Annotated in this window: 60 protein-coding genes (1 of these 60 running past the window's edge); 42 read left to right on the top strand and 18 right to left on the bottom strand. The window is 69.1% G+C overall.

Going from position 1 to position 54,925, the window contains the following annotated elements:
• The 10 genes from ACZ5IK_RS34230 to ACZ5IK_RS34185 all read left to right on the top strand — a co-directional run.
• Positions 1–250: the 3' end of a hypothetical protein gene (locus tag ACZ5IK_RS34230; RefSeq protein ID WP_465491496.1), read on the top strand. Its footprint begins 1,580 nt before the window's first position; only the last 250 of its 1,830 coding nucleotides appear in the window; the start codon falls outside the window, past its left edge; it ends in the stop codon at positions 248–250.
• A complete protein-coding gene (locus tag ACZ5IK_RS34225) occupies positions 247–606 on the top strand; it encodes a hypothetical protein (RefSeq protein ID WP_465491495.1) in 360 nt (119 codons plus the stop codon). The genes ACZ5IK_RS34230 and ACZ5IK_RS34225 overlap by 4 nt, the downstream gene beginning before the upstream one ends.
• A 117-nt stretch (positions 607–723) precedes the next feature.
• Positions 724–1,893, top strand: coding sequence for an ADP-forming succinate--CoA ligase subunit beta (gene sucC / locus ACZ5IK_RS34220; protein WP_101612251.1), 1,170 nt, complete (start codon positions 724–726; stop codon positions 1,891–1,893).
• A gap of 1 nt (position 1,894) precedes the next feature.
• The gene (gene sucD / locus ACZ5IK_RS34215; protein ID WP_076163092.1) at positions 1,895–2,782 is read left to right on the top strand and encodes a succinate--CoA ligase subunit alpha; all 888 of its coding nucleotides are present in this window, start codon (positions 1,895–1,897) and stop codon (positions 2,780–2,782) included.
• A gap of 262 nt (positions 2,783–3,044) precedes the next feature.
• On the top strand, positions 3,045–3,875 hold the full coding sequence (locus ACZ5IK_RS34210) for a DUF5336 domain-containing protein (RefSeq protein ID WP_465491494.1): 831 nt from the start codon (positions 3,045–3,047) through the stop codon (positions 3,873–3,875).
• Positions 3,876–4,019: 144 nt separating this feature from the next.
• Positions 4,020–5,492: a cell division protein PerM gene (locus ACZ5IK_RS34205; protein WP_465491493.1), complete on the top strand. Its 1,473-nt coding sequence runs from the start codon at positions 4,020–4,022 to the stop codon at positions 5,490–5,492.
• Positions 5,493–5,568: 76 nt separating this feature from the next.
• On the top strand, positions 5,569–6,186 hold the full coding sequence (gene purN / locus ACZ5IK_RS34200; protein ID WP_101612254.1) for a phosphoribosylglycinamide formyltransferase: 618 nt from the start codon (positions 5,569–5,571) through the stop codon (positions 6,184–6,186).
• Positions 6,183–7,745 (top strand): bifunctional phosphoribosylaminoimidazolecarboxamide formyltransferase/IMP cyclohydrolase, encoded by a 1,563-nt coding sequence (gene purH, locus ACZ5IK_RS34195; protein WP_465491492.1) that lies wholly within the window; start codon positions 6,183–6,185, stop codon positions 7,743–7,745. Before purN ends, purH begins: the two co-directional genes overlap by 4 nt.
• 79 nt (positions 7,746–7,824) lie before the next feature.
• A complete protein-coding gene (locus tag ACZ5IK_RS34190) occupies positions 7,825–8,490 on the top strand; it encodes a hypothetical protein (protein WP_465491491.1) in 666 nt (221 codons plus the stop codon).
• A gap of 253 nt (positions 8,491–8,743) precedes the next feature.
• Positions 8,744–9,379 (top strand): hypothetical protein, encoded by a 636-nt coding sequence (locus ACZ5IK_RS34185; RefSeq protein ID WP_465491490.1) that lies wholly within the window; start codon positions 8,744–8,746, stop codon positions 9,377–9,379.
• Here the strand turns inward: ACZ5IK_RS34185 and ACZ5IK_RS34180 are convergent.
• On the bottom strand, positions 9,376–10,089 hold the full coding sequence (locus tag ACZ5IK_RS34180) for an SRPBCC family protein (RefSeq protein WP_465491489.1): 714 nt from the start codon (positions 10,087–10,089) through the stop codon (positions 9,376–9,378). The two genes, ACZ5IK_RS34185 and ACZ5IK_RS34180, sit on opposite strands and share 4 nt — an antisense overlap.
• Positions 10,090–10,268: 179 nt before the next feature.
• Between ACZ5IK_RS34180 and ACZ5IK_RS34175 the strand changes: the two genes are divergently transcribed.
• From ACZ5IK_RS34175 to ACZ5IK_RS34130, 10 genes are all read left to right on the top strand, one after another.
• Positions 10,269–10,754, top strand: coding sequence for a pyridoxamine 5'-phosphate oxidase family protein (locus ACZ5IK_RS34175; RefSeq protein WP_465491488.1), 486 nt, complete (start codon positions 10,269–10,271; stop codon positions 10,752–10,754).
• Positions 10,755–10,765: 11 nt separating this feature from the next.
• A complete protein-coding gene (locus ACZ5IK_RS34170; protein ID WP_465491487.1) occupies positions 10,766–11,215 on the top strand; it encodes a VOC family protein in 450 nt (149 codons plus the stop codon).
• A gap of 58 nt (positions 11,216–11,273) precedes the next feature.
• Positions 11,274–12,620 carry a hypothetical protein gene (locus tag ACZ5IK_RS34165; RefSeq protein WP_465491486.1) on the top strand — a complete coding sequence of 449 codons (1,347 nt, stop codon included), beginning with the start codon at positions 11,274–11,276 and terminating at the stop codon, positions 12,618–12,620.
• A gap of 319 nt (positions 12,621–12,939) precedes the next feature.
• Entirely contained in the window at positions 12,940–13,653 is a 714-nt protein-coding gene (locus ACZ5IK_RS34160) for a hypothetical protein (RefSeq protein ID WP_465491485.1), read from the top strand.
• A 14-nt stretch (positions 13,654–13,667) separates the two neighbouring features.
• Positions 13,668–15,269 (top strand): DNA polymerase Y family protein, encoded by a 1,602-nt coding sequence (locus tag ACZ5IK_RS34155; protein ID WP_465491549.1) that lies wholly within the window; start codon positions 13,668–13,670, stop codon positions 15,267–15,269.
• A 158-nt stretch (positions 15,270–15,427) separates the two neighbouring features.
• Positions 15,428–18,781 (top strand): error-prone DNA polymerase, encoded by a 3,354-nt coding sequence (locus ACZ5IK_RS34150; protein ID WP_465491484.1) that lies wholly within the window; start codon positions 15,428–15,430, stop codon positions 18,779–18,781.
• A gap of 106 nt (positions 18,782–18,887) precedes the next feature.
• Entirely contained in the window at positions 18,888–19,397 is a 510-nt protein-coding gene (locus ACZ5IK_RS34145; protein ID WP_465491483.1) for a hemerythrin domain-containing protein, read from the top strand.
• 68 nt (positions 19,398–19,465) lie between these two features.
• Positions 19,466–19,948, top strand: a complete 483-nt coding sequence (locus ACZ5IK_RS34140) for a VOC family protein (RefSeq protein WP_465491482.1) — start codon at positions 19,466–19,468, stop codon at positions 19,946–19,948.
• A gap of 139 nt (positions 19,949–20,087) precedes the next feature.
• Positions 20,088–21,155 (top strand): reverse transcriptase family protein, encoded by a 1,068-nt coding sequence (locus ACZ5IK_RS34135; RefSeq protein ID WP_465491481.1) that lies wholly within the window; start codon positions 20,088–20,090, stop codon positions 21,153–21,155.
• A gap of 22 nt (positions 21,156–21,177) precedes the next feature.
• The gene (locus ACZ5IK_RS34130) at positions 21,178–21,765 is read left to right on the top strand and encodes a pentapeptide repeat-containing protein (protein ID WP_101612269.1); all 588 of its coding nucleotides are present in this window, start codon (positions 21,178–21,180) and stop codon (positions 21,763–21,765) included.
• Positions 21,766–21,835: 70 nt separating this feature from the next.
• On the opposite strand, the gene ACZ5IK_RS34125 is transcribed toward ACZ5IK_RS34130, so the two are convergent.
• The gene (locus tag ACZ5IK_RS34125) at positions 21,836–24,586 is read right to left on the bottom strand and encodes a TNT domain-containing protein (RefSeq protein ID WP_465491480.1); all 2,751 of its coding nucleotides are present in this window, start codon (positions 24,584–24,586) and stop codon (positions 21,836–21,838) included.
• A 153-nt stretch (positions 24,587–24,739) separates the two neighbouring features.
• Here ACZ5IK_RS34125 and ACZ5IK_RS34120 point away from each other — a divergent pair, with 153 nt between their 5' ends.
• Positions 24,740–25,039, top strand: coding sequence for a DUF3017 domain-containing protein (locus ACZ5IK_RS34120; protein ID WP_465491479.1), 300 nt, complete (start codon positions 24,740–24,742; stop codon positions 25,037–25,039).
• A gap of 19 nt (positions 25,040–25,058) precedes the next feature.
• On the opposite strand, the gene ACZ5IK_RS34115 is transcribed toward ACZ5IK_RS34120, so the two are convergent.
• Both ACZ5IK_RS34115 and ACZ5IK_RS34110 read right to left on the bottom strand, forming a co-directional pair.
• Positions 25,059–26,231, bottom strand: a complete 1,173-nt coding sequence (locus ACZ5IK_RS34115; protein ID WP_465491478.1) for an MFS transporter — start codon at positions 26,229–26,231, stop codon at positions 25,059–25,061.
• A gap of 195 nt (positions 26,232–26,426) precedes the next feature.
• The gene (locus ACZ5IK_RS34110; RefSeq protein WP_465491477.1) at positions 26,427–26,747 is read right to left on the bottom strand and encodes an ArsR/SmtB family transcription factor; all 321 of its coding nucleotides are present in this window, start codon (positions 26,745–26,747) and stop codon (positions 26,427–26,429) included.
• Between the two features lie 278 nt (positions 26,748–27,025).
• On the opposite strand from ACZ5IK_RS34110, the gene ACZ5IK_RS34105 reads away from it, so the two are divergent.
• Positions 27,026–28,195 (top strand): MFS transporter, encoded by a 1,170-nt coding sequence (locus tag ACZ5IK_RS34105; protein WP_465491476.1) that lies wholly within the window; start codon positions 27,026–27,028, stop codon positions 28,193–28,195.
• 3 nt (positions 28,196–28,198) lie between these two features.
• Here ACZ5IK_RS34105 and ACZ5IK_RS34100 read toward each other — a convergent pair whose 3' ends face one another.
• Entirely contained in the window at positions 28,199–28,387 is a 189-nt protein-coding gene (locus tag ACZ5IK_RS34100) for a DUF1918 domain-containing protein (RefSeq protein WP_101612274.1), read from the bottom strand.
• Positions 28,388–28,571: 184 nt separating this feature from the next.
• Between ACZ5IK_RS34100 and ACZ5IK_RS34095 the strand changes: the two genes are divergently transcribed.
• Genes ACZ5IK_RS34095 through ACZ5IK_RS34080 form a run of 4 tightly spaced genes read left to right on the top strand, consistent with a single transcriptional unit; the run spans position 28,572 to position 30,651 of the window.
• Positions 28,572–28,835: a TrmH family RNA methyltransferase gene (locus ACZ5IK_RS34095; RefSeq protein ID WP_465491475.1), complete on the top strand. Its 264-nt coding sequence runs from the start codon at positions 28,572–28,574 to the stop codon at positions 28,833–28,835.
• Positions 28,836–28,857: 22 nt separating this feature from the next.
• Positions 28,858–29,502: a spermine/spermidine synthase domain-containing protein gene (locus ACZ5IK_RS34090; RefSeq protein WP_465491474.1), complete on the top strand. Its 645-nt coding sequence runs from the start codon at positions 28,858–28,860 to the stop codon at positions 29,500–29,502.
• The gene (locus ACZ5IK_RS34085) at positions 29,484–30,077 is read left to right on the top strand and encodes a hypothetical protein (RefSeq protein WP_465491473.1); all 594 of its coding nucleotides are present in this window, start codon (positions 29,484–29,486) and stop codon (positions 30,075–30,077) included. Before ACZ5IK_RS34090 ends, ACZ5IK_RS34085 begins: the two co-directional genes overlap by 19 nt.
• A 7-nt stretch (positions 30,078–30,084) precedes the next feature.
• Positions 30,085–30,651, top strand: a complete 567-nt coding sequence (locus ACZ5IK_RS34080) for a GNAT family N-acetyltransferase (RefSeq protein ID WP_465491472.1) — start codon at positions 30,085–30,087, stop codon at positions 30,649–30,651.
• Here ACZ5IK_RS34080 and ACZ5IK_RS34075 read toward each other — a convergent pair whose 3' ends face one another.
• On the bottom strand, positions 30,652–31,239 hold the full coding sequence (locus tag ACZ5IK_RS34075; RefSeq protein ID WP_465491471.1) for an HhH-GPD-type base excision DNA repair protein: 588 nt from the start codon (positions 31,237–31,239) through the stop codon (positions 30,652–30,654).
• A gap of 38 nt (positions 31,240–31,277) precedes the next feature.
• Positions 31,278–32,156: a LysR family transcriptional regulator ArgP gene (locus ACZ5IK_RS34070; protein WP_465491470.1), complete on the bottom strand. Its 879-nt coding sequence runs from the start codon at positions 32,154–32,156 to the stop codon at positions 31,278–31,280.
• 66 nt (positions 32,157–32,222) lie between these two features.
• On the opposite strand from ACZ5IK_RS34070, the gene ACZ5IK_RS34065 reads away from it, so the two are divergent.
• Positions 32,223–32,837, top strand: a complete 615-nt coding sequence (locus ACZ5IK_RS34065; protein WP_465491469.1) for a LysE/ArgO family amino acid transporter — start codon at positions 32,223–32,225, stop codon at positions 32,835–32,837.
• On the opposite strand, the gene ACZ5IK_RS34060 is transcribed toward ACZ5IK_RS34065, so the two are convergent.
• Positions 32,838–33,665: an aldo/keto reductase gene (locus ACZ5IK_RS34060; RefSeq protein ID WP_465491468.1), complete on the bottom strand. Its 828-nt coding sequence runs from the start codon at positions 33,663–33,665 to the stop codon at positions 32,838–32,840.
• 4 nt (positions 33,666–33,669) lie between these two features.
• On the bottom strand, positions 33,670–34,530 hold the full coding sequence (locus ACZ5IK_RS34055; protein WP_465491467.1) for an NAD-dependent epimerase/dehydratase family protein: 861 nt from the start codon (positions 34,528–34,530) through the stop codon (positions 33,670–33,672).
• Positions 34,531–34,645: 115 nt separating this feature from the next.
• On the opposite strand from ACZ5IK_RS34055, the gene ACZ5IK_RS34050 reads away from it, so the two are divergent.
• Both ACZ5IK_RS34050 and ACZ5IK_RS34045 read left to right on the top strand, forming a co-directional pair.
• A complete protein-coding gene (locus ACZ5IK_RS34050) occupies positions 34,646–35,080 on the top strand; it encodes an Lrp/AsnC family transcriptional regulator (RefSeq protein ID WP_465491466.1) in 435 nt (144 codons plus the stop codon).
• A 108-nt stretch (positions 35,081–35,188) separates the two neighbouring features.
• Positions 35,189–36,076: an esterase/lipase family protein gene (locus tag ACZ5IK_RS34045; protein ID WP_465491465.1), complete on the top strand. Its 888-nt coding sequence runs from the start codon at positions 35,189–35,191 to the stop codon at positions 36,074–36,076.
• A gap of 5 nt (positions 36,077–36,081) precedes the next feature.
• On the opposite strand, the gene ACZ5IK_RS34040 is transcribed toward ACZ5IK_RS34045, so the two are convergent.
• The 3 genes from ACZ5IK_RS34040 to ACZ5IK_RS34030 form a co-directional block, all read right to left on the bottom strand.
• Positions 36,082–37,077 carry a DUF2203 family protein gene (locus ACZ5IK_RS34040; RefSeq protein ID WP_465491464.1) on the bottom strand — a complete coding sequence of 332 codons (996 nt, stop codon included), beginning with the start codon at positions 37,075–37,077 and terminating at the stop codon, positions 36,082–36,084.
• 21 nt (positions 37,078–37,098) lie between these two features.
• The gene (locus ACZ5IK_RS34035; RefSeq protein ID WP_465491463.1) at positions 37,099–37,689 is read right to left on the bottom strand and encodes a hypothetical protein; all 591 of its coding nucleotides are present in this window, start codon (positions 37,687–37,689) and stop codon (positions 37,099–37,101) included.
• 82 nt (positions 37,690–37,771) lie between these two features.
• Entirely contained in the window at positions 37,772–38,281 is a 510-nt protein-coding gene (locus ACZ5IK_RS34030; RefSeq protein ID WP_465491462.1) for a hypothetical protein, read from the bottom strand.
• Between the two features lie 249 nt (positions 38,282–38,530).
• Here ACZ5IK_RS34030 and ACZ5IK_RS34025 point away from each other — a divergent pair, with 249 nt between their 5' ends.
• Together ACZ5IK_RS34025 and ACZ5IK_RS34020 are read left to right on the top strand one after the other, a co-directional pair.
• Complete coding sequence (locus tag ACZ5IK_RS34025) at positions 38,531–39,754, top strand: NADP-dependent isocitrate dehydrogenase (RefSeq protein WP_465491461.1); 1,224 nt, start codon at positions 38,531–38,533, stop codon at positions 39,752–39,754.
• Between the two features lie 204 nt (positions 39,755–39,958).
• Positions 39,959–40,264, top strand: coding sequence for a hypothetical protein (locus ACZ5IK_RS34020; RefSeq protein WP_101613722.1), 306 nt, complete (start codon positions 39,959–39,961; stop codon positions 40,262–40,264).
• 60 nt (positions 40,265–40,324) lie between these two features.
• Here ACZ5IK_RS34020 and ACZ5IK_RS34015 read toward each other — a convergent pair whose 3' ends face one another.
• Complete coding sequence (locus tag ACZ5IK_RS34015) at positions 40,325–41,068, bottom strand: MBL fold metallo-hydrolase (RefSeq protein WP_465491460.1); 744 nt, start codon at positions 41,066–41,068, stop codon at positions 40,325–40,327.
• A 71-nt stretch (positions 41,069–41,139) separates the two neighbouring features.
• On the opposite strand from ACZ5IK_RS34015, the gene ACZ5IK_RS34010 reads away from it, so the two are divergent.
• The 4 genes from ACZ5IK_RS34010 to ACZ5IK_RS33995 all read left to right on the top strand — a co-directional run bounded on the left by ACZ5IK_RS34010 (position 41,140) and on the right by ACZ5IK_RS33995 (position 43,884).
• Positions 41,140–41,574, top strand: a complete 435-nt coding sequence (locus ACZ5IK_RS34010) for an SRPBCC family protein (RefSeq protein WP_465491459.1) — start codon at positions 41,140–41,142, stop codon at positions 41,572–41,574.
• Positions 41,575–41,600: 26 nt separating this feature from the next.
• On the top strand, positions 41,601–42,407 hold the full coding sequence (locus tag ACZ5IK_RS34005) for an exodeoxyribonuclease III (protein WP_465491458.1): 807 nt from the start codon (positions 41,601–41,603) through the stop codon (positions 42,405–42,407).
• 59 nt (positions 42,408–42,466) lie between these two features.
• On the top strand, positions 42,467–42,775 hold the full coding sequence (locus ACZ5IK_RS34000; RefSeq protein ID WP_465491457.1) for a nucleotidyltransferase family protein: 309 nt from the start codon (positions 42,467–42,469) through the stop codon (positions 42,773–42,775).
• A 176-nt stretch (positions 42,776–42,951) separates the two neighbouring features.
• A complete protein-coding gene (locus tag ACZ5IK_RS33995; RefSeq protein ID WP_465491456.1) occupies positions 42,952–43,884 on the top strand; it encodes a hypothetical protein in 933 nt (310 codons plus the stop codon).
• On the opposite strand, the gene ACZ5IK_RS33990 is transcribed toward ACZ5IK_RS33995, so the two are convergent.
• Positions 43,878–44,378: a cupin domain-containing protein gene (locus ACZ5IK_RS33990; RefSeq protein ID WP_465491455.1), complete on the bottom strand. Its 501-nt coding sequence runs from the start codon at positions 44,376–44,378 to the stop codon at positions 43,878–43,880. The genes ACZ5IK_RS33995 and ACZ5IK_RS33990 overlap by 7 nt on opposite strands.
• A gap of 64 nt (positions 44,379–44,442) precedes the next feature.
• Between ACZ5IK_RS33990 and ACZ5IK_RS33985 the strand changes: the two genes are divergently transcribed.
• Positions 44,443–44,940 (top strand): MarR family winged helix-turn-helix transcriptional regulator, encoded by a 498-nt coding sequence (locus tag ACZ5IK_RS33985; protein WP_465491454.1) that lies wholly within the window; start codon positions 44,443–44,445, stop codon positions 44,938–44,940.
• A gap of 59 nt (positions 44,941–44,999) precedes the next feature.
• Here the strand turns inward: ACZ5IK_RS33985 and ACZ5IK_RS33980 are convergent, their stop codons facing one another.
• Positions 45,000–45,878 carry a glycoside hydrolase family 19 protein gene (locus tag ACZ5IK_RS33980; RefSeq protein ID WP_465491453.1) on the bottom strand — a complete coding sequence of 293 codons (879 nt, stop codon included), beginning with the start codon at positions 45,876–45,878 and terminating at the stop codon, positions 45,000–45,002.
• 398 nt (positions 45,879–46,276) lie between these two features.
• Between ACZ5IK_RS33980 and ACZ5IK_RS33975 the strand changes: the two genes are divergently transcribed.
• Positions 46,277–46,603 carry a hypothetical protein gene (locus ACZ5IK_RS33975; RefSeq protein WP_465491548.1) on the top strand — a complete coding sequence of 109 codons (327 nt, stop codon included), beginning with the start codon at positions 46,277–46,279 and terminating at the stop codon, positions 46,601–46,603.
• Positions 46,604–47,108: 505 nt separating this feature from the next.
• Here ACZ5IK_RS33975 and ACZ5IK_RS33970 read toward each other — a convergent pair.
• Entirely contained in the window at positions 47,109–47,855 is a 747-nt protein-coding gene (locus ACZ5IK_RS33970; RefSeq protein WP_465491452.1) for a S1 family peptidase, read from the bottom strand.
• 163 nt (positions 47,856–48,018) lie between these two features.
• Between ACZ5IK_RS33970 and trpS the strand changes: the two genes are divergently transcribed.
• A complete protein-coding gene (gene trpS, locus ACZ5IK_RS33965) occupies positions 48,019–49,038 on the top strand; it encodes a tryptophan--tRNA ligase (protein WP_465491451.1) in 1,020 nt (339 codons plus the stop codon).
• A gap of 41 nt (positions 49,039–49,079) precedes the next feature.
• Positions 49,080–50,102, top strand: coding sequence for a YhjD/YihY/BrkB family envelope integrity protein (locus ACZ5IK_RS33960; RefSeq protein WP_101612298.1), 1,023 nt, complete (start codon positions 49,080–49,082; stop codon positions 50,100–50,102).
• Between the two features lie 4 nt (positions 50,103–50,106).
• On the opposite strand, the gene ACZ5IK_RS33955 is transcribed toward ACZ5IK_RS33960, so the two are convergent.
• The gene (locus ACZ5IK_RS33955) at positions 50,107–50,343 is read right to left on the bottom strand and encodes a hypothetical protein (protein WP_465491450.1); all 237 of its coding nucleotides are present in this window, start codon (positions 50,341–50,343) and stop codon (positions 50,107–50,109) included.
• A gap of 133 nt (positions 50,344–50,476) precedes the next feature.
• Positions 50,477–51,715, bottom strand: coding sequence for a D-alanyl-D-alanine carboxypeptidase family protein (locus ACZ5IK_RS33950; protein ID WP_465491449.1), 1,239 nt, complete (start codon positions 51,713–51,715; stop codon positions 50,477–50,479).
• A gap of 43 nt (positions 51,716–51,758) precedes the next feature.
• On the opposite strand from ACZ5IK_RS33950, the gene ACZ5IK_RS33945 reads away from it, so the two are divergent.
• The 3 genes from ACZ5IK_RS33945 to ACZ5IK_RS33935 all read left to right on the top strand — a co-directional run bounded on the left by ACZ5IK_RS33945 (position 51,759) and on the right by ACZ5IK_RS33935 (position 54,836).
• Positions 51,759–52,013, top strand: a complete 255-nt coding sequence (locus tag ACZ5IK_RS33945; protein WP_026467335.1) for an SCO4848 family membrane protein — start codon at positions 51,759–51,761, stop codon at positions 52,011–52,013.
• Between the two features lie 79 nt (positions 52,014–52,092).
• Entirely contained in the window at positions 52,093–53,505 is a 1,413-nt protein-coding gene (locus ACZ5IK_RS33940) for a S8 family peptidase (protein ID WP_465491448.1), read from the top strand.
• A 113-nt stretch (positions 53,506–53,618) separates the two neighbouring features.
• Entirely contained in the window at positions 53,619–54,836 is a 1,218-nt protein-coding gene (locus ACZ5IK_RS33935) for a M14 family zinc carboxypeptidase (protein ID WP_465491447.1), read from the top strand.
• The last annotated feature ends 89 nt before the right edge of the window (positions 54,837–54,925 follow it).

The following is a 54,925-nucleotide window of genomic DNA, read 5'->3' as shown; positions in this document are numbered from 1 at the left end:
ACTGCTCGGCGCGCTCGCGGTCGTGCTCGGGCTGTACGCGCTCGTCGTGAGTTCGAGGCCGATCGCGGCCGCGGCCGCCTTGGCCGGTGCCGCGCTGGTGCTCGGCCTGCGCGCGGCGGAACTGCCGCTCGTCGGCTCGGCGTACGAAGGCTCTTCGGCGGGTATCGGGTTCTGGCTCGCGCTGGGCGCCGCCGTCGTCTCCCTCGTCGCGGCCGGGATGGCCGTCGTGGGATCGCGGCGGTCCGAGTGACGCGTCGTCTCCTTCGCGTGGTGCTGGCCGAGTTCGGCGTCGAGGAAGGTGCGGCGGCCGTGCTCGGGCGACTGCTGCGCGACGCCGGGGTCGAGGTCGTCTACGCCGGACGTCTCGACACCGCCGATCACCTGATCCGGACGGCCGAACAGGAGGATCCGGACATCCTCGGCGTCGTGCGAGGCGCGAGTGAGCCGGAAGGGCTCGCCGAAGCGCTCCCGGACGTCCTCCTCTTCGCAGTCGGTAACGGCCCGAGCAAGTTCGAGAACGCCTTCGAAAGCCTGGAAGAGGCGGCGAACTGGGTCTCCGGTGTGCGGTCTCACACCGTGGAAACACCGTCTGACCGCGTACGGTGACCGACTTCACCAGGTGCGGAGTCCCCTGCTTCTGCGCAGGTCGCTAACCTCGACTGGTCCGACAGCGCGGTCCGGCAACGGACCACCACAGTGGCGTGTCGTCAGGAGACTGGAGTAGTGGACCTCTACGAATACCAGGCGAGGGATCTCTTCGCCGCCCACGGAGTACCGGTTCTGCCGGGTGCCGTGGCAAACACCCCCGAAGAAGCCAAGGCCACCGCCGAGAAGATCGGCAACCAGGTCGTCATCAAGGCGCAGGTCAAGACCGGCGGCCGCGGCAAGGCCGGCGGCGTCAAGCTGGCCCAGACGCCGGACGAGGCCGCGGAAAAGGCCGAGGCGATCCTCGGTCTCGACATCAAGGGTCACATCACGCGTCGCGTGCTCGTGGCCGAAGCCTCGGACATCGCCGAGGAGTACTACTTCTCCTTCCTGCTGGACCGTGCGAACCGCACCTTCCTCGCGATGGCTTCGGCCGAAGGTGGCGTGGAGATCGAGCAGCTGGCCGTCGAGCGTCCCGAAGCGCTCGCGAAGATCCCGGTCGACGCGATCATCGGTGTCGACAAGGCGAAGGCCGTCGAGATCCTGACCGCGGGCAAGTTCCCGGAGAACGTGGTCGACGAGGCCGCCGACGTCGTCGTGAAGCTCTGGGAGACCTTCGTCTCCGAGGACGCGACGCTGGTCGAGGTCAACCCGCTGGTCCGTGACCCGCAGGACAAGATCATCGCCCTCGACGGCAAGGTCACCCTCGACGAGAACGCCTCGTTCCGTCAGCCGGGCCACGAGGCCCTGGTCGACAAGGACGCGGAGAACCCGCTCGAGGCGAAGGCCAAGGCCAAGGACCTCAACTACGTCAAGCTCGACGGCGAGGTCGGCATCATCGGCAACGGCGCGGGCCTCGTGATGTCCACTTTGGACGTCGTGGCCTACGCGGGCGAGAAGCACGGCGGCGTCAAGCCCGCCAACTTCCTCGACATCGGCGGCGGCGCTTCGGCCGAGGTCATGGCGGCCGGTCTGGACGTCATCCTCAACGACACCGACGTGAAGAGCGTGTTCGTCAACGTCTTCGGTGGCATCACCGCTTGCGACGCGGTCGCGAACGGCATCGTCGAGGCGCTGAAGATCCTGGGCGACGAGGCCACCAAGCCGCTCGTCGTGCGGCTGGACGGCAACAACGTCATCGAGGGTCGTCAGATCCTGGCCGACGCGAACCACCCGCTGGTCACCGTGGTGGACACAATGGACAACGCGGCCGACAAGGCCGCCGAGCTCGCCGCGGCAGGTGCGTGAGATGTCGATCTTCATCAACGAGAACAGCAAGGTCATCGTCCAGGGGCTCACCGGCTCCGAGGGCATGAAGCACGCGACGAAGATGCTGAAGTCCGGCACGAACATCGTGGGTGGCGTCAACGCCCGCAAGGCCGGCCAGACCGTCTCCGTCGAGGGCAAGGACCTCACCGTGTTCGGCACGGTCGAGGAGGCCATCAAGGAGACCGGCGCCGACGTTTCGGTCATCTTCGTGCCGCCGAAGTTCGCCAAGGACGCGGTCATCGAGGCGATCGACGCCGAGATCCCGCTCGCCGTGGTGATCACCGAGGGCATCCCGGTGCACGACTCGGCCTACTTCTGGGCGCACGCGGTCGCGACGGGCAACAAGACCCGCATCATCGGGCCGAACTGCCCCGGTGTGATCAGCCCCGGCAAGTCGAACGCGGGCATCATCCCGGCCGACATCACCGGTGCCGGCCCGATCGGTCTCGTGTCGAAGTCGGGCACGCTGACCTACCAGATGATGTACGAGCTGCGTGACATCGGTTTCTCGACCGGTGTCGGCATCGGCGGCGACCCGATCATCGGTACCACGCACATCGACGCCCTCGAGGCGTTCGAGGCGGACCCCGAGACCAAGGTCATCGTGATGATCGGCGAGATCGGCGGCGACGCCGAAGAGCGCGCCGCGGCCTACATCAAGGACAACGTGACGAAGCCGGTCGTCGGCTACGTCGCGGGCTTCACCGCGCCCGAGGGCAAGACGATGGGCCACGCCGGCGCCATCGTCTCCGGCTCCTCCGGCACGGCCGCCGCCAAGAAGGAGGCCCTCGAGGCCGCCGGTGTCAAGGTCGGGAAGACCCCGAGCGAGACCGCCGTCCTGGCGCGCGAGCTGTACAACAGCCTCTGATCCTTCGGAGACTGACGCATTCCCCGGCGGGCCGGGCGCCTCACCAGGTGCCCGGCCCGCCGTTCGCGTTTAGCGGGCTAAACGCGAAATGGGCGTCGCCGAGGGGGTTCCGCGTGGAACCCGATCGGGTGTACAGACGTCTCAGAGCCCGAGGCGTGGGGTGACCGTGCGTGCGCTAGCGTTCGAGCATCACAGCCGCCTCGTTTGTCCCGGGAGTTCCGCGCGCCCCGGGGTGCCGGTCCAACGACAGGAGAGCATTCGGATGTCCTATCCCAGCGGTGGGCCCGGCTACCCCCAGCAGGGTGGCGGCCAGCAACCCCCTCAGCCCCACCCAGGCTCGGGAGCCTTCCCGCAGCAGCAGGCGCCGTCGTCACCGGCGAGCCCGCTGAACCTGGCGCTGCTGCTCGCGCTCGCCGTCACCGTCCTCGGCCTGGTGCAGTTCTTCATCGGCTTCTCCGACGAGGCCGACGCGGCCAAGGAGGTGTCGGTCTTCCTCCTGGTCTCCGGTCTGCTCGCGGCGCTGCACGCGTTGCCGCGCGGTCCGAAGACGCTGCCGTTCGCCGCGTTGTTCAGCGTTCTCGGCGCGTTCGGCGCGCTGGACCTGGTCATCGGCTACCCGACCGTCGACGGCGGGGAGGGCCGCCCGGAGGTCTCGCTTCCCGGCATCCTCACCGTGGTCCTGATCCTCGGCATCCTGCAGATGCTGGTCGCGGTCGCGGCGCTGCTGTTCGAGCACGACGTCCTCAAGCTGCCGGCCGCGAAGCCGCAGCAGCAGGCGCCGCAGGCCCCTTACAGCCAGCAGTTCCCGCAGCAGGGCCCGCAGGGTCCGTTCGGCCAGCAGGGCCAGCAGGGCCCGGCCGCCACCCAGGTCCAGCCGTTCCCCGGGTCGGGGCAGCAGCAGGGCCAGCAGCAGGGTGAGCCGTCCGCCCCGTTCGCGCAGCCGGGCGGGTTCCAGCCGCCGGTCACGCAGCCGCCGGGCCAGCAGGCCACGACGTACGCGCCGCAGCAGGGCCAGTTCTTCCAGCAGCCGCCGTCCTCGGAGCAGGGCCAGAACCCGGGCACGCCGCCGGGTGGGTTCGACCGGCAGAGCTGACCTCTCGCACGTAAAAGCACCCGCTGTGACTCTCCGTGTCACAGCGGGTGCTTTCGTTTTCCGGGGTTACCCGACCGGGTGGGTTGGGCCACGCGCGCCATCCGATGGCGGCGTGCCTCACCCGGACGGCTCAGTCCGGATGTCATGGTGCGGATCATGAAGCTGCTCACCCGCGACGAACGCCCGCCGGGCGAAGAGCCGGTGAGCGACCTCGTCCCCGAGCCGGAGGTGTCCAGGGCCAAGCGGGTTCGGGTGTTGCTCGCCGCGGCCTGCGCGCCTTTGCTCTTCTCCTACACCGCCGTCGCGGCCGTGCTCGCGGTGGTCGTGTTCATGGCCGACCGGTCCCGGTTCTCCGCCACCGGCGCGCTGCTCGCCGCCGGGCCGGGCTGGCTCGCCTCCTGGCAGGTGGAACTCGAACTCGCCGGTCATCCGCTCGGCGTGCTGCCGCTGCTGCCGACGCTCGTCGTCGGGTGGCTCGCGGCGAGGGCGGCCGCGCGGGCCACGCGCCGGATCGGCGGCCGGACCCCGGCGGACGCGGTCCCGGTGGTGACGGTGATAGCCGGGGCGCACGCGCTGTTCGGCGTGGTCATCGCCCTGCTGGCCGGCGGATCGCCGATCGGGGTCAACCCGCTGACCGCCTTCTGCGTGCCGGGACTCATCGCCGGGCTGGCCGCCGTCGCGGGAGTCGCCAAACGCTGTGGGCTTCCGGCCGCGGTGCGGGACCGGTTCGACCCGGTCGCCGTCCGGGGCCTGCGCGCGGGCGCGCTCGGTCTCGCCGCGATGATCGCCGGTGGCGCCGTGGTGTTCACCGCGGCCACCGCGCTCTCGTGGTCCACTGTGGACAGTCTGTTCGAGCCCGGTTTCGGTGCGAGCTTCGGCCTGTTCGCGCTTTCCGTGGCGTACCTGCCGAACGCGGTCGTCGCCGCGCTGTCCTTCACCACCGGGCCGGGGTTCTCGGTCGGTTCGCTGACCGTCGGCATGTTCGGCTACCGGGAAGGACAGCTGCCGGGGGTGCCGGTGCTGGCGGGGATCCCGTCGCACCACGCTGTCTGGTGGCCCGCGTTGCTGCTCCTGCCCGCGCTGGCCGGCGCGCTGGTCGGCTGGAAGATCCGCACGATCGACGAAGATCCGATGCTGCGGATGCGGGCGGTCGCCGTCGCGGGCGCGCTCGTCGCGTTCGGCTGCGTCGTCCTCGGGACCGTCGCCGGCGGCAGGCTCGGCGACGGGCCGTTCGACCCGGTCAGCGTGCCGGTCGGGGTCGCGTCGGTGATCGCCTTCTGCTGGATCGTCGTCCCCGGCGGGTTCGTCGCGTTCTTCGCCGGAGCGCACGAGGCTCCCGAGCCGCCAGGAGAACCCGGCGCCGAAGACCTCACCGAAGTCGAGGAGGAAGCCGTCGAGTCCGAAGAGGACGAAGCGGCTGACGAAACCGAAACCGAAACCGACGTCGACGACGAATTCGACGACGAGGCCGAAGCGGAACTCGCCCGCGAGCTGGGTGAGGACGACGACGAGACCCCTGCGGAACGAGAGCCCGAAACCGAGCCCGAGCAGGACATCGTTGTGACCGAGTCCACCGAGGGGTCCGGCGACGAAAGCGCGCCCGGCGGCGACCGTTAGGGTTGTCGCGACCAGGTGAAGCGCCGTACGCCCGAGTGCGTACCGCCGTGGCAAGGAGCCCGTTCTGGCTAGTCGGTTGGACCTGCCCACTCCGGTGAAGCTCGTCGTCCTCGCGTCCGGTTCCGGCACGCTGTTGCAAGCCGTGCTCGACGCCGTCGAAAAGCCGAACTTCCCGGCGAAGGTGGTCGCCGTCGGAGCCGACCGCACCGGGATCGAGGCGCTCACGCGGGCCGAACGCGCCGACGTGCCGTCGTTCACCGTGCGGATGGCCGACCATCCGGACCGCGAGGCCTGGGACAAGGCGATCACCGAAGCCGTCGCCGCCTACCAGCCCGACCTGGTCGTCTCGGCGGGATTCATGAAGATCCTCGGCGCCGAATTCCTCGCGCGGTTCCCCGGCCGCGTGATCAACACGCATCCGGCGTTGCTGCCGTCGTTCCCCGGCGCGCACGCCGTGGCCGACGCGCTGGCGATGGCCGTCAAGATCACCGGGTCGACGGTCCATTTCGTCGACGCCGGAGTCGACACCGGGCCGATCATCGCGCAGGAGCCGGTGATCGTGGAATCCGATGACGACGAACACGTCCTGCACGAGCGGATCAAGGCCGTGGAACGCAGGCTCCTGGTGGAAACGATCGAAAAGCTCGGCCGGAGCGGGTGCGCGGTCGAGGGACGAAAGGTGAGGTTTTCGTGAGTACCGCACAGGGACAGCGTCCCGTCCGGCGCGCGCTGATCGGCGTCTCGGACAAGGCCGGCCTGCTCGAACTCGCCACCGGGCTGCACGCGGCGGGTGTCGAGATCGTGTCGACCGGCGGCACGGCGAAGGTCATCGCGAACGCCGGGGTGCCGGTGACGCCGGTCGAAGAGGTCACCGGGTTCCCCGAGTCCCTCGACGGCCGGGTCAAGACGCTGCACCCGCGCGTGCACGCGGGCCTGCTCGCCGACCGTGACCGCCCGGAGCACGTCGAGCAGCTCAAGCAGCTGGACATCGCGCCGTTCGACCTGCTCGTGGTCAACCTGTACCCGTTCACGCAGACTGTCGCCTCGGGCGCGAGCCCGGAAGACTGCGTCGAGAACATCGACATCGGCGGCCCGGCGATGGTGCGCGCGGCGGCGAAGAACCACAGCAGCGTCGCCGTCGTCGTCGACCCGTCCCGCTACGGCTGGGTGCTGGAGCGCGTCGCCGCCGGTGGTTTCGAGCTGGCCGACCGCAAGCGGCTCGCAGCCCAGGCCTACGCGCACACGGCGGCGTACGACACCGCTGTCGCCGCGTGGTTCGCCAACGTCTACGCGCCCGCGGACGACTCCGGTTTCCCGGACTTCACCGGCGCGACCTGGGAACGCGGCGACGTGCTGCGCTACGGCGAGAACCCGCACCAGAAGGCCGCGCTGTACAAGCACTGGCGCCCTGGCCTCGCGCACGCGGAACAGCTGCACGGCAAGGCCATGTCGTACAACAACTACGTCGACACCGACGCCGCGCGCCGCGCCGCCTACGACTTCGAGGCCCCGGCCGTCGCGATCATCAAGCACGCCAACCCGTGCGGGATCGCGGTCGGCGAGGACGTCGCCGAGGCACACCGGAAGGCGCACGCCTGCGACCCGGTTTCGGCCTACGGCGGGGTGATCGCGACCAACCGGCCGGTGAGCCGCGAGGCCGCCGAGCAGATCTCCGAGGTGTTCACCGAGGTCGTCCTGGCCCCGGACTTCGACGCCGAGGCGCTGGAGATCCTGCAGCGCAAGAAGAACGTGCGGCTGCTGAAGCTGCCCGCGATCACTTCGCCGGATCCGATCGAGTTCCGGCCGATCTCCGGCGGCGTGCTGGTGCAGACCGTCGACACGATCGCCGCCGAGGGCGACGACCCGGCGAACTGGACGCTGGCCACCGGCGCGGCCGCCGACGAGCGGACGCTGGCCGACCTCGAGTTCGCGTGGCGTTCGCTGCGCGCGGTGAAGTCGAACGCGATCCTGCTGGCGAACGACGGCGCGACCGTCGGCGTCGGCATGGGTCAGGTCAACCGGGTCGACTCTTCGCGGCTCGCGGTCTCGCGGGCGGGAGACCGGGCGAAGGGCGCCGTCGCCGCTTCGGACGCCTTCTTCCCGTTCCCGGACGGCCTCGAAGTCCTGCTGGAGGCCGGTGTCCGCGCCGTCGTCCAGCCGGGCGGCTCGATCCGCGACGCCGAGGTCATCGCCGCCGCCGAGGCCGCCGGGGTCACCCTGTACCTCACCGGCACGCGCCACTTCGCTCACTGACGTCAAAACGCCTTTAGCGGGCTAATCGCGATCCGATCGCGTTTAGCCCGCTAAAGGCGTTCCCGAGGGGGGAACTCGGATGTATCAGCCTCAAGGACCGGGCGGGCCGCCGCCTCCGCCGCCCTGGGTGGTGGCGAAGGCGAAGAAGAAACGCCGGATCGTCTTGATCCTGGTGATCGTCGCGCTGACGGCGCTGCTCGTCGGCGGCGGGGTCACCGGCGGCATCTTCGCGTCGAAGTACTACGAGTCGACGGGGGCGGTCCCGACGTCGACCCCGGCCCCGCCGGAGTGCGAGGCCTTGCGGCCGACGATGGAGCGCCTCGGCGTCCCGAACCTCACCGAGGTCAAGGTCAACCCGCCGTCCGCGGCCGCCACGTCGTCGAAGCTCACCTCGTGCACTTGGCGGCCCACGCCCGACGAGCACGTGCGCTATCGGTCCCTGTACGTCTCGATCACCGCCTTCACCGGGCCGGACGCCGAACGGCAGGCGAGCGACTTTCACCCGCCGACGAAGGGCGAGATCGTCCCGCAGCCGGAGATCCCGGACCGGGCGTGGTCCCGGCTCGAGCGGTACGGCAGCGCGCACGGCACGGCGGAGCTGTGGGCACAGCGCGGCAAGGTCCAGGTCTGGGTCATGTACTCCGGCAAGGACAAGGGCTTCTTCGCGGACGAGCGCATACCGGCCGACGTGCTCTCCGGCGCGGCCAAGTCGGTCGCCATGGCCGCCTTCGATTCGGTGGGCTGACCCCATCGGCCACCCGCGCCCCGGGCCGCCGTGCCATGCTGGCCGCGTGTCGCCTTTAGCGGGCTAATCGCGACGCGCGCGTACGCAAGGATCGCTAGGAGGATCGGTGCACCAGCCGCCGCAGGGGTACGGCCAGGGACCGGGTCATGGCCCGCCACCTGGGCAAGGAGGCCGGCCGGGTTACGGCCCGCCCCCGGGGTACGGCGCACCCGGTGGCCCGGGATACGGTCCGCCGCCCGGGTACGGCCCGCCGATGCCGGGTTACGGGCAGCCGCCCAAGAAGAAAAAGACCGGGCTGATCGTCGGCCTGATCGTGGGCGGCGTGGTGCTGCTCGGACTGGGCATCCCCGGCGGCATCTTCGCGTCGGAGTACTACTCGTCGGTCGGCAAGGCGCCGGTTTCCGAGCCGCCGCCCACCGAGTGCAAGGTCTCCCCGGAGGCCCTGAACAAGACGGTCACCAACAGCTTCCAGGGCACCCGCGAGAACGAGATCAAGGCCGGTGACATCGTCACCAATCAGGTCGGCTGCTCCTGGTCGGCGCCGGACGGCGACAACGTCCACGACCGCACCCTCCAGGTCATGGTCTATCGCCACGAAGGACCGGACGCCGAAGAGCGGGCGGCGAAGTCCTCCGTCGGGTCGGCCGCGCCGTCCGAGCGTCAGCAGCAGGTGCAGGGGATCGGGACGAAGGCGGTTCTCGTCTCCCTGGACACCGACAGTGCCTTCAGCGGCGCAGAGCTGCGGTTCACTCAGGGCGTGTACGTCGTCATCGTCACCTACAAGGGCTGGGACAAGGGGTTCTTCACGAACTCGCCGATTCCGCCCGGGGAGTCCGCCGAAGCGGCGAAGTCCGTCGGCGCCGAGCTCGCGAAGAACCTGCCCCGCTAGGCGTACAGGCCGTTCAGCCAGGCCGTCCACGCCTTCTCGGCCTTGTCCGCGTCGGCGTCTTCGGCGAACAGGTGATGGCCGATGCCGACAGGCCGGCCCCAGGCGTTCCGGCCGTAGAAGCGGTACAGCGCGTCCTCGGTCCGGACGCCGATGAACGCCGGCGTCAGGTAGTCGACGACGCCTTCGACGGTGCCGGCACCCGGCACTTCGAAGCGCACCTGATCGCCCGCGACCGTCGCGCCGATCGCCACCCGCACGGCCTCGAACGCCTCCGGGGCCGTCGACGCTTCGGGCGCGTCGGCCTTGAAGTACTTCGCCTGACGCAGGTTGAAGTGCGTCAGATATTCGCTCAGCGAGTGGTAGTAGAACGCCGTGTGCCGCTTGCACGCGTCGTAGTCGACGTCCCAGTCGTCGAAGACGGTGATGTGCTCGTAGCGCAGGTAGGTGCCGCCGTCCTTCGGCTCGAGGACGTACTCGAGGGTGTTGAACCAGCCCTTCTCGTCCTCGGCATAGGTGACGAAGCGTTTCGACGGTTTCCAGACGGTCACCATGCCACCGTTCGGGGTGAGGCCGGATTCGGCGCCGCCGTCGCGCGGCTCGTACCGGATCGGCCAGAGCCATCCGCCGCTGCCCGTGGTGATCGCGGCCCAGGTGTCGGCGGGCGTGGTGGGCATCAAGCCCTCGAAGCGGACCTCGGATTCCTTCGCCATGACTGTCCTCTCTCGTGTGCCTTCATAGAGGCGACGCCTGGCCGGGGGCGCTTTCGACAACGGATCGCGATTAGCCCACTAAAAGTGATGTGATGCGGGTCACATTCTGGAGTGTCGAAGTGCGGAGGACGGTCGCGTCCCTGGGGTGTCCGCGAAGACGGCGACTCGAGGAGAGCGACATGCAGCAGAACACGATCGACGAGATCCTGAACCGCCCGCTCAGCCAGGAGCTCCTGGCCCGTGACCTGGCTCGGCTGGCCTACACCGCGCTCGACGGCACGCCGCGGTCGATCCCGATCGGCATCCACTGGAACGGCAAGGAGATCGTCATGTGCACCCCGACGAACGCGCCGAAGCTGCCGTCGCTGCGCCGCAACCCCGCCGTCGCCCTGACCATCGACACCGAATCGCACCCGCCGAAGATCCTGCTCCTCCGCGGCACCGTCGAGCTGGACTACGTCGACGGCATCCCCGACGAGTACATGCAGTGGAGCGGCACCTACGAGATGACGCCCGAGCAGCGGATCGAGTGGGAGAAGCAGGTGCGGTCGCTCTACGACGGCATGGTCCGGATCGTGGTGACCCCGACCTGGGTCAAGCTCATCGACTTCGAGACCACGCTGCCCACCGCCGTCGAAGAGCTCATGCGCCGGCAGAGCGCCTGAAAGGAACTGTCATGACACTCAAGAAACTGGAACACGTCGGCGTCGTCGTCCACGACCTCGAAGCGGCCAAGGCGTTCTTCATCGCACTCGGTCTCGAACTGGAAGGCGAGGCGTCACTCAAGGGTGACACGGTCGATCGCCTCACCGGCCTGAAAGGGGTCCGGACGGATATCGCGGTGCTGCGGCCACCGGACGGCCAGGGCGGTGTGGAGCTCATCAAGTACCGGACGCCGTCCGGTCAGGCAGAAGATTCGCGCGCTCCGATGAACACGCCCGGCATCCGTCACTTCGTGTTCTCCGTGGAGGACATCGAGGACGCCCTCGAGCGTTTGCGGCCGCACGGCGCCGAACTCGTCGGCGAACTGGTCCAGTACGAGGACAGCTACCGGCTTTGCTACGTCCGCAGCCCGGAGGGGATCGTCGTCGAACTGGCGGAAGAGCTCGTACGTCGGGAGGCGTAGGCGAGAAGCCGCGTCTCGACGGATTCCCGCGAAGCCTTGCGCTGCCAGCATTTCCGGCATGACGTTGACAGGAATCCTGGCCGCCGCGCTGATCGTCACCGGTGCGCCGGCCCTCGCCGCGGACGACGTCCGTGTCCACACAGGAGCGATCGACGGCGCCCAGTACCGGGTCGAGGTGCCGTCCAACTGGAACGGCAAGCTCCTGCTGTACAACCACGGGATCTACCCGCCGGGCTACGTTCCCGAAGAGATCGAGCTCGCCAACCGGCCGGAGGCCAAACCCGTCCTCCTCGGCGAGGGGTACGCGCTGGCCGCGTCGCTCTACAGCAAGCCGAACGGCTTCTCCGCCCGGGAAGCCGTTCACGATCAGACGGCGCTGCTGTCCTGGTTCGACCGCAACGTCGGGCGCCCGGCGCAGGTGCTCACCTGGGGAGCTTCCGGTGGCGGGCTCAACGCGGTCCTGCTGTCCGAGCGGCTCCCGCAGCGGATCGACGGCGCGCTGGCGATGTGCGGTCCGGTCGCCGGCGGCTCCGCGTTGTTCGGTCAGGCACTGGACCTCGGGTTCGCGGTCCGGACGCTGCTGGCGCCCGAACTCGAGATCGTCCGTATCGCCGACCCGCGGGCGAACCTCGCGAAAGCCCATAAGGTGATCGCGGAGGCGCTGGAATCACCCGGCGGACGGGCGCGGCTCGCCCTCGCCAACGCGTTCGCCGACGTCCCCGGCTGGTCGACGGCGCACCATCCCCGCTCCACGGACGTCACCGAGCAGATCCGCCAGCAGACGAAGTTCGTCCAAGCGGTCTACGACCAGCTTTCCTGGGGCGATCACCGCGCCGATCTGGAGAAGCAGGCCGGCGGCAACCCGACCGGGAACACCGGAGTGGATTACCGCGGCCTGCTCGGTCGGTCGAGTGAACGCGACCTCGTGAAGCAGGCCTACCGCGCCGCAGGCCTGGACCTCGGCGCCGATCTGGCCAAGCTCGCCACCGCACCCCGCGTCAAGGCCGACCACACCGCCGCCCGGCTGCTCGACCGCACCGGGACGCCGACGGGACGCGGCCACCAGCCGATCGTCACGCTGCACCCGATCGGTGACGGCGTCGCCCCCGAACACGAGCGGACCTATGGCGACCGCGTCGATCCCGATCGGGTCCGGCAGGTTTTCGTGAACCGGGGCGGTCATTGTCAGCACACCGCGGCCGAGGAGCTGACGGCGTTGCGCTTGCTGCGGGATCGCGTCGAGACCGGTCGGTGGCCGTCCACGTCACCGGAGCGGTTGAATGCCGAGGCGAGCCGGTTCGGGCCGGAGTTTCACTTCCTCTACGACTGGCTGCACGGTGAGCCGGGCACTTCCGCGCCCGCTTTCCGGCGCCATCACCCGGCCTCGCTGCCTCGCGTGGCCTGACCGATCAGCCGTCGATGGGGTGGCGCGCCTGGAAGGTGAGCCTCCGTGAAGGCCTCCTTCCCTACCCTGAAAGTAGGGAAGGAGGTCTTCGCCACCTTTCGCTACTTCATACCCCTGAGCTGCGGCTTTCCTTGTGATCGCCAGTGATTCCCGCCCTCGGGCACGACAGGTCCGGTGATGGTTCCCTCATCGCTTGACAACCGCTGCGCCGACCGGTGTACTGGAGGCATCGAACAGGCGTTCGATGTGCCGCCTTCCCCGTGGCACCCTCAAACCGTCCACAAAGGACGGTTCAGGTGTCGTGGGGAGGCGAGGTCCGGTGACAGCGGAGGTGGTCGAAGCACGGGCCTTGCCGTTGGCGAGGCTGGCGGCTTTGCCAGGAGTGAGCACGGCCAGTGGCGTGGCTTCCGCGGCCGAACACGCGAGGACGACGGGAAGGGTGCTCCCGGTGTCCCCGGCGTTGTCCGGTCTGCTGCCCGCCGCGGGGCTCCGGCGCGGGAGCACCGTTTCGGTGCTGGGGTCCACGTCATTGATGCTCACCCTGCTCGCCGCCGCCACCGCCGGCGGTGCGTGGGCGGTCGCGGTCGGCCTGCCCGCGCTCGGGGTGGTCGCCGCCGCGGAACTCGGGGTCGAGGTGGGCAGGCTCGCGCTGGTCCCCCGTCCCGGTGCCGAGTTCCCGGCGGTGACCGCGGCCCTGCTCGACGGCTTCGATCTCGTGGTCGTCGGTCCGGGGCTCGCCCGGACCGACGTGGCGAGACGGCTGTCCGCCCGCGCGCGTAACCGTGGTTCGGTGCTGCTTTCGCTGGGTTCCTGGCCCGGTGCGGAGGTCGAACTGAGCTGCCGTCGCGCGCGCTGGACGGGCTTCACCGGCGGCGGCTCGGGCTACCTGCGGACCCGTGAGGTCGAGGTGCGGGCCGGTGGCCGGGGTGCGGCCGCCCGGCCGATGTCGGCGCTGCTGCGGTTCCCCGGCGAGGGCGAAGTCGAGAAGGCCGACTTCCCCACCGCGACCGCGGCGAGGTGGGGGACGGCGTGAACCCACCTGTACGCATGCTGGTGCTGTGGTGCCCGGACTGGCCCGCGGTCGCCGCCGCGGCCGTCGCGGGCGAGCCCGTCGGCCGTCCGGCCGCGGTCTTCTCGGCGAACCGCGTGGTCGCCTGCACGGCGGTGGCCAGGGGATTCGGCGTCCGCCGCGGGATGCGGCGGCGCGAGGCCCAGTCCTCCTGCCCGGATCTGGCGGTCTTCGGTGAGGACGACGGCCGTGACGCCCGGCTCTTCGAGTCCGTCGCGCAGGCGGTGGAGGAGCTGGCGGTCGGCGTCGAGGTCGTCCGCCCGGGGATCGTCGCCGTCCCGGTCGACGGCGCGGCCGGTTACTTCGGCGGCGAGCACGGTCTCCTCGAAAGGCTGGTGGACGAGGTATCCGTGGCGGCGGGGGTGGAATCTCAGGTCGGCGTCGCCGACGGCCTGTTCGCCGCGACGCTCGCCGCCCGCCGCTCGACACTGGTCGGGCCGGGCGAGACGGCGGCTTTCCTCGCCCCGTTGCCCATTCGCGAGCTCGATCAGCCCGAAGCAGGGCGAACCGAGCTGGTCACCTTGCTCCGGCAGCTGGGCCTTCGCACGCTGGGTGCTTTCGCGGCGCTCGGCGAAAGCGACGTCTCCGCGCGTTTCGGGACGGAGGGCGTCCTCGCTCACCGGCTGGCACGAGGGCGGTCCGAACGTCCGCCGCTGCGCCGCCGCCCGCCACCGGAACTCTCGCTCGCGAAGGCGTTCGACCCGCCGATCGACAGGGTCGACGCCGCCGCGTTCGTGGCGAAAGGGCTCGGTGAACGCTTCCACGCCGGGCTCGCCGCGCACGGACTGGCCTGTACCCGCCTCGGCATCTACGCCACCACCGAGACCGGCGAACAACTCGGAAGAGTGTGGCGCTGCGCAGAACCGTTGACCCCGTCCGGCGTCGCGGACAGGGTGCGCTGGCAGTTCGAAGGCTGGCTGAAGGTCCGGGACAGCTCGGCGCGGCCCCGATCCGGTGTCGTGCGGCTGCGGCTGGAGCCGGAGGAGACCGTCGAAGGCCGGTCGCTGCAACTCGGGTTGTGGCAGGCGGGCGCGGCCGGCGCGCTGCGTCCGTCCACAGAGGACGAAGGCCTGTCCGGCGAGCGCGCCGCCCGCGCCCTGGTGCGGGTGCAGGGGCTGCTCGGCCCGGAGAGCGTCTTCACCGCGGTGCTCGACGGCGGCCGCGATCCCGCCGAACGTGTCCGGCTGGTGCCGTGGGGCGACAGACGGGAGAGGTCGGCGCAGGCGGACGCGAACTGGGCCGGACGGCTCCCGTCGCCTTCTCCGGCGACGGTGTTCGCCCGCCCGGTGCCCGCCCAGGTACTGGACGAACACGGGCGCGTCGTGGAGATCACCGCGCGGCGCCGGGTCACCGCCACACCGTTCCTCGTGAGCTTCGAGGGCGGTGAGCCGCGCCAGGTCCTCGCCTGGGCGGGGCCGTGGCTGGTCGGTGTCCGGGCCGGAGCGGGCCACGCGCGGTCGGGGACCCGGATCCGGTTGCAAGTGCTGCTGGCCGACGGGCCGGACGCCGAGGAGGCGGTGCTGCTCCGCTTCGAACACCACGAGAACCCGATGTGGACGCTGGAAGGGAAGTACGACTGACCATGGACGAGGAGTACACGCGGCTGGTGCGGCGATGGCTGGAGGAACCGGCCATCCCGGTACAGCGCGCCGAGTTGGACACGGCTTGGGCGGCGTGCGTCCCGCGAGCGGAAGTGTTCGTCCCCCCGCCGAGACGTTCGATCGAGAATCGGTGACCGATGGGCTGGAACAACCCTCCGAAGCCGTGGAAGGACCTCGCCCGCGAACTCGCGGGCGAGGTCCAGCCCGGCGACGGCGGTGACAGCCCCGCCTGGAGCGCCAAGCGGGAGGGCTACGAGCGTCCCCCCGACTTGACGGGGCAGATCGGCGAGGACGACGGGGCCACCGCGCGCCGGGTGCCGTACGCCGAACTGCACTGCCATTCGAACTTCAGCTTCCTCGACGGGGCGAGCCATCCCGAGGAATTGGTGGAGGAGGCCGCGCGGCTGGGCCTGGACGCGATCGCCCTCACCGATCACGACGGCATGTACGGCGTGGTGCGCTTCGCCGAAGCGGCGAGGGAACTGGGCGTGCACACCGTCTTCGGCACGGAGCTCAGCTTCGGTCTGTCCGGACCGCAGAACGGGTTCGCCGATCCCGAAGGCGAACACCTTCTCTTGCTGGCCAAGAAACAGGACGGCTACCTGAGCCTGAACCGCGCGATCACCGCCGGGCAACTGTACGGCTTCGACAGGGGATCCTTGTCGCCCAAGGAAAGAGCCGAGAAGGGCAGGCCGGTCTACGACCTGCGCGCGGTCGCCGAAGAGGTCAGCGGGAAGTGCGTCGTGCTCACCGGCTGCCGCAAGGGCGCGGTGCGCAAGGCACTCGTCACCGGAGGTCCCGTCGCGGCCGTGGAGAAACTGAAGGAACTCATCGACTGCTTCGGCCGGGAGAACGTCTACGTCGAACTCATCGACCACAGCCTCCCCTTGGACAGCACGCACAACGACCTGCTGAGCGAGATGGCCGCGGAGTTCGGGCTGCCGACGGTGGCGACCACGGCGGCGCATTACGCGCGGCCGGAGCGGGCCCCGCTCGCCGACGCGCTCAGCGCGATCCGCGCCCGGCGGGGCCTGGAGGACATGGAGGGCTGGCTGCCCGCCGCGGGGACGGCGTTCCTGCGGTCGGGGGAGGAGATGGCCGAGATCTTCGCGAGGTACCCGGGCGCGGTGCAGCGCGCGGCGCTGCTCGGCCGGGAATGCGCGTTCGAACTGCACCACATCGAACCGAAGCTCCCGCCGTTCGCCGTTCCGGCGGGCCACACCGAAGCGTCCTTCTTGAAGGAACTCACTCTCAAGGGCGCGAAGGACCACGAGAAGAACAAGACCGCCGAGTACCGTCGAAAAGCCCGGAAACTGATCGCGCACGAACTGGAGATCATCGAAAAGCTGGGCTTCCCCGGCTATTTCCTGATCGTCTGGGACATCGTGCGGTTCTGCCGGGAGAACGACATCCTCTGCCAGGGCCGGGGTTCGGCCGCGAATTCCGCGGTCTGCTACGCGCTCGGCATCACCAAGGTCGACGCCGTGCGCTACGGCCTGCTCTTCGAACGGTTCCTCGCCCCCGACCGCGACGGCTATCCGGACATCGACCTCGACATCGAATCCGACCGTCGCGAAGAGGCGATCCAGTACGTCTACGAGAAATACGGGCGGCTGAACACCGCGCAGGTGGCGAACGTGATCACCTATCGGGCGCGGTCCGCGGTCCGGGACGCGGCGCGGGCACTGGGGTATTCACCCGGCCAGCAGGACGCGTGGAGCAAGCAGATCGACCGCTGGGGCGCGTTGCGGTCCACGGAGAAGGATCACGATCACGACATTCCCGGCGAAGTAGTCGAACTCGCTTGCGCGCTCGAAGACTTCCCCCGGCACCTTGGCATTCATTCCGGCGGCATGGTGATCTGCCGACAGCCGGTGAGCGAGGTAGTGCCGATCGAATGGGCCCGGATGGAGAACCGCAGTGTCGTGCAGTGGGAGAAAGACGACTGCGCCGCCGCGGGACTGGTCAAATTCGATCTGCTCGGACTCGGGATGTTGTCGGCCCTGCACTATATGATAGATCTGGTTCACGACCACAAAGGGGAAGAGGTCGACATCTCCGAATTGGATCTCAAGGATCAGAACGTCTACGAAATGCTCTGCCGTGCCGACGCGATCGGCGTTTTCCAAGTGGAGAGCCGCGCGCAGCTGGCCACCCTGCCTCGCTTGCGCCCCAAGAAGTTCTACGACCTCGCGGTCGAGGTCGCGCTCATCCGGCCTGGTCCGATCCAGGGTGGTTCGGTGCATCCCTACATCCGGCGCAAGAACGATCAGGAGAAATGGGATTTCGACCATCCGAAACTGGAGAACGCGCTGAAGAAGACCCTCGGCGTCCCGTTGTTCCAGGAACAGATGATGCAGATCGCCCTCGACGTCGCCGATTTCACCCCGGCGGAGGCCGATCAGTTACGGCACGCCATGGGTGCGAAGCGTTCCGAACAGAAGATGGAACGGCTCAAACGCCGATTCCTCGAAGGCGCGGCGAAGCACGACATCGGTGAGGAGCTCGCGGAGAAGATCTTCGGCAAGCTCAAGGCGTTCGCGAATTTCGGTTTCCCGGAGAGTCACGCGCTGAGTTTCGCCCTGCTGGTGTTCGCGAGCGCGTACTTCAAGTACTACCACCCGGACGCGTTCCTGGCCGGCCTGCTGCGCGCGCAGCCGATGGGGTTCTATTCGCCGCAGTCGCTGGTCGCCGACGCGCGGCGGCACGGGGTGAAGGTGCTCGGCCCGGACATCAACGCGAGTCTCCCGCACGCGACGCTGGAACCGTTGCCAGAAGGGAAAGAACTGCTCGCCGTGCGGGGCGGCCTGTCCACCGTGCGGATGATCGGCGAGAACCTGGCGAAGGAGATCGTCGAAGAGCGGGAGCGCGGTGGCCCGTTCGCGGATCTGCCCGAGGTCGCCCGGCGGGTGCGGCTGACCAAACCTCAGGTCGAGGCGCTGGCCACGGCAGGCGCGTTCGGTTGTTTCGGCGAGAGCAGGCGGAGCGCGCTCTGGGCGGCGGGCGCGGTCGCCGACGAAAGCCTGGAGAAACTCCCCGGTCTCACCACCGGGGCCAAGGCGCCGATGTTGCCCGGGATGGACGAAATCGACGTCGCGGCCGCGGATGTCTGGGCCACCGGGGTGTCGCCGGACAGCTTCCCGACCCAGTTCATCCGGGAGAACCTCGACGAACTCGGCGTCGTCACGGCGGCGGGCCTGCGCGACGTCCCGCACGGCACGCGGGTGCTGACCGGTGGCGCGGTGACCCATCGCCAGCGGCCGGCGACCGCGGGCGGCGTCACCTTCATGAACCTCGAGGACGAGACGGGGATGATCAACATCATCTGCACGATGGGCGTGTGGCAGCGCTACCACCGGGTCGCCCGCGGCAGCCCCGCGTTGCTGGTCCGGGGCGTGGTCGAGCGCACCGGGGAGGTGGTGAACGTCCTCGCCGAACAGATCCGGCACCTGCCGCTGCGGATCACCGCCAAGTCCCGTGACTTCCACTGACCTCACTTGACGGCCCGGCGGTGTCCATGCTGTAGTTCGATCAACGTCGCAGTGCACCCGGCAAAGAGACCGTCGTGGGCGCGGAGGCGTCGGACCATGGGAAATCATGGAAACCCCTTCTTCATCGAACGGCCGGTTGACGGCGTTCGGAAATCAACTCGTTCAGGTTCACAACTGGCTGCGTAAAGAGCTGGCCGGGCTGCACGACGATCTCGGGTCGGTCGCGGACGGGCGTGCCGAGCGGCTGCGCGATCTCCGCGCGCATTGCCTCACCTTCTGCTCGGCGCTGACCAGGCATCACACCGGGGAGGACGGCGGCGCTTTCCTTGTGCTGGCAGAGAAATTCCCCGAGTTGCGGCCGACGCTCGAAGAGCTCGCACACGACCACGACGTCATGTCCGGGATCATCGAACGGCTCGAGGAACTGGTCGCCGGTGTCGGCCCGGAGTCGAGCTCGGCCGAGATCCTGCACGTCCAGCGCGAACTCGACGGGCTCACGGCGATCATGGAGACGCATTTCCGCTACGAGGAGAAGCGCATCGTCGAGGCGCTCGACTCGCTGGACATGCCGGAGTGGCGGGACGCGAAGCCGTCTTTCCTGCTGAAATCTCATTAGGACAGGATCTGTCCTATACGCCCTTTAGCGTTCTTCTCATCGCACCACGACGACTGAGGAGAACTCCGATGAGCAACCCGATCCCCGCCGGCTACCACTCGGTCACCCCGTGGATCATCTCGCGCGACACCGCGGGCGTGATCGACTTTCTCAAGCGGGTCTTCGACGCCGAGCCGATGGGCGAGCCGGTGTACGTCGAGGGCGGCAAGATCGGGCACGCCGAGGTCCGCGTCGGCGACTCGGTAGTCATGCTGTTCGACGCGCAGGACGACTGGGTCGAGACCCCGGCGCACCTGCGGCTCTACGTCGAGGACAGCGTGGAGACGCAGCGCCGGGCCGTCGAGGCGGGCGCCGAAGAGGTCACGAAGCAGACCGAGCTCTTCTTCGGCGACCGCGTCGGCCGGGTCCGCGACCCGTTCGGCAACCTGTGGTGGATCCAGACCCGGCTGGTCGACCTCGACTTCCCCGAGATGGAACGCCGCATGAACGACCCGAAGTTCGTCGAGGCCATGCGGTACGTCTCGGGTTCGAAGATCATTCCGAGTCGCTGAAGTCGGTAGGGTGGTGACAGCGACGCGGAGGTGAGCCGGTGGATCACCACCCACTCCGGGGCAACCCCGGGGAGCACGACGACAGCGAGACACGGCGCCCCGCGCGAGCGCGGCATGCTTCGCGTACGAGTCCGCGCGGATGACAGGAGAAAAAGTCACCTCCGCGTCGCTCCTCGGGCCGATGCCGGTCTGGCGGTGGCAGGTGGCCCGCTGGGCGACCTTCGACGACTGCGCCGCCGCGCTCGACCTGACGACCGGTGAACTCTCGTGGTTCGCCGACGCGAAGGGCTGGAACCGGCGCGCGGCCGATCCGGTCCGGCACTACGGCTACCGGTGGATCCCGACCGCTTCGGGCGGGGTGCGGCTCATCGAGCGGCCGAAGCCGCGGCTCGCCGAACTGCAGCGGCGGATCGTGCGGCACGTCGTCGAGGCGCTGCCGGTGCACGAGGCCGCACACGGTTTCCGGCGCGGACGTTCGGCGATGTCGTGCGCCACGCCGCACGCCGGCCGGGAGACCGTGGTCAGGATGGATCTCGAAGGGTTCTTCCCGGCGGTGTCCGCGCGCCGGATCTCGGCCCTGCTCGCGCTCGCCGGGTACCCGCCCGCCGTGGCGGAGGCTCTCGCGGGCGTGCTCACCACGGCCGCCCCGCCCGACGTCCTCGCCGCCGTGCCCGAGGGGCGGCGGGATCCCGCGCGGGTGCGGCTGCTGAGCAACCTGGCGGCCACGCATCTGCCGCAGGGCGCGCCGTCCTCGCCCGCGGTGGCGAACGCGGTCACGCTCCATCTGGACCGGCGGCTCGACGGTCTCGCGCGGTCACTGGGCGCGGCCTACACGCGGTACGCCGACGATCTGGCGTTCTCCGGGGATTCCCTGCCGTTGCACCGGTTGCTGCCCGGCGTCCGGCGGATCGTCGCCGACGAGGGCTTCCGGCTGCGGGACGACAAGACGTCGATCGCGGGCGCACACCAGCGGCAACGGGTCGCGGGACTGGTGGTCAACAGCTCGCCCGCCGCGACGCGCGCCGACTACGACGCCCTGCGCGCGCTGCTCCACAACTGCGTCCGCACCGGGCCGGAGGCGCAGAACCGGGCCGCGCATCCGGATTTCCGGGCCCATCTGCTCGGCCGCATCGGCTGGATCGCCGCGTCGTCGGGGGCGCGGGCGGCGAAGCTGCGCGCGTTGTTCGACGGGATCACCTGGCCTTGAGCGGGTATGCGATCCTGAACGGGTGATCGAGACCGCGGAAGACTACCGAGAAGCCGTCCTTTCCCAGCAATGGTGGGAAAAACGCAGTTTCGTCGGCTGTGACTTCACCGAGGCCGACCTGCGCGGGCTGCGCACCCAGGGCTGCACCTTCGACCAGTGCGACTTCACCAAGGTCGACTTCGAGGGCTCACGCCACGAGGCGTCGGCGTTCCGGTCCTGCACCTTCGACCGCAGTGTGCTCGCCGGTACCCGGTGGAGCTCCTGCTCGATGCTCGGATCGTCCTTTGTGGACTGCCGATTCCAGAAGGTCGCGTTCACCGAATGCGATCTCTCGCTGGTCTCGCTGAGTCGCAACCGACTGTCCAAAGTGGATCTCTCCGGGCTGCGGCTGCGCGAGGCGAACCTGACCGAGGCGGACCTCACCGGCGCCGATCTGCGCGGCGCCGACCTCACCGGTGCCCGGCTGGCCGGAGCGAAACTCGAGGGTGCCGACCTGCGCGGAGCGCGGATCGACGCCAACGGCCTGGTGCAGGCGAATCTCGCGGGCGTCCACGTCGACACCGAGACCGCGGTGGCCTACGCCGCCGCACACGGCCTCGTCATCCACTGACCCCCGATGTCATGAAAGGGGCTTTCCTGACGAAATTCGTCAGGAAAGCCCCTTTCATGACACTTGAGTGCTAGTCGATCGGCGGTTCGCCCGGGTCCAGCTCGATGAGGTCGCCCTCGGCGAGCAGTTCCTCGATGGACGCAGGCAGCAGGTACGCCGACCCGCCACCGGGCTGGTTGAACCACGGGATCGCGACACCGGCCAGCGCTTCGAGCGGACGTTGCACGCGGTACACGTGGTACGGCCGGTTCACCCACTCCGGCACGAGCGAGCGCTCCTCGAACGGCGTCCCGGCAGCGTAGGTCAGGTTGCCGTTCGGGCCGCCGAAGCGGTCCAGCTCGCTGCCCGCGGGCAGCTCACGCAGCTCCTTACCGCGGAACAGCGTCAGCGGCGGCTCGCCGTTGAGCGGCGAGATCGGCCAGTTCTGCTTGGGGTCGGGAGGTCCGGCCGCCGAGACCTGCGGGCGGGCCGGTTCCTCGCGCCGCATCGGCGGCGGAGGCGGCGTGACCGGCGGTTCGCGCCGAGGCGGGGCGGGCGGCGGGCTCGCCAGCGCCGGGTTCGGCGGCCGCACCGGAGGCACGGGCGGGACCGGTGCGGGGGCGGGCTCGTCGTCCAGGTCGTCCCCGAGCAGTTCCTCGGCCGTCGTGAACGCGGTCTGCTCCTGTGCCGGGATCGACTCCCGCGGCGGCACCGGATGCGAACCGGTCGCGATCTCGGGGGAGAGCGTCGTCAGCACGGGCCGGACCGGAGCCGGAGGCGGCTCCTCGACCGGCTGCTCTTCGACGGCGGCAGGCTCGTCGAAGTGCGGCTCGACGGCGGGCGGAGCGCCGTTCGGGTTCAGCAGGACCTTGCCGAGCATGAACGCGGCCGCGTCCTCGGCGTCGCCGAACACCGCCGGATTGGTCAGCTTCCCGTCGTACCAGCCGACCCGCCAGCCGCCGCCGTCCACCTGCTCGACGCTCCAGCCGTGCTCCGCGGGGCCGCCGATGCGGTAGACGTCTCCGGGCACGTCGAGGTCGTCGAACTTCGACTGCAGCTCGTTCAGCACCGGCACCGGGTGCTCGTCGCGGCGAGACCGCTCCGGCGCGGCGCGGCGCGGGGCTTCTTCACGCTGCGGTTCGGGCTCAGGACGGGACACGGGGGCGGTAGCAAAGGTCCCCCGCTCCTGCTGTGGGCCGTCGACCTGCGTGACCTCGGAGTCCGAGAGCGGAGGTACGTCGGGCTCCGCGTCGTGCGTCAGGAGGGGCAGCTCAGGACCGGCGTCGGCCTGCTCGACGGGCGTGTAGCCGGTGGTCGACTCCAGCTCGGGGGGCGTGTACGGCTGGTTCTCCTCCTGCGGGGGGTACGCGTCCTGAGCTTCCTCGCGAGGCTGCTCATAGGCGTCGACCTGCGGGGCCCGCGCGTACGTGGTGGCCTCCGGGTCGGCGACCTGAGGCTCCGGCTCGGGCTCCGCGTGCTGACGCGGCGCGTCGTCCTGCCGGGCCTCGTCGGTGTACGCGTCCTGTTCGGACTCGTGGAATGGCGCCTCTTCGTGCGCGTACTGCTCCTCGTAACCGGCTTCGTACTGCTGCTCGGCGGCGGCTTCGTGGAAGTCCTGCGCCTGGTAGTCCTGGGTGTCGTAGTCCTCTTCGTACCGCTGGGCCTGCTCGGCTTGATCCGGAACGCTCGCCTCGGCCGCGGGAACGGCCGCCGCGGCGGCGACCGGTGCCGCGGCCGCGGCCGCCACCACCGCGGGGTCCGGGCCCGGCTGGTGCGGCGGCGGGACGGGCGGCTGAGCGGCCTGGTTCGGGCCGGGACCCGCGGGACCGTTGGGTCCCGACTGACCGGGACCGCCCTGGTTGACCGCGGCCTGCTGCGGCGGCACGGGACCGTTCGGCACCGGGCCGTTCGGCGAGAGGCCGTTCTGGGGCGGGCCCTGCGGAGGCGGGCCACCGGGCCCACCCGGGCCGCCGTTGGGGCCACCCGGGCCGTTGGGGCGCTGCTGCGGGGGCTGATTCCCCCGGGTGAGGTAACCCGCGGCGGCCTGCAGCGTCGGGTCGTCGACCTCCGGCAGCGTGAAGCCGTTCTGCCGGACGTGGTCGATCAGGTCGAGTTCCGGCGAGACGCCGTACTCGCGCAGGTAGAAGTTGACGGCGGCGGGCCAGATCCACTGTCCGTCGCTGTGGAAGGCGACCGGGACGGTGGCCTCGGGGGTCTGCGCGAGCCTGTCGATGTCGTAGCCGCGCTCGGTGACCACCAGCGGCGCGTGGTCGAGGTATTCGAGCAGCCTGTCCTGCTCCTCGATCTCCAGGTCGGGCCGGTTGATCACCGGCCGGCCGGCCGGGCCGATGGTGTCGAAGATGCGGGCGATGCGGAAATGCGGCCCTGGCTGCTCGGGGCTGAGGCCGGACATGCGCCGGATCAGCCATTCGGGCACGTTCTCCTCGGAGCGGGGGAACATGCGCAGTTCGTCGGAGAGTGCCTGCGGAGGCGGCGCGAGGCGCCACTGGGGCTCGTCGCGGTTGTACTCGAGGTTGTAGCTGGACGGGTGATCGAGTTGGTAACGGGCGTTGAACCAGGTGCCGCGGCCGTCGCGGTACATCCCGGCACGGAGCCTGCCGAACAGCGTCGCGATGTCGTGGGTCGCGACCCACTCGTGCGCGGTGCCGTCCTCGGTGATGATCTCGCCGGTCATCTCGTGGTACCTGCCGACGGCTCGGTACTCGGCGGTCACCTTCCGCCAATCACGCGGCGCGGCCCGCAGCAGGGCGAGGCCGATCTGCTTGACCAGGGTGTCCTGCTCGGTCGCGTTCAGCTGAGTCGTCGGTTGTGCCACGGTCACATTTTGACCGTATCCGCGCTCGTGTGCACCCCGCATGTGGGTTTTGCCGCTCTTGACAATGTGGAAGACGCCCTGACCTGCTGCCGGATGACTCACCCGGGATACTTACGACGTGAACCGATTTGCCCGCGAGGCCGTGAAGGACGAGGACTGATGACGTTGGCCGGACAGCGGCGTGACCGTGGGGCACTGCTCCATCACCTGCCGTTCCTGCTGGTGATGCTGGTGGTGGCCGTCGCCGCCCTGCGGATCGGGCAGTACCACTGGCGTCAGGGGGCCGCGCTGATCGGCGGAGCGCTGTTGCTCGCGGGTCTGCTGAGGGCGGTCCTGCCGGACGCGAAGGCCGGGCTGCTGGCGATCCGGGGCAAGCCGGTCGACGTCCTGACTTATGGCGCGCTTTCTGTCTTGATCCTTTTCATCGCCTTCACGATCACCGGCGGCCCGCTGTCCTGAGAGGACCGCCGGTGGCCGATCAGGAGGCCATGGCGGGCGTGAGCCGGGCTTCGCGGCGGTCGAGGCCGCCGGAGACGACGGCCAGCGAGAGCCCCAGCACGGCCAGCGAGGCGCCGACCCAGTTGGGGGCGACCAGGCCGAGGCCGCCCGCGATCACCAGGCCGCCGAGGTAGGCGCCGATCGAGTTCGCGATGTTGAACGCCGACTGCACGGCCGCGGAGACCAGAGACGGCGTCCCACCGGCCTTCTCCATGATCCGGGCCTGCATCATCGGGCCGATCATGAAACCGGCGAGGCCGACGAAGAAGATCGTCACCGCCGCGCCGACCTTGCCGTTCGCGGTGAAGGTGAAGATCGCCAGCACCGTGGCGAGTCCGGACAGCGAGACGTAGAGGCTCGGCATCAGCGCCTTGTCGGCGAGCCTGCCGCCGAGGTAGTTGCCGATCGTCATGCCGACCCCGGCCAGCGAGAGCAGCAGGGTGACGTCCGACGGCGAGTAGCCGGTGACGTCGGTCAGCATCGGCGCGATGTAGGACAGGCAGGCGAACACGCCGCCGAGGCCGAAGGTGACGATCGCGAGCGCGAGCCACACCTGCGGACGGCGGAAGGCGCCGAGTTCGCCGCGCAGCGACGGCTCGACCGGTTTGCCCTGATGGGGGACCAGTTTTGCGATCGCGGCCATGGCGACCAGGCCGATCACCGCGACGACGCCGAAGGTCGCGCGCCAGCCGACCTTCTGGCCGAGCAACGTCCCCAGCGGGACACCGACGACGTTGGCCAGGGTCAGGCCCATGAACATCATCGAGACGGCCTTGGCGCGCTCGCCCGGCTTGGCCAGGCTGGACGCGACGACCGCGCCGGCGCCGAAGAACGCGCCGTGCGGCAGGCCGGCGATGAAGCGGAAGGCGACGCCGAACTCCTGGTTCGGCGACAGCGCGAAGAGGACGTTGCCGAGCGTGAACAGCCCCATCATCGCCAGCAGCATGGTCTTGCGCGGCAGCCGGACGGCGACCGCGGTGAGCAGCGGGGCGCCGACCACGACGCCGAGGGCGTAACCGGAGATCAGGTAGCCGGCGGACGGGATCGACACGCCGAAATCGGCGGCGGCTTCGGGCAGCACGCCCATCATGACGAATTCGGTGGTCCCGATGCCGAAGGCACCGATGGCGAGCGCGAGCAGCGCGACGGGCACGGCTCTCCCTTCGAGGGTCGTACGTGAGTAAACGATTACTCGCCCACCGTCGCGGATGGGAACCTGAATCGATTTAGGTCTCGGACACAAAAGAAGACAGCGCGTTCGGCGCGTGCGTCGACGAGCTGCCTTACGTCCAGTTCAACGGATCACGGGGGCGTTTGTCATCCCGGTTTCGGGTGAGGCTGCCCACCCTCAGCGGCGGGCGGCGAGCACTCCCTGGAGGAGGCCGGGGAAGAGCTCGTCGAGATCGTTGCGGCGCAAGGAGTTGTAGCGCGCGGTGCCCTGCTGGCGGCCCATGATGATGCCCGCTTCGCGCAGGGTGCGCAGGTGGTGGGTGAGTGTGGACTTGGTCACGGCGACGTCGAAACCGCTGCACGAGATCTCGGTGCCGGACTCGGCCAGCTGGCGGACCATGTCGAGCCGCACCGGGTCGGCGAGCGCGGAGAGGACCGCCTCGATCCGGATCTCGTCCTGCCCGGGGTAGACGTACTGCGGGGTCGTGGTCGCGGCCATCCGTCCATAGTACGACGCCCCTCGAACTTTCCGCGAGTTCGTAGTACGGTCTCCATCGAACTACGACAACCATCGAACAACGACCCCCAAGCGCCTTTAGCGGGCTAAACGCGATCCGGCGCCGGCCGGGTGCCCCGCGACCCAGGTCGACTTTCGCCCCCTAATCGCGATCCGGGCGGCACCTGGGTGACCGGGGCCCGGAGCGACTTCCGCCCCCTAATCGCGATCTCGGCCGGGAGCGGGACCGGGCGCAAAAGGGGGTCTGGAGCTGGGGACTCATGACTTTCGCACCACCTAGGACCGCGGTGCTGGCGCTCGGCACCTTCGCGGTCGGCACCAGCGGCTACGTCGTCGCCGGGCTGTTGCCCGCGCTGACCGGTGAGCTCGGGGTCTCCGAGACCGCCGCCGCGCAACTGGTCACCGCCTTCGCCATCGCGTACGCCGTCGGCTCACCGCTGTTCGCCGCGGTCACGGGCCGCTGGGAACGGCGGACGCTCCTGGTCGCCGCCCTCGTCGTCACCGCCATCGGCAACGCCCTCGCCGCCCTCGCGCCCGGCTACGTGACCTTGCTCCTCGCACGGGTCGTCACCGCGATCGGCGCGGCGGTCTTCACCCCGGCCGCGAGCGCCGTCGCCGCCGAACTCACCTCGCCGGAACGCCGGGGCCGCGCGGTCGCGCTCGTCTTCGGCGGCCTGACCATCGCGACGATCCTGGGGGTCCCGCTCGGCAGTGTGCTTTCGCAGAGCGTCGGCTACCAGGCCGTCTTCGGGCTCGTCGCGGCCTTCTCGCTTCTCGGCGCCTTCGCGGTCCGGATGGTCTTGCCCGCCGTCCCGGCGCCGCCTCCGGTCCGCCTGGCCGAACGGTTCACCGTCGCCAAGGACCCACGCGTCCTCGCCATGCTCGGCGCGACCGTGCTCGGCTGCCTCGCCGCGTTCTCCGTCTACACCTTCATCTCGCCGGTCCTGTCCGCCACGGCGGGCGTCCACGGCACGACGGTCAGCCTGCTGCTGTTCGTCTACGGCGCCGGCGGCGCGCTCGGCAACGTCCTCGGCGGCCGTGCGACCGACCGCTGGGGCGCCAGGGGACCGCTGCTGGTCGTGTTCGCCGGGATCACCGTGGTCCTCGCGCTGTTGCCGCTGGTGGCGACCAGCATCGCGGGCGCGGCCGTCGTGCTGTTCCTCTGGGGACTGGCCACCTGGTCGATCAACCCGCCGATCCAGCACCGCCTGATCGAACTGTCCAGCCAGAACGCCGGGCTCGTCCTCTCGCTCAACGCGTCCGCCATCTATCTCGGCGTCGGCCTCTCCGGCCTGGTCGGGGGAGCGGTGCTCAGCGGCGGCGGACCGCTCCTGCTGCCCGAGATCGCGGCGGTGTTGACCGCGATCGCCGCTCTCGTGGTCGTGGCGGGCTGGCGAAGCCGCGTGAGGGAGCCCGCGCTGGCCGAGTGACGCCTAATCGCCGCGGGACTGGACCACGCAATCAGGACCGGGGAAGACCAGTCCTTCGTGCCCGTCGGTGAACCGGACGAGATACGGCGGGCCACCGTGTTCGCCGCGTACTTCGAGGATTTCGCCGCGCTGTCCAACGGATCCGACCGTGCGCCCGTGCACGTGGATCTCGTCTCCGACGGTCGCCTGCATGACTACCACCTCCGAGGCTTCAAGGTTAGGAGTGCCGGAGGTGATCCCGCTACAGAAATCCCACTCCTGCCGAGGACATCTCGTCGCGGCACCCCTGTGGCCACTGCACGGCGCGAATCTCGGCACCCTTTTGCGAACTTGTGACGCGGTGGGCGCCTGCCTCGCCGTGCAGAGGTTTCCGTGGGTGCCGGAGGCGCTGCGCCGCGGGAACACGTTGCGGCGCCCGGCTTGTGTGCACTGGGTCCACGACCCGCCGGGCCGGCTGACGCGGGAGCGGGCGGCGGGTACGGCGATCGTCGTGCTGGGCCACGAGCAGCAGGGCATTCCGCCGGAAGCGCTCGATCTGCTCGACACCGTCGTCGAAATCCCGATGGTGGGCATCGGAGCGAGCCTCAACGTCGCCGTCGCGGGCAGTCTCGTGTTGTACAAAATGGCGGGCCTGCTGTGACCGTCGCCGATAAGCTGCCCGGATGACCGACGTACTCGACACAGTGGCGGGGAAGAGCGGCGAATTGGTGCTTCGCCGGGCCGGGAACGATTTCGAGGTCATCGCCAACGGTGTCTTCCTGATGGACACCCGGAACGGGGAATCCGAACGGCTGCTCGTCTCGGTGGCGGCCGATCTGGTGCCGGGCAAGGCACGCATGCTGATCGGCGGCCTCGGCGTCGGCTATTCGCTGCGCGCCGCGCTGGATCACCCCGGAGTCGGCGAGATCGTGGTCGTCGAGCGCGAGGCCGCGGTGATCGGCTGGAACCGCGAGGGTCCGCTCAAGGACGTCCACGACGACGCCCTTTCCGACGATCGGGTCACCGTCGTCGAGGCCGATCTGGTGAAGTGGTTGCGCCGGACGGAGGAGCGGTTCGACGCGCTGTGCCTGGACATCGACAACGGTCCTGAGTGGACGGTCACCGACGGCAACGCGAAGCTGTACCGGAGCGACGGGCTCGACATGCTCGCCGCGCGGCTGCGGCCCGGCGGCGTGCTCGCGGTGTGGAGCGCCGAGTCGGCACCGTCGTTCGCGAAGCGGCTGCGAGCGCGGTTCAGTGAGGTGCGGGAGCTGAAGATCCCGGTACCGCAAGGCGAGCCGGACGTCCTGTGGTTCGCGCGGGCGTAGCGGACGCCGCGCGCGTCAACGCCCGCTGGTGCGACACGTTCTGCCGGGCACACGGGTTCTCGGGGACCTTCACCCGCCACGTCTGGAAGTCGGCACGCCGGACGCCGCCGCTGTACCCGGACGCGGTGACCCTGACACCAGACGCGACGGTGCCGGAAGTGCTGGAGGGGATCGACACTTCGCCGGGCTGTTCGGTGAAGGACAGCTTCGGCTGCCTCGATCTTTCGCAAGCGGGTTTCGCGGTGCTCTTCGAAGCCACGTGGATCGCCCGTACGGCCCAGGTGCCCCTCGAACCGGGCTGGTCCCGGGACGATGACCGGTTCGGCGATCCGTCCGTCGCGGTGTGGTCCGACGGTGTCTCGGGGGTGACCGCCAACCGTGACGGCGACTTCGCCGGACTGTCCAATTTGTACACTCGCGGCGCTCTCGACGACGCCTGGCGTGGCGCGACCTCGGCCGTCGCGGCGAGCTTCCCCGGTCTGTCGATCACCGGCTACGAACGCGGCGACGATCTCGACGCGGCCTTGCGGAACGGCTACACGGCACTCGGGCCGCTGCGGGTGTGGCTGAAATGATCCCAGCATGGAGATCACGACCTGGCACCTCGAACAGACCTCGCCGGACGACCTGAGCGCGGCGAAACCGCCCGCCGTCCCGGTGACGGTCACCCGCGCCGAGCTGGTCAGCCCCGAGCTGAACCGCTACCTCTACTCCGCCGTCGGCGGCGACTGGTTCTGGATCGACAGGCTCGGCTGGACGTGGTCGCAGTGGATCGAGTGGCTGGACAGGCCGGGCGTCGAGACCTGGGTCGCGTACGCGCAGGGGACGCCGTGCGGTTACTTCGAACTCGACGGCAGCGGCGAGGGTGACGTCGAACTGGCGTACTTCGGCCTGATGTCGTCCTTCGTCGGGAAGGGCATCGGCGGGCATCTGCTCACCGTCGCGCTCCGGGAGGCCTGGGCGCTCGCGGAGCGCTGGCCAGGCAAGACGGCGACGAGCCGCGTGACCGTCCACACCTGCACCACCGACGGCCCCGCCGCGCTCAAGAACTACCAGGCCCGCGGCTTCCGGCTGTTCCGCACCGAAACCGAGCAGGCCGAGCTGCCCGCGGAGACGCCGGGGCCGTGGCCGGGAGCCGCGAAGAAGTAGCTAGTTCGCGGGAGCCTTGGCAGCGGCCTTCGCCGCCTTCTTGAACGCCCGAACCTCGCCGAGGGTCTTCGCGTCGACGACGTCGGCGATCGAACGCCGGGAGCCACGGTCGCCGTAGGAGCCGGTGGCCGCGCGCCAGCCCTTCGGCTGCACGCCGAGCTGTTTGCCGAGCAGCGCGAGGAAGATCGCGGCCTTCTGGTCGCCGTAGCCGGGCAGCGCCTTGAGCCGTTTGAGGACTTCGGGGCCGTCCGGCTTGGGGCGTCCGGCGGTCCAGATCCCGGCGGCGTCGCCGTCGTAGTGTTCGACGACGTGCTCCGCGAGATCCTTCACTCGCCGGGCCATCGATCCGCCGTAGCGGTGGATCGCGGGCGGGACCACGCAGAGCTCGACGAAGGTCTCGGTGTCCATCGCGTGGATCTTCTTGATGTCGAAACCGTCCATCCGGTCCGCGATCTTCTGCGGGCCCCGGAACGCGTGTTCCATCGGGAACTGCTGGTCGAGAAGCATCCCGACGAGCAGCGCGAACGGGTCTTCGGTCAGCAGCCGGTCCGCTTCCTCGTCCCCGACCAGGTGCAATGCGCGCGTCATGCGCCCAGGATCTCACGAACGCGCCGCCGCGCGCGTCCTCATCCGTGTGGGTCGACGAGCAGGTCCGCGGCCGCGGCGGTGACGGCGGCCGACACCGCCGCCAGCGCGGGCGAGTCGAGTTTCCACTGCTGCCAGAACAGCGGTACGTCGATCGGGTGGTCCGGGGCCAGGCAGACGAACGTGCCGTCGCGCAGGCGGTCCCCGATCTGTGTGAGCGGCACCATGCCCCAGCCCATCCCGGCGGCGACGGCGTCGTAGAACCCTTCGGACGACGGGACGCAGTGCCGCAACGAGCTCGCGATCGTGCCCCGCTCGCGCGCGAAGCGGTCTTGGAGGTCGTCACGGCGGCCGAAGACGACGACGGGGGCCTCGGCGAGGTCGAGGTCCGTGCCGAGCGCCGGGCTCGCCACGGCCAGGTAGCGCATGTGCCCGAGCCGGTGCACCGAACACCCCGCGACCGGATCGGGTGACGACGTCACGGCCGCCATCACCTGGCCTTCCCGCAACAGGGTGGTGGTGTGGTCCTGGTCCTCGCGATGCAGTTCGAAGCAGATCTTGTGGTCGAGCGACACCCGCGTGAGCGCCGGCAGGAACCACGTCGCGAGCGAATCGGCGTTCACCGCGATCGGCATCCGGACCGGTTCGTCGTCGGCGGTCAGGCCGAGTTCGGCCCGGGTGTCGGCCTCCAGCAGGGCCAGCTGACGGCCGAAGCGCACGACGGCCTGCCCGGATTCGGTCAGGCGCACCGGTTTCGTGCGGATCAGCAGTACCCGGCCGGTGCGTTGTTCGAGCGCTTTCACGCGTTGGCTGATCGCCGACGGGGTCACGTGCAGGGCCGAGGCCGCCGCGTCGAACGTGCCTTCGTCGGCGACCGCCAGTAGCGTGCGGACGAGGTCCAGCGGTAATTCTTTCGTCACGAACGCTAATGTTACGTAAGAATCTTTAGCTGTACTGTTGACTATCCGCTTCCTAGTGTCCTTCGTATGGGAAACGTTCTACTCAGCGCGGTCGCCGGGTTCGGCGCCACCATGGCCCTCATCGTCGCGATCGGCGCGCAGAACGCGTTCGTGCTGCGCCAGGGCATCCGCCGCGAAGCGGTCCCCGTGGTGGTCCTGATCTGCATAGTCTCGGACGTCATCCTGGTCAGCCTGGGCGTCGGAGGAGTCGGCGCGCTGGTGGGGGCGTCGCCCGAAGCCCTGACCATCGTCGCCCTGATCGGCGGCGCCTTCCTGCTTTGCTACGGCGCTCTCGCGGCCCGTCGCGCGTTCAAGCCGTCGGCACTGGAAACCGGTGGCCCGGAGACCGGCGGATCGCTGCGCCGCATCGTGCTGACCACGCTGGCGCTCACCTGGCTGAACCCCCACGTGTACCTCGACACCCTCCTCCTGCTCGGCGCGATCGCGGCGGGGCACGGCGGCGGCCGGTGGGCGTTCGGCGTCGGGGCGGTGTCCGCCAGTGTGCTCTGGTTCCTCGCGCTCGGCTTCGGCGCGAGGCTGCTCAGCGGATTCTTCCGCAAGCCGTCGTCGTGGCGGATGCTGGACGGCCTGGTCGCCGCGATGATGATCGCCATGGGCGTGACGCTGGTGGTCAGTGCCTGATCACGGCAGGCGAGCCAGGTCGCCGGCGGTGAGCACGAGGTCGGCGGCGGCCGCCGAATCGCGGATCGTCGCGGGCCTCGTCGAACCGGGGATCGCGATCATCGACGGCGACTTCGCGAGCAGCCACGCCAGGCACACCCGCTGCGGACTGACGCCGTGTTCTTCCGCCACGGCAAGGAATTCCCCGCCGATCCCGCCGAGCGGACCCCACGGCAGGTAGGCGAGCCCGAGTTCGGTGCACAGCGCCAGCTCGGGCTCGTGCGCCAGATTCGCGGGCGAGTGCTCGTTCTGCACCGAAACCAGCTTCTCGCCGAGGATCTCCCGCGCTTCGAGGATCTGCGCAGTGGACACATTGGACACTCCGGCGAGCCGGATCTTACCTTCGTCGGCCAGCTCCTTGATCGCGCCGACGGATTCCGCCCACGGCACGTTCTCGTCCGGCTTGTGCAGCTGGTAGAGCCCGATCGTGTCGACGCCGAGCCGTTTCAGCGAGCCTTCGCAGGCGTTCTTGAGATGCGCGGGCGTCCCGGTGACGGTCCACGAGCCGTCACCGGGCCTGCCACGGCCACCCTTGGTCGCGACGAGCACGGCGTCCGGGTCGCCGCCGTAGCCCGCCAGCGCCTCGGCGATCAGCACCTCGTTGTGCCCGGTTTCCCCCGCGTGCCAGTGATAGGAGTCGGCCGTGTCGATCAGCGTGACCCCGGCGTCGAGCGCGGCGTGGATCGTGGCGATCGCGCGGCCGGCGTCCGGACGGCCCTCGATCGACAACGGCATCGCGCCGAGGCCGATCGCGCTCACCGTGACGTCTCCGATGCTGCGGTAGCGCATTCGCTCAAGCCTTTCTGAGGTCTTCGATGGCTTCGCCGAGCCAATCGGTGGTGGTGGAGAAGGAAAAACCGAGGTTCGTCGCGCGCGAGGTGTCCAGGACGGCGTACCTGTCGAAGGAGAACGGCGAGGCGTCCCGCTCGACGATCTTGAACCGGGGCTCGGCGGTGACGGCGGCGGCGAGATCCAGTGCGGACAGCTCGCCGTGCGAACCGGCGTTGACCGGGCCCGCGAAGTCCGCGCGGGTCGCCCAGGCCAGGAAGTCCGCGATCTCACCCGCGTGGATGAACGTCGACGGCCGCGGTTCCGCGTGGATCTCGACGGCGTCGCCCGCGTCCAGCCGTTCGACGTAATGGCGCAGCCGTCCGGTGAAATCGTCGCCACCGAGGACGTGCGCGACCCGCACCGAGGCGAACGACGCGTCTCCGCCGGCGAAGACGGCCTCCGCCTGGCGCTTGCCTTCGCCGTAGTGCGCTTCGAGGAAATCCTCGTCGTGCCAAGGAAGCCCGACGTCGACAGGAGACCGGGAGAGCAGCGATTCGACCATCGGGGTGTCCGTCCGGACCTGGTCGTAGACGTCGATCGTCGAGGTCATCACGTACCGGTCCGCCCGGATGACGCGGCGCGCGATGCCCGCCTGGACCGGGGTGTAGCAGACCTGGTCGAGCACGACGTCGAAGGAACGGGAACCCAGCACGGCCTTCAGTCCTGCCTCGTCGTCGCGGTCGGCGATCAGGTGGGCGACGCCGGTCGGCGCGGGAGAGGAGCCACGATTGAGCACGGTGACGTCCAGTCCGGCGTCGCGCAGCCGCTCGACCACCCCTCGGCCGAAGTACCGGCTTCCGCCCAGCACGAGCACTTTCTTCATGCTGACCAGTGTTACGTTGGTGATCCGGTGGCTTGAAGGGGAGAACATGGGTGGATCAGCGGAATCACTGAAAGAATCTCGGTCGAATCGCGATTTCACTGAAAGCTCACTAGATGTGATCGATCGGCGACTCCTCGAACTCCTCCAGGAGGAAGGGCGCATCACCCTGAGCGAGCTCGGCCGCCGCGTTTCCCTGAGCCCGGCCGCGGTCGGCGAACGTGTCAAACGCCTCGAAGCCGACGGCACGATCACCGGCTACGCGGCGCTCGTTTCGCCGTCCGGGATCGGCCTCGGGCTGCGGGCGTTCGTGCGGATGGCGCCGCACAGCGGGTTCACCGTCCGGCATCCCCGCACGCGGAAGCTCATGGACCGCCCCGAAATCCTCGAGCTGCACCACGTGGTGGGGGAGGACTGCTGGATCGTCAAGATCGCCGTCCGCGACACCACTCATCTGGAGGACCTGCTCGAAGACCTGTCCACACTGGGTGCGACGACGACGTCGATCATCATGTCCAGCCCGATCGAACGACGGGCGCTGCTGCCCTTGTGATCGGTCACAAGGCGTGGCGGGTAAGTCTGGTCGTTCTCCCGGTTCCGGTCGTCGGCTTGTGACGCATGATGACTCGCATCACATACTGACGAGTAACCGGAGGCAGGGATGCGGGCTCGGGTCACCAACGGCGGTGCCACGAAGACCAGAAGGATCCTCACCACGCTTGTCGCGGCTTTGACGTTCACGATCGCCGCCCCGGCCGTCGCGAGCGCGGCCCCGTCGAGCGGCTGGAACGACTGGTCGTGCAAGCCGAGCGCGAAGCATGCCGAGCCCGTCGTGCTGGTGCACGGCCTCGGTGGCAACGCGACGACCAACTGGTTCTACCACGCGCCGAAGCTCAAGAGCGCCGGCTACTGCGTCTACTCGCTGACCTACGGCGCCACCGTCCTGGGTGGACAGTTGTTCGGCGGGCTCGGCTCCATGCGGAAGAGCGCCGTCGAACTCGGCGCGTTCGTGGACCGCGTGCGATCGAGCACCGGCGCGGACAAGGTCGACATCGTCGGCCACTCCGAGGGCACGACGATGCCCGCGTACTACCTCAAGTTCGAGGGCGGCGCGGAGAAGGTGAAGCACTTCGTCGGCTTCGGCTCGAACTTCAAGGGCACCACGCTCAACGGCCTTTCCGGGCTGGCCAGGGCCGTGCTTTCGCTGCCCGGCCTCGATCTTCTCGCCGACGGCGTGTGCGGGGCGTGCCGCGAATACCTCGCGCCGTCGGACTTCCTCGACGACCTCGCCCGTGGTGGCGTGAGCGTGCCGGGGTCGACCTACACGAGCATCGTGAGCCGCCACGATCGAGTGGTCACGCCGTACACCAGCGGGGTGCTGGGCGAACCGGGGACGACCGACATCGTGCTGCAGGACCGCTGCGGCGTGGACGTGTCCGGGCATCTGAGCCAGGCGATCGACCCGAACGTGACGAGCCTGATCCTCAAGGCCCTCGACCCGGCGGGCGCGCCCGCGCCGAAGTGCGTGCCGTTCTTCGCGCCGCTGTAGGTCGCTCAGGGTTTGGTCGCGTGCACCACGAACACCGACCGGACCCTGTCCTCGGACTCGACGTCGAGGCGCTTCACGGTCACCTCGGTGAAGCCCGCTTCGGAGGCCAGTTCCGCCGCGTCGTCCTCGGTTTCCGGCAGCTTCAGGTCGGTGGGGACGATCGCGGCGAACGCCTCCGACGGCCGGAACGCCGACGCCAGCGGCAGGCTGAAGCCCACGCGGCCGCCGGGGCGCAGCGCCCGCAGCCAGTCGCGGAGCGCGGCCGCGCCGAGGAAATGCAGCGAAGACGCGCACAGCACGGCGTCCGCGCCGTCGTCCTCCACCGGCGACGGGACCGCCGAGGCGACCTGCCAGGTGATGAGCCTGCCGGGATCGCGCGTCGCGGCTTTCGTCTCGGCTCGGGCGATCATGCCCGGCGAGATGTCGATCGCGAGCACTTCGCCCGGCTCCAGGCGCAGCGCGGCGAACGCGGCCGCGCCGGTCCCGGTCGCGACGTCGAGAACGCGTTCGGGAGCCGTGCGGCCAAGGCCGTCGACGAGCGCGTCGGCCACGAGGCCGTGAAAGGAGTCTTCGTCGTAATGCGCGGCGACGTCGTCGAAGAGGCCTGCCGCGGTCTCCTCGGTCACGACGGCGACCCTGGCCGGGAGGCGGCGCCTGCCGGCGAAACCCAGGTCGGCGCGGTGGTACCAGCACAGTTCCTGGTCGCCCTCGAGCCAGCAGAGCAGGACGTCGACGCCGTCGAGCTCGGCGGGGAAGTCGATCAGGAGCGGGGCGAACCCCTTCAGCTCCGCGCCCGTCCGCTGGACAGTGGTCATCAAGTCGTCCAGCCGGGCCTGCGCGGCCTTCCACTCCGGCATCCCGCCGAGCGCGGTCTCCCGGCCGCCAGGGCGCAGCGCCGCGGCGAGTTCGGCCGCGTCGGCGCGGAGGCGGACGAGCTCGTCGAGCACGGGGCGTAGCCGGGCGAGTTCGGCGCGGGCTTCAGGAACGGTGAACAATCCCATGCGCCGATGGTCCCAGCCCGCTCAACGGCGCCGCCGGGCGAGTCTCGACGCGAGGCCCGCGCCGACGAGAAGGAAGCCCGTGCCGAGCAACCCGCCGATGAACAGCCAGCTCGTGACGCCGTAGGTGACGTCGTTCTGCGGCAGGTACTTCACCAGGCGGAAGCCCCATTCCGGGACCGCGGCGGTGGCCACGCCGGGCGCGATGCCCCAGACGAGGCCGCCGAGGATCGGGCCGGTCGCCGAGAGCGCGCCGAGCAGCCCGACCGCGAGCAGCAGGATCCCGCCGCCGACGAGCAGGCCGATGCTGAAGACGTCACGCTGGGTGCTGAGCGTCGCCTGGACGAGCATCTGCTGCCGCAGGCCGCCCCAGGCCAGCAGGCCGAGGGCGACCGGCGTCAGGATCAGGCCGCCCGCGCCGCTGAGCACCCGGCGCACGCCACGGCCGGCACGGCTGTCTTCGACGCCCACGTCGTCGTCGAAAGGCGGCTCGTACGGTTCGTACGACTCGACGTCCTCGTAGGGCCTTCGCGGGTCTTTCGGTTGCTGCTCGTACTCGCCGTACTCCTGGTAGTCCTCGTCGTCGTACTCCGCGACGTACCGGTGCGATGACATGGGCGGGCCACCTCCCTGATCCGGACTACGGATCCGCGGCCCACCCGGTTCACTTCGATCTCCACGGATCGCGTTTAGCCCGCTAAACGCGATCCGCGCGGCGCCGGGTGAGGGTGCCGACCAGGCCGGCTCCCGCCAAGAGGAAACCGCTCCCGAACAGGGCGCCCATGACCAGCCAGGTCACCAGGCCGACGCCGAGTTCGCGCCCGCCGATGTCGTACATGGTGCTCATGACGCTCTGCCCGCCCAGGAGCGTGGTCAGTCCGGGCACCACTCCCCAGATCAGGCCGCCGAGCACCGGCCCGAGTCCGGACAGCACGCCGAGGAGCGCGACGCCGAGCAGGAGCAGGCCGCCGACGATCATCAGGACCAGGCCCAGCGGGTCTTCGCCGACGGTGTAGGCCTGCGCGTACATCCGCTGCAGCCGCGAGCCGCCGTAGATCACCAGCCCGAGCGCGACCGGGGTGAGCAGGACCCCGCCGAGGGCGCTGATCACGCGAGGCACGGCGCGGCTGCTTTGCCTAGGCTGGAGGTAGGGCTCCGGCGCGGGCGGCTGCTCGTGCGGTGGCACCGCGTAGGGGTTGGTGGACATGGGGACCGCCCTTTCCGGTGGCCGGCTGTGCCGGATGTGGAGTGCGGTTCGATGATGTCGCGGTTCCCCTGTGTCCCGTGACGGCCGGATGGCCGTCGTCCGACCGGGTGACGTCGGCCACATCGGCCTCGTGGAGACTTGATACCCACCACTACCGGAACCATCCAGCGCCGTTAAGCAGTACGCTTGTACCGCTACCGGAGAGACTGAAGAAGAACGCGAAGATCCGCGGAAGGAGCACCGCTGCTCATGGCCAAGATCAAGGTCCAGGGCACCGTCGTCGAGCTCGACGGCGATGAGATGACCCGCATCATTTGGCAGTTCATCAAGGACAGGCTGATCCACCCGTACCTGGACGTGGACCTGGAGTACTACGACCTGGGCATCGAGGAGCGGGATCGCACCGACGACCAGGTCACCGTCGACTCGGCCAACGCGATCAAGAAGCACGGCGTCGGCGTCAAGTGCGCCACGATCACGCCGGACGAGGCGCGTGTCGAAGAGTTCGGCCTGAAGAAGATGTGGCTCTCGCCGAACGGCACGATCCGCAACATCCTCGGCGGCGTGATCTTCCGCGAGCCGATCGTCATCCAGAACATCCCGCGCCTGGTGCCGGGCTGGACCAAGCCGATCATCATCGGCCGTCACGCGCACGGCGACCAGTACAAGGCGACCAACTTCAAGGTCCCCGGTCCCGGCACGCTGACCATCAGCTACACCCCGGACGACGGCTCCGAGCCGATGGAGTTCGAGGTCGCGAAGTTCCCCGAGGGCGGCGGCGTCGCCATGGGGATGTACAACTACCGCAAGTCCATCGAGGACTTCGCGCGCGCCTCGCTGCAGTACGGCCTCGACCGTGAGTACCCGGTCTACATGTCGACCAAGAACACCATCCTGAAGGCCTACGACGGCATGTTCAAGGACGTGTTCGAGGAGATCTACCAGGCCGAGTTCAAGGCCGACTTCGACGCCAAGGGCATCTCCTACGAGCACCGCCTGATCGACGACATGGTCGCCGCGGCGATGAAGTGGGAAGGCGGCTACGTCTGGGCCTGCAAGAACTACGACGGTGACGTCCAGTCCGACACGGTCGCGCAGGGCTTCGGCTCGCTGGGCCTGATGACGTCGGTGCTGCGCACCCCGGACGGCCGGACCGTCGAGGCCGAGGCCGCGCACGGCACGGTGACCCGGCACTACCGCCAGCACCAGCAGGGCAAGCCGACCTCGACCAACCCGATCGCGTCCATCTACGCGTGGACCCGGGGCCTCGAGCACCGCGGCAAGCTGGACTCGAACCAGGAGCTGATCGGGTTCGCGAACAAGCTGGAGCAGGTCGTCGTCGAGACCGTCGAGAGCGGCAAGATGACCAAGGACCTCGCGCTGCTGATCAGCAAGGACCAGGCGTTCCAGACCACCGAGGAGTTCCTCGCGACGCTGGACGACAACCTGGCCAAGAAGATCGCCCAGGGCTGAGCTTCGCGGTAAGTACGTGAAGGCCCCCTTCCTCGCGGGAGGGGGCCTTCACGTATCCCGGGCAGCGTTGTGACGGTGGGTAGCGCGAACGCCGTCCGGTTGGCGCCTCCGGGTGGTTGGCGATCAGGGAACTGGGCGACCGCCCCGGCTTCTGCCACTCTGGTCGAGGCAGAAAACGATTCCCTTGTTCGAGGAGTGACCATCATGGCCATCTCGAAACCGGTCTTGTTCCTCGGCGCCGGTGCGGCGCTGATCGTCGTCGTCGCCATTTCGGGACAAGACAGGGAGTCGAGCGCTTCGAGCCCGACCGGTTGCCAGGTCGTGGTGACGGCCGACGTGCTCAACGCGCGCGACACCCCCGGCGGGCAGAAGATCGTCGGCAAGTACGTCAAGGACGCGAAGATCGACGCGCAGCCAGTGGTCGAAAACGGCTTCCGCAAGATCGCCGAGGGCAAGTGGGTCTCCGCCCAGTTCGCGCCCCCGGTCGAAGGCTCCAAATGCGGCCCTTGACCTGCCGGATCGCGTTTAGCCCGCTAAACGCAAGTGGGCGCGTGACCTGCGGGATCGCGATTAGCCCGCTAAACGCAAGTGGGTGCCTTCCTCGGCCGCCAGTACCTCGCCGCTGAACTCCTCCCGCGCCTCCGCCACCGAGACTTCGCGGTCGGAGCCGGGCCAGAAGTGGGTCAGCAGCAGTCGCCGGGCACCCCCGCGTTCGGCCCAATACCCGGCCTCGCCCGCCGTCGACACCAGCCGCGGCGTCTCGTCGGGAGACGGGCCCTGCAGCGTGGCGTCGGCGATGAGCAGGTCGGCGTCGCGCGCGAGCTCCGCCAGGACCGGGCTGGGCCCGCTGTCGCCGGTGTAAGCGACGGTGAGCCCGGGCGCGGTCAGGCGGATCCCGTAGTTCGGCACATGGTGCGGCAGCAGGAACGTGGTCATCCGGAACGGCCCGACCTCTCGCGGCGGGCCGAGGTCGGACACGTCGAAAACCGTCGTCGGATGCGGCCGCGGCTCCAGCGCTTCGAGCCGCCGGACCGTCCCCGGCGTGCAGTGCAGCGGGATCTTCGGCTCGTCCGGCAGCCCGTAGGCGCGGGCACGGCCGAGCGCGCTCACGTCGGCGCAGTGATCAGGGTGTTCGTGCGTGACCACCGCCGCGTCGACCCGCCCGCCAGGGCAGTGCTCGAACAGCCGCGACGCGGCGCCGTAGCCGAGGTCGAGCACGATCTTGAAACCCTCGTGGACCAGGAGAAAACCGGCGCAGGCCCGGCCGGGTTCCGGCCAAGCGCCGCAGCTGCCCAGCACGGTCAGCTCGCTCATGCGCGCAGTCTCGCAGAACCCTCGCGGTAACGGCGCGCGCTTTCCGGCGACTTCGTGACCGGAGGTCCGTCATGAAGCAGGTCCAGAGCCGGGTCGTCACCCCGAAGCCGATCGACGAGGTCTACGCCTACCTAGCCGATTTCACCAACCAGCCGGAATGGCGCTTCGACGTCGTGTCGTGCTCGCTCGCTTCCGGAGAGGGCGGCGCGCCGGGAGCGAAGTACCACCAGCGGGTGAAACCGCGGGGCAAGGAAATCGACAGCGAAGTCGAGTTGGCCCGCGCCGACAAGCCAGCCGAAGTCGCGTTCCGCACGCTGGATCCGGGCCCGGTCACCGTGTCGGGCGCCTGGCATCTCGAGAGCACCGGCACCGGGACCGAGGTGATCTGCGACGTCGTCATCGAGACGCACGGATTCCTGCGGTTGCTGGAGTTCACCATGGGCCCGTCGCTGCGGAAGATCTCGGACCGCTACGAACGGGATCTCTCCGCGCGGCTCAACCCCTGACGAATCTGTCGGACCCTCCGAGTAGCGTGCGGAGGGTGCTGACCGTCTCCACTGTGAATGTCAACGGCCTCCGCGCCGCCGCGAAAAAGGGCTTCATCGAGTGGCTCGGCTCCACCAAGGCCGACGTCGTCGCCTGCCAGGAGGTCCGGGCCGAGCTCAAGGAGCTCCCGGCCGGTGCCGCCGCGCCCGAAGGCTGGCACGTGGTGCACGCGCCCTCGGCGCAGAAGGGGCGCAACGGCGTCATGCTCTTCAGCCGGGCCGAGCCGGACGAGGTCCGCATCGGTTTCGGCGAGCCCGAATTCGAGGACAGCGGCCGCTACGCCGAGATCCACCTGCCGAACGTCGTGGTCGCGAGCCTGTACCTGCCCAGCGGCGACGTCGGCACTCCGCGCCAGGACGAGAAGGAACGCTTCATGGCGGCGTTCCTGCCGTATCTCGTCGACCTGCGCGCCAAGGCGGCGGCCGGCGGCCGTGAGGTCGTCGTCGTTGGTGACTGGAACATCGCCTACGAGAACATCGACCTGAAGAACTGGCGCGGGAACCAGAAGAGCTCCGGCTTCCTGCCGGAGGAGCGGGAGTGGCTCGGCCGCGTGTTCACCGAGGCCGGTTACGTCGACGTGCAGCGCAAACTCGATCCGGAAGGCCCCGGCCCGTACACCTGGTGGTCGTACCGCGGGAAGGCGTTCGACAACGACTCGGGCTGGCGCATCGACTGCCAGATCGCCACCCCCGGCCTCGCCGAGCGGTGCACCTCCGTCGTGGTCGAGCGCGCCGAGTCCTACGACCAGCGCTGGTCGGATCACGCGCCGGTGACCGCGACCTACGGGGACTGAGCGTTCGCCGTGACCTGAGGGATCAGGTCAGGCACAATCAGGCTCAGGAGGTGGAGGCCGTGCACGAGTCGATCGAACTCAAGAAGCGTGAAATCGAGGAGCTTTGCCGGACACACTCGGTGAGCCGCCTCGACTTGTTCGGCTCCGCCGTGAGTGACAGGTTCGACTCGGTGTCAAGCGATGTCGACGTGCTCGTCGAGTTCGACGCGGGGCCGGGGTTCGACTACTTCGGTACGTATTTCGATCTGAAGGAAGGCCTCGAGCGGATATTGGACCGGCCGGTCGACCTCGTCAGTGTGACCAGCATCCGCAATCCTTACTTCAAGCAACAGGTGCTGGAGACCCGGGAGGTTCTCTATGCGGCGTGACGATGGCCGCCGGTCGAACGCCATGCTGCGCTCGGTGGTTGAGCATCGGTACTCACTGAGAGGCTTCCTGGCTTGATCGACGTTCTGCGGCGGTTGCAGGATGCGTAGGTCCGAACGATGCACCGCCCCCTCGTGACGGCGGCCTGCTCCGGCTGACACACGAAGAATCGGGGGCTGTGTTGGAAACGAACGAAGCCAAGCGGATCGAGGCGACGAACGCCGAGCGCTACGCGATGTCCGGCCAGTACGGGTGGGAGTTCAGCCCGGACGCGCCGAACCTCCTGGAACGCTGGACGGTGCTGCCGTTCAACCAGCGCGGGGACAAGCGGATGGCGTTCGGCGCGCTGAGCGGCGCCTACCAAGGGCTGCGGTTCAACGTTTTCGACTACCACCGCCGCCCGACGGTCACGAGCGTGCACACCCGGTGGACGAACAAGAAGGTCAACGAGCTCGACACGCTCTCGATCGACTCGGTCTGGGTGATCACCCTGCCCGCACCGATGCCGAACTTTCAGATCGTGTCGAGTATCGAATCCGCTTGGGACGTCGAGCAGTACCCCGAGCCCGCCACGGCGGACCGGAAGTTCAACCGCTGGTACAAGCTGATCGACACGGATCCGAACGTCGCGGTCCAGGTGCTCACGCCGCAGGTCGCCGGCTTGATGCGGTCGTCGAAGCTGCACACCTGGTCGCTGGTGGGGGCGGAACTGGTCTACGTCGAGAATCCGACGTTCGGCCGGACCAAACCGGACGAGGTGCTCGCGACGCTGGGCAGGCTCGCGCAGCTGGTTTCGGTGCTGCCGCTCCATCTCGGTGGCGGGCAGCCCGCCGCGCCACCTCCGCAGCAGCCCCAGTACCCGCAGCAGCCGTATCCGCCGCAGAATCCCGGTTACCCGCAGCAATATCCGCCGCCGCCGCAGTACGGCCAGCAGCCGTACCCACAGCAGTATCCGCCGCCCCAGTACCCCCAGCCGCAGTACCCACAACCCCAGTACCCGCCGCCCCACTATCCGCAACCGCAGTACCCGCAGCCCGGGTATCCACCGCAGGGTTATCCGCCGCCCGGGCCGTACGGACCGCCGCCGGGATACCCGCCGCGTGGCTACTGACGGGCCTTCGCGCTCTCCGTCCACACTGGACTCTCGACGAAGTGGTTGTCGAATTTTTCCTGACTGTCCAAGAGATCTTGGACAGTCGCCTCGCCGTGCCCGACCTTCTCCAGAAGCCGGAAGTAGTCGAACCGTTCCACGCCGGGGATGAACACGATCAGGACGTCCGCCGGGGAGTCCACGGCCGCGCGGAAAGCGTGCGTTGTCAGTGGTGGGACGACGAGCATGTCGCCCTCGGAAACGGTGACGATCTCTTCTCCCACAAGGACTTCCAGCTTCCCGCCGAGCATGAAGAACATCTCGGACGAGCCGGTGTGGTAGTGCGGCGCCGCTCCATCGGCGCCGGCGCCTAGTTGGGTTCTCGCACTGCTCATCACTCCGCCTGTGGTCGAGACGTCGGCGAGCAGCGTGACGAGTGTGGGGGCCGCGCCGACGGTCTCGGCTTCGCCGGCGCGGACGAGGACGGGTTCACGGGTTTCGATGCGCTGAGTCATACCCCGATAGTTCCACTGCTGATAGTTCGCTGTCAAACTATCTCTCGTCGAATAGACTGCGCCGGTGAACGAAGAGCGAAACGCCGACGCGATCGACGCCGTGGTCGGCGCCTGGCGGCGGGAGCGACCGGAACTGGACTTGACCGCGATCGGGGTCGCCGGGCGGCTCGGCCGCGCGGTACTGCTGACCACGCCGATGGTGGAGGCCGTGTTCGCGAGACACGGCTTGAAGCAGGGAGAGTTCGACGTGCTCGCGGCGCTCAGGCGGTCGGGGAAGCCGTACACGCTCATCCCGTCCGAGCTGTCCGCGACGCTGATGATGTCCAGGGCCGGGATGACCAGCAGGATCGACCGGCTCGAGTCGGCGGGGCTGGTCGAGCGCGCGCTCGACCCCGAGGACCGGCGCAGTTTCCGGGTCACGCTGACCGGGCGCGGGTTCGAGGTCGTCGACGCCGCGATGACCGAGCACACCGCGAACGTCGCGAAGCTGCTTTCGCCGCTGGGCGAGGATCTCGACGTCCTGGATGCCTCGTTGCGGCGGCTGCTGAACTCCCTTGAGTGACGAAGGGGCCCTTCGCCGCATCGCATGCGGTGAAGGGCCCCTTCAGCTCTTCGGGTGGGTCAGCAGGACAGGTTGCCACCGGGGTTGACGCCGAGGATTCCGGTGAACTGCTGGTACTTGCTCACGCGGCTCTGGACCTGGCCGGGGTTGCCGCCGTTGCACTCGAGGCTCCCGTTGATGCTGCGGATGGTCTCGCCGAAGCCGCGGCTGTTGACCATCGCGTCGTGCGGGGTCATCGTGCCGGGTCCGTTCTGCGTCATCCAGTACCAGATGCCGGTCTTCCAGGCGACCGCCGCGTCATTCTGCACCAGCCACGGGTTGGTCAGCAGTGGCAGGCCCAGCGCGTCGCCGGCGGCCTTGTAGTTGAAGTTCCAGCTCAGCTGGATCGGGCCGCGGCCGTAGTACGCGGCGTTGCCCGCCGGGCAGCCGTAGGACTGGCTCGTGTCGCAGTAGTGCGGGTAGTTGGCCTGGTTCTGCTCGACGACGTGGACCAGGCCGCCGGTCTCGTGGCTGACGTTCGCCAGGAAGGCCGCCGCCTCCTGCTTCTTGACGGTGTCGCTGCCGGTGCCCGCGAAGGCCGGGTACGCGCTGAGGGCGGTGACCAGGCCGTTGTAGGTGTAGAAGGAGTTCCGGCTCGGGAACATCTGGTTGAACTGGGCTTCGCTGACCACGAAATCGGACGGGTGCTGCCCGCCGCCGCCGCAGGTACCCTGATCGGCCCATACCTGCGCCGTACCTGGGGTTTCGTTCTGCGTCCACCACTTCGCGGACCAGTTGCGCCCGTTGTGGGAGGCGGTGTTGCCGCCCCAGTAGACCGAGCTCGCGTTCCACGGTGCCACGCAGTCCGCGGCGGAGGCGGACTGGGCCGGGACGACCACGGCGACCGTGGTGGCGGCGAAGGTGGCGGCGACCGCCGCGAGAATGCGTCGAAGAGACATCGGTGGCTCCTTCGTACGAGGGGACCATGCAGGGAGATTGGTCTATACCTTTAAAGGGGTATGGCCACAGGTATAGACCATTGCGGACAAGAAACCAACCGGTGAAAGTCGGATAGTCCCTGTTCGGCCCTGTGGCGACATCCGAACGGCCCAACCCTGTCCGGTTTTGTCAGAAACCGTTTCGGGGCATGGCAACTCTGAGACGAGGGGTGCTCGAAAGATCCCCCCTGTGAGGGGCTAGTCTCGTGCCCCGAGTTGATCAGAACCCACAGGTCTTGACACGCTCGGTAGTTTTTTGACCAGCAACCTGGAAATGCTCACTCGTTCGGGTTAGCGTTCCGGTTCAGCAAAGTCACGTCACGGGAGGCACTCCGGTGCGGAACCCAGTTCATCTCCTGATGCGGTCGGCCCTGGCCTCGGCCAGGGTGGCGGCGGTCATCGCGGTCCCGGCCGCGCTGCTCGTCGCGGGCGCTGTCCCGGCGTCGGCCGCTGAGTCGACGTCGCGCTCGGAGATGGCGTTCGGTCTCTTGGGCCCGGTCGGCCTGATCGCCGTCGCGCTCGGCATCGTCGGCATGGCGTTCGGGGTGTTCCGGCAGCGCCGGAAGGCCCGCGCCGCCGCCAGCGCCGCCCCCGTTCCCGCCCAGCCCACCGGCCCGGATGTCGCCGCGATGGCCGAGGCCGTCCTCGCCGAGCGCGAGGCCCTCACGCGCCCGCAGCGCCCCTGACCTGTGCCTTCTCGTTGCGGATCGCGTTTAGCCCGCTAACCGCGACACGCCCCCGGATCGCGATTTGCCCGCGAAAGTCGACCTGGCGCCGGTCCCGCCCGGATCGCGGTTAGCCCGCGAAAGTCGACGCGCTGGATTTGTTGAGTAGGGGCACCTAGTCCGGCCCGGATTGTTTAGGCGCTCGCTGATCGCCACGCTCGGGTGCATGACGGTGACGCGGCGTCGCAGCCGGCCCGGTGACCCCTTCCCGCGTGCCTTGGACCGGGCGATCACGGACAGCGGTCTCGGACTCGACCGGATCCGGCACCGGCTCGCCCAGCAGGGTGTCCGGGTCAGTGTCGCGACCTTGAGCTACTGGCGGACAGGAAGAAGCCGCCCCGAGCGGTGCGACTCCCTGAAGGCGGTCGCGCTGCTGGAGCGGCTCTTCGAACTTCCGCACGGTTCCTTGCTGAACCGGCTGGGACCGCGTCGCCCCAGGGGGCGGTGGGGCGACGCGGGGGCCGGGTCAGACTCCGGAGTTGGTGCGGATCCAGCTGCGGAAGTAGGGGACGTCCACGTAGATCGACGGCCCGGTCGCACAGGTGCTGCTGTTGTTCCCGGCGCGGCTGGTGGCGCCGACCAGCTGCCAGACACCGTTGACCTGCTTCACCTGCGGGCCGCCCGAGTCGCCGTAGCAGGCGCCCTTGTTCCCGCCGGGGTTGTTGGTACAGATCTCGCTGGCACCGCTGATCCCGAGACAACGGCTGTCAGCGACGATCGAGGTGTCCAGCTGCTGCAGGGTGACCGGGGCACCACAGCCGCCCTGCGGGGCGCAGGTCTGGCCCCAGCCGATGATCCGCGTCGCGGTGCCGACGGCCCCGGACGCGTCGGCGATCGTGACCGGCGCCTGCGAAACCGCCGTCGAGAGACGCAGCAGCGCCAGGTCGGCGCTCGGGTGGGCGATCCGCTGGGCCACGCGGGCCACGGTGCCACCGCTGGTGCGGTTCGTGGTTCCGACCCGCACCTGGTACGGCGTGCCGCAGTGCTTCGCGGTGACCACCCAGGTCGAGCTGATCAATGACCCACCACACTGGTGCCCGCCGCCGCTCGACTGCTGGGACACCATGAACGAATAGACCTGCGTCGCGTTGCCGCCGCCGACGATGTTCGGCTGGACGCCGCCGGTGGGCTCGGCTGCCGTCGCGACGCCGGGGAGGGTGAACACGGCCGCAGCCGCGATGGCCAAGCCCATCAGCAGGGATCGTGCCTTCATCTGGGTTCTCCTTCGGTGTGGCCGGAAGATCCGGTGCCATGAACGCTAGGAATCGGACACCGCGCCCAGAACCGTCGGAAGTATGTGGCGTTTAACCGTTTAGACCTTTCGGCCGGGACGAGGCCGGATGACCCGCCGCGGCGTGGCCTGAGAGAATCCGGGCGTGTCCGACGAACTGAAGCGCCCGCGGGTGCTCTCCGGGATCCAGCCGACCGCCGACTCGTTCCACCTGGGCAACTACCTGGGTGCGCTGCGGCAATGGGTGCGGCTGCAGGACACCCACGACACCTTCTACATGGTCGTCGACCTGCACGCGATCACCGTCGAGCAGGACCCGAAGGTGCTGCGGGACCGCACGCGCCGCTCGGCCGCGCAGCTGCTCGCGCTCGGCGTCGACCCGGCCCGCAGCGCGCTGTTCGTCCAGAGTCAGGTGCCCGAGCACGCCCAGCTCAGCTGGGTGCTGGAGTGCCAGACCGGGTTCGGCGAGGCGAGCCGGATGACGCAGTTCAAGGACAAGGCCGCGAAGCAGGGCACGGATCGCGCCAGCGTCGGCCTGTTCACCTACCCGGTCCTGCAGGCCGCGGACATCCTGCTGTACCAGGCGAACGAGGTCCCCGTCGGCGAGGACCAGCGGCAGCACCTGGAGCTGACGCGCAACCTCGCGCAGCGGTTCAACAACCGCTACGGCAAGACGTTCACCGTGCCGGAGCCGCATATCGTCAAGGACACGGCGAAGATCTACGACCTGCAGGAGCCGACCGCGAAGATGAGCAAGTCCTCGTCGACCGGCAACGGCCTCATCGAGCTGCTCGAAGACCCGAAGAAGTCGGCGAAGAAGGTCCGCTCGGCGGTCACCGACACCGGCCGCGAGATCGTCTTCGACACCGAGAACAAGCCGGGCGTCTCCAACCTGCTGACGATCCTCTCCGCGCTGACCGACCAGCCGGTCGCCGAACTCGAAACCGCCTTCGAGGGCAAGGGTTACGGCGACCTGAAGAAGGGCGTCGCCGAGGCGTTCGTCGACTGGGTCACTCCGGTCCAGGAACGCGTCCAGTCCTACATGGATGATGTCGCCGAGCTCGACAAGGCACTCGCCCTCGGTGCGCAACGGGCGAGGGAAGTCGCGTCGGTGACTTTGCGGAACGTCTACGAGAACATCGGTTTCCTTCCCCCGGCAGGCTGATTCGCGCTGCGCGCCGCGGTGGGCGTGGTTAGCGTCAACAGGTGGCGAAAGATGACGGCGCGAAGCCGGACGAGGACAAGCTGCTACCGCGCTTGAGGCGGAAGTACGGCTGGCTCGATCACCTCATCCGGGCGAACGACGCCTTCACCGAGCGCTACGGCAACCACTACGCCGCGGCCATCACCTACTTCAGCGTGCTTTCGGTGATCCCGATCCTGATGGTCGCCTTCGCGGTCATCGGGCTGGTCGTCGCCGGCGATCAGACGGTGCTCAACCAGATCACCGACGGCATCAACAAATCGGTGCCCGACGGTCTGCGCGATCTGGTCGGCGGCATCGTCGGCGCGGCGCTGAAGTCCGGCGGCGGCATCGGGATCTTCGGCCTGGTGCTCGCGCTGTACTCCGGCGTCGGCTGGATGACGAACCTGCGTGACGCGCTGACCGCCCAATGGGGTCAGGAAAAGAAGCAGCTGCCGCTGGTTTCGACGACGATCAAGGACCTGCTGTCGCTGGTCGGGCTCGGCGTAGCGCTGGTGGTCTCGTTCGGTCTCACCGCGGCGGGCAGCGGCATCGGGCGGTTCCTGCTCGAACTGGTCGGCCTGCAGGACCAGGGCTGGGCCGTGTTCCTGCTGAAGGTCGCGACGATCCTGCTCGGTCTGCTCGCGAACACGCTGGTGTTCCTGTGGGTCATCGCGAGGCTTCCGCGCGAGCACGTCGCGCTGCGCAGCGCGGTCAAGGGCGCGATCTTCGCCGCCGTGGGGTTCATCGTGCTCCAGCAGGGCGCGACCCTCTACCTCGGCAGCGTCACGAAATCACCGGCGTTCACCTTGTTCGGCCCGGTGATCGGCCTGCTGGTCTTCGCGAACCTGGTTTCGCGGTTCCTGCTGTTCGTCACCGCGTGGACGGCGACGGCGAAGGAGAACATGTCGACCGTCATCGAGCCGCCGGCCCCCGTGTCCATTCACCCGAGGGTGACCGTCCAGCAGGGGCCGGGGCTCGGTGCCGTCGGCGGGGCTTTCGCGACCGGAGCGCTTTTGGGCTGGCTCGGCCGCCGGAAGTCCTGACCGGCTACTGGCCGGGCTGCTGCGGAACCTGCTGGGCGACGGGCGCCGGCTCGGCCTGCGCGGCCTTGTTCTTGCGGACGAGGCCCGCGACGAGCAGGGCGACGCCGAGAACGCCGACGACGATGCCGAGCACCGGCTGGTAGTCCTCGGCCCACATCAGCAGGACGAACTGACGGTCGGTGTAGGTCAGCGCGACCGAGCCGAAACCGAGCAGGATGAACAGGAACGCGAGTCTCTGCATGGAGAAAACACCTCGGAAATGAGTACGTGAAATCGGGGACACCCGCGGCCGTCCCCCGAACGGTTCGCAGGTGGAGACCGAAAGGTTAGCGGCCGGAGCCGTCGCTGTCCGCCGATTTCACGTTCCGTGGCGTTCAGTTCCCGGACAACGCCTTTTTGCGCTGGTGACCGATGACGAACGACGCCACGATGATCAGGAAGACGACCAGCGTGATGATCCAGCCCGTCACGCCGAACGGGTCTTCCGCCGCGGCGGCGGCGCCGCTGTTCGACGTGCCGTCACCGTTCGGAGCGGGCTTGGCCACTTCCGGGTTCACGGATTCCGCCGGCTTGTAGTCGATCCGCCCGACCGATTCGGCCTTGGCCTCGCGCAGCGCGATGCCGTAGTCGAGAAGTTTCGCGGCCTGTTCGGTGACCCGCGTCGGACGCTGCTCGGCGCGGAGCATCACGACCGCGACCCGGTGGCCGTTCTGGAGAGCGCCGCCGACGTAGGTGTGCCGCGAGTCGTCGGTGAAACCGGTCTTTCCGCCGAGGAATCCGGGATAAACGCCGAGGAGCTTGTTGTCGTTGTAGACCGTGATGACCGGTTTTCCCGCGGTGGGCGGGATTTCGAAGGTCTTGGTCTTCACCACCTTCGCGAATTCCGGCTGTTTCATCGCGTGGTGGAAGATCAGGCTCATGTCGTAGGCCGAGGTCGACATGCCGGGGCCGTCGAGCCCGGACGGCGTCGCGGCCCGCGTGTCCGTGGCGCCGATGCGGAGGGCCAGCGCGTTCATCTTCGCGACGGTGGCGTCGACACCGCCGAGCACGGTGGACAGTGCGTGCGCCGCGTCGTTGCCGGAATGCATCAGCAGCCCGTGCAGCAGTTGGTCCACTGTGTACTGACCGCCGGCGGCGATGCCGACACAGGTGCACTCCTGCTCGGCGTCCTCCTTGGTCGGGGTGATGACCTTGTTCGGCGGAAGTTCGGTGACCACGACCAGCCCGAGCAGGGTTTTGATCAGCGACGCGGGCCGCTGCCGGGCGTGCGGATCCTTCGCCGCGATGATGTCGCCGGTTTCGAGGTCCTGCAGCACCCAGGACGCGGCGGTGGATCCCTCGGGCGGGTTCAGCGCGCGCTTCGGGAGCACGAGCCCGCATTCGGCCATCCGGTCACCACCCACCGGGACCGGCGGAACCGGCAACGGCTCCGGCACGACCTCGCCGGGGCGTGGCTTCTCGGAGGTGTCGATGGGCGCGGGAGGCGTCATCTTGTTCGCGCACGGCTGCGCCTGGGCTGGTGGCTTCGGAGCGGCTGTGGCCACCGGCGTCACCGCGAGGGCGAGCACACCGGAAACGAGGACCATGAGCGACCGGGAGATAGCGCTGTGCACCCGAGCAATGTAGCGTCGCCGGGCCCGGTTCATACTCAGGGGCATGCGCATTTCGCGAGGTACTTCGATGTTCCTGCTGGGTTTCGGCGTGTGGTCGTGGATCATCTGGATCACGTTCGCCAAGAACCTCTGGGACAGCGACCGCGCCTGGGCCGCCGACGGCTCGCCCACCGCGTACTTCATCGTGCACGCGGTGTTGACGGTCGTCTCGTTCGTGCTCGGCACCATCATCGGGTTGATCGGTCTGCGCACGCTTCGTGGCGCCAAGTCACGGGACGCGGAAAAGGCTGACGCCTGATCGGGTTTGTCGTCCTTTTGACGGTGGTGGGCCCGGCGTCGGCTCCCTAACGTTCACCTCACCGAATCATGGAGGTGGAATGTCCCGGATCAGACGCCTGCTCGTCCCCGCGCTCGTCGCGGCGGCGGCGGGAAGTGTGTTCGCGGCCCCGTCGGCGAGTGCCGCGCCCGCACCGCAGTGCGACACCGCGAGCGCGCCGTTCAACTACGTGGTGCTCTACAACCCGCGTACCCCGGAGCGCAAGGTCGACACCGAGCTGCGCGCCAAGTGTGGCGAGAAGGTGGCGTACTACCCGGAGATCGGGGTCGCGGTGGCGACCTCGCGCAACGCCGACTTCCAGGCGAAGATCGGCGTCTTCCGCGCCTACTCGGGCGGCCGTGACGTGGCGTTCCCGCCGGCGGCCTCGGCCAGGTCGACCCGCTCCGCCGTGGTCGACACCAAGGAGAACGAAGAGACCACCAGCGTCGCCGCCGAAGAGGACCTGTCGGCGCAGCAGTGGGACATGCGGGCGATCCAGGCTCCCGAGGCCAACAAGGTCTCCGGTGGCAGCCGCTCGGTGACCGTCGGCGTGCTGGACTCGGGCATCGAGCCCACCCACCCCGCGCTGAAGGCGGCCCTGGACCCGAAGACGTCCGCGGGCTGCAACACGGGCGCCCCCGACACCACGCCCGCCGCGTGGGCGCCGACGAACTCCGACCACGGCACGCACGTCGCCGGCACGATCGCCGGTAAGGACACCGCTCGCGGCTTCACCGGCATCGCGCCCGGCGTCAAGCTGGCCTCGGTGAAGGTCGTGAACGACGACGGCCTGATTCTCCCCGAAGCCGCCGTCTGCGGGTTCATGTGGGCCGCGAAGCACCGCTTCCCGGTGACGAACAACAGCTACTACATCGACCCGGGCATGTTCTACTGCTCGAAGGAGCCGGGCGACGCGGCCGCGTACGAGGCCGTCCGCCGCGCGGTGACCTACTCGACGGGCCGCGGTGTCCTGAACGTCGCCGCCGCCGGCAACAGCGGCTTCGACCCGGACAAGCAGACCGTCGACCCGAACCGGCCGCACCCGGTCGACAAGAGCTGCGGCATCCTGCCGAAGGCCATCGACGGCGTCGTCAACGTCTCGGCCATCGGCTACGCGGGCTCGAAGTCGTCGTACAGCAACTACGGCAACGACGTTTCGGTCACCGCTCCCGGCGGCGACCGCGCCCAGCTGCCGCCCACCGGCCAGGGTGCCGGCTGCCCACTGTCGACGATCTTCAACGGCGCCTACGGCACCAAGTGCGGCACCTCGATGGCGTCCCCGCACGCCGCCGGTGTCGCCGCGCTGCTCGCGTCCCGCTACCGCCACGCTCCGCCCGTCGCGCTGAGGTGGCTGCTGGAGCACCAGGCCGACACGATCGCTTGCGGCACCGCCGCGCCGGTCTGTGAAGGCCCGGCGAAGGACAACTCGTACTACGGCCACGGCCGCGTCAACGCTCTGGACGCGGTGAAGTAGTTCGGCTGTCACGGGGCCGGTCCACGTTCGTGGGCCGGCCCCGTTTCGTTTCCTGGCCCTTTCGATGGCGTCCTCGCTACGTTGTGAACACCTTCGACAGTGGGGAGTTCACGATGTCGGTGTTCGGTCGGTTGGTTCCCGTGATGGTGGGCCTGGCGGTGCTCCCGCTCGTCAGCGCGCCTGCCGCGGTGGCGGCGCCCGTCCAGGCTTGCAGTGAGGAACCGCGGGAACTGCCCATCAACGAGTTCACCGACCATCGCGAGATGGTGCGGGAACTCGGCAGGCTCGAGCGCGTGAGCAAGGGACGGGTGGCGGTCAAGGAGGTCGGGCGGTCGACCCGCGGGCGGGTGATCCACCAGGCGAGCGTCGGGACCGGGCCGAAGGTCTTCGTGGTCTCCAGCGAGATCCATGGGAACGAGAAGACCGGCACCGACGCGCTGCTGCGCATCCTCGACTACCTCGGCACGTCGGAGTCGCGGGACGCCGAGCGGCTGCGGAAGACCATCACGTTCGTCGCGGTGCCGAAACTGAACCCGGACGGCGCCGAACTCGACCGGCGCGGCAACGACCTGTCGTGGGCCGAGGTCCAGCAGAGGTTCCCGCAACTCAAGGACCGGCCGCCCGCCTGGAACTACCTGAGCGACGTCCTCCAGGGTGACGACTACCGGAAGCGTCCCGGTTTCGACGTCAACCGCGACTTCAACCCGGACCTGAACTACGTCCCGCGCGCGGAGGACTTCCCCGGTGCGCCGGACGAGCCGGGCTGGTTCATCACGCCCGAGGCGCGGGCGCTGCGTTCGGTGTACGTCGAGTTGACCGCGCGGCGAGGGAAGGTGCCTGACGTCTACGTCGATCTGCACCATCAAGGCGCGTGCGTCCGGCAGGAGGGCAGCAACCGGTTCCTCGACGTCGGCATCGACTACCCGCCGCTGCCCGACAAGTTCTTCGAGCCCGGCCAGAAATACGCGAAGTACCGCGATGTGTACACAAAGGACGAATCGCGGCAACTGGCGATCAGCGGATTCAACGGGATGACGTCGCGCGGGTTCGTCGGGGCGCGCTATCCGCATGCGCCGGATCGCGATCTGCCGGGGCAGGCGCGGTGTTCGTTCGCTTTGAACGGGACGGGGACGGTGCTGTTCGAGGTGCGCGGCCAGACGCAGACGCTCGGGCAACAGCACCGGGAGCACTTCACGCGCGCGGTGATGGCGGGGCTGTACAACATGCTGCGGGACGTGAGCACGGGCGCCGTCGAGTACATCGACCCGGAGGCCTTCGACCGGCTGCCCGGTACCGCCGACTCGTCCGCCCTCACACGCGTGCTGGAGTAGGCGTTTCTTCTTGGCAGGTAGCGGGTGGAGGAACACCCCCCCCCGCTCCGCCCAAGGAAAGGGGGACTCCCCCAGCGGCTGGGAAAAAG

Source organism: Amycolatopsis sp. NPDC031561 (assembly GCF_055580625.1).
This window is presented reverse-complemented; position numbering and strand designations above follow the sequence as displayed.

Bases quoted from the DNA above. Each gene is read 5' to 3' on its own strand.
- sucD (WP_076163092.1), top strand. From the start codon at position 1,895: ATGTCGATCTTCATCAACGAGAACAGCAAGGTCATCGTCCAGGGGCTC.
- ACZ5IK_RS34210 (WP_465491494.1), top strand. From the start codon at position 3,045: ATGTCCTATCCCAGCGGTGGGCCCGGCTACCCCCAGCAGGGTGGCGGC.
- ACZ5IK_RS34205 (WP_465491493.1), top strand. From the start codon at position 4,020: ATGGTGCGGATCATGAAGCTGCTCACCCGCGACGAACGCCCGCCGGGC.
- ACZ5IK_RS34190 (WP_465491491.1), top strand. From the start codon at position 7,825: ATGTATCAGCCTCAAGGACCGGGCGGGCCGCCGCCTCCGCCGCCCTGG.
- ACZ5IK_RS34185 (WP_465491490.1), top strand. From the start codon at position 8,744: ATGCCGGGTTACGGGCAGCCGCCCAAGAAGAAAAAGACCGGGCTGATC.
- ACZ5IK_RS34180 (WP_465491489.1), bottom strand. From the start codon at position 10,089: ATGGCGAAGGAATCCGAGGTCCGCTTCGAGGGCTTGATGCCCACCACG.
- ACZ5IK_RS34175 (WP_465491488.1), top strand. From the start codon at position 10,269: ATGCAGCAGAACACGATCGACGAGATCCTGAACCGCCCGCTCAGCCAG.
- ACZ5IK_RS34170 (WP_465491487.1), top strand. From the start codon at position 10,766: ATGACACTCAAGAAACTGGAACACGTCGGCGTCGTCGTCCACGACCTC.
- ACZ5IK_RS34165 (WP_465491486.1), top strand. From the start codon at position 11,274: ATGACGTTGACAGGAATCCTGGCCGCCGCGCTGATCGTCACCGGTGCG.
- ACZ5IK_RS34155 (WP_465491549.1), top strand. From the start codon at position 13,668: ATGCTGGTGCTGTGGTGCCCGGACTGGCCCGCGGTCGCCGCCGCGGCC.
- ACZ5IK_RS34150 (WP_465491484.1), top strand. From the start codon at position 15,428: ATGGGCTGGAACAACCCTCCGAAGCCGTGGAAGGACCTCGCCCGCGAA.
- ACZ5IK_RS34145 (WP_465491483.1), top strand. From the start codon at position 18,888: ATGGAAACCCCTTCTTCATCGAACGGCCGGTTGACGGCGTTCGGAAAT.
- ACZ5IK_RS34140 (WP_465491482.1), top strand. From the start codon at position 19,466: ATGAGCAACCCGATCCCCGCCGGCTACCACTCGGTCACCCCGTGGATC.
- ACZ5IK_RS34135 (WP_465491481.1), top strand. From the start codon at position 20,088: ATGACAGGAGAAAAAGTCACCTCCGCGTCGCTCCTCGGGCCGATGCCG.
- ACZ5IK_RS34120 (WP_465491479.1), top strand. From the start codon at position 24,740: ATGACGTTGGCCGGACAGCGGCGTGACCGTGGGGCACTGCTCCATCAC.
- ACZ5IK_RS34110 (WP_465491477.1), bottom strand. From the start codon at position 26,747: ATGGCCGCGACCACGACCCCGCAGTACGTCTACCCCGGGCAGGACGAG.
- ACZ5IK_RS34105 (WP_465491476.1), top strand. From the start codon at position 27,026: ATGACTTTCGCACCACCTAGGACCGCGGTGCTGGCGCTCGGCACCTTC.
- ACZ5IK_RS34100 (WP_101612274.1), bottom strand. From the start codon at position 28,387: ATGCAGGCGACCGTCGGAGACGAGATCCACGTGCACGGGCGCACGGTC.
- ACZ5IK_RS34090 (WP_465491474.1), top strand. From the start codon at position 28,858: ATGACCGACGTACTCGACACAGTGGCGGGGAAGAGCGGCGAATTGGTG.
- ACZ5IK_RS34080 (WP_465491472.1), top strand. From the start codon at position 30,085: ATGGAGATCACGACCTGGCACCTCGAACAGACCTCGCCGGACGACCTG.
- ACZ5IK_RS34075 (WP_465491471.1), bottom strand. From the start codon at position 31,239: ATGACGCGCGCATTGCACCTGGTCGGGGACGAGGAAGCGGACCGGCTG.
- ACZ5IK_RS34065 (WP_465491469.1), top strand. From the start codon at position 32,223: ATGGGAAACGTTCTACTCAGCGCGGTCGCCGGGTTCGGCGCCACCATG.
- ACZ5IK_RS34060 (WP_465491468.1), bottom strand. From the start codon at position 33,665: ATGCGCTACCGCAGCATCGGAGACGTCACGGTGAGCGCGATCGGCCTC.
- ACZ5IK_RS34055 (WP_465491467.1), bottom strand. From the start codon at position 34,530: ATGAAGAAAGTGCTCGTGCTGGGCGGAAGCCGGTACTTCGGCCGAGGG.
- ACZ5IK_RS34045 (WP_465491465.1), top strand. From the start codon at position 35,189: ATGCGGGCTCGGGTCACCAACGGCGGTGCCACGAAGACCAGAAGGATC.
- ACZ5IK_RS34040 (WP_465491464.1), bottom strand. From the start codon at position 37,077: ATGGGATTGTTCACCGTTCCTGAAGCCCGCGCCGAACTCGCCCGGCTA.
- ACZ5IK_RS34035 (WP_465491463.1), bottom strand. From the start codon at position 37,689: ATGTCATCGCACCGGTACGTCGCGGAGTACGACGACGAGGACTACCAG.
- ACZ5IK_RS34030 (WP_465491462.1), bottom strand. From the start codon at position 38,281: ATGTCCACCAACCCCTACGCGGTGCCACCGCACGAGCAGCCGCCCGCG.
- ACZ5IK_RS34025 (WP_465491461.1), top strand. From the start codon at position 38,531: ATGGCCAAGATCAAGGTCCAGGGCACCGTCGTCGAGCTCGACGGCGAT.
- ACZ5IK_RS34020 (WP_101613722.1), top strand. From the start codon at position 39,959: ATGGCCATCTCGAAACCGGTCTTGTTCCTCGGCGCCGGTGCGGCGCTG.
- ACZ5IK_RS34015 (WP_465491460.1), bottom strand. From the start codon at position 41,068: ATGAGCGAGCTGACCGTGCTGGGCAGCTGCGGCGCTTGGCCGGAACCC.
- ACZ5IK_RS34010 (WP_465491459.1), top strand. From the start codon at position 41,140: ATGAAGCAGGTCCAGAGCCGGGTCGTCACCCCGAAGCCGATCGACGAG.
- ACZ5IK_RS33990 (WP_465491455.1), bottom strand. From the start codon at position 44,378: ATGACTCAGCGCATCGAAACCCGTGAACCCGTCCTCGTCCGCGCCGGC.
- ACZ5IK_RS33980 (WP_465491453.1), bottom strand. From the start codon at position 45,878: ATGTCTCTTCGACGCATTCTCGCGGCGGTCGCCGCCACCTTCGCCGCC.
- ACZ5IK_RS33975 (WP_465491548.1), top strand. From the start codon at position 46,277: ATGCGGTCGGCCCTGGCCTCGGCCAGGGTGGCGGCGGTCATCGCGGTC.
- ACZ5IK_RS33970 (WP_465491452.1), bottom strand. From the start codon at position 47,855: ATGAAGGCACGATCCCTGCTGATGGGCTTGGCCATCGCGGCTGCGGCC.
- ACZ5IK_RS33955 (WP_465491450.1), bottom strand. From the start codon at position 50,343: ATGCAGAGACTCGCGTTCCTGTTCATCCTGCTCGGTTTCGGCTCGGTC.
- ACZ5IK_RS33945 (WP_026467335.1), top strand. From the start codon at position 51,759: ATGCGCATTTCGCGAGGTACTTCGATGTTCCTGCTGGGTTTCGGCGTG.
- ACZ5IK_RS33940 (WP_465491448.1), top strand. From the start codon at position 52,093: ATGTCCCGGATCAGACGCCTGCTCGTCCCCGCGCTCGTCGCGGCGGCG.
- ACZ5IK_RS33935 (WP_465491447.1), top strand. From the start codon at position 53,619: ATGTCGGTGTTCGGTCGGTTGGTTCCCGTGATGGTGGGCCTGGCGGTG.